This window comes from Ruegeria sp. BHSB058 (assembly GCF_059613285.1).
On sequence record NZ_JBXWSF010000010.1, the window covers coordinates 1 to 56,897 of the forward strand.

51 protein-coding genes and 1 riboswitch (1 of these 52 running past the window's edge) are annotated in these 56,897 nt (G+C 62.3%); of the genes, 18 read left to right on the forward strand and 33 right to left on the reverse strand.

All coding sequences use genetic code 11. The annotated features are described in order from the left end of the window. From AC2FNB_RS04170 to AC2FNB_RS04195, 6 genes are all read right to left on the reverse strand, one after another. Positions 1-557 (reverse strand): aldehyde dehydrogenase family protein (locus tag AC2FNB_RS04170; protein WP_496744654.1); only part of this gene is annotated, 557 nt, incomplete at its 3' end. 29 nt (positions 558-586) lie between these two features. Beyond that, positions 587-1,408, reverse strand: a complete 822-nt coding sequence (locus AC2FNB_RS04175) for an ABC transporter permease (RefSeq protein ID WP_496744656.1) — start codon at positions 1,406-1,408, stop codon at positions 587-589. Continuing rightward, a complete protein-coding gene (locus AC2FNB_RS04180) occupies positions 1,405-2,301 on the reverse strand; it encodes an ABC transporter permease subunit (protein ID WP_480748255.1) in 897 nt (298 codons plus the stop codon). The genes AC2FNB_RS04175 and AC2FNB_RS04180 overlap by 4 nt, the downstream gene beginning before the upstream one ends. Positions 2,302-2,311: 10 nt before the next feature. After that, the gene (locus AC2FNB_RS04185; protein WP_496744658.1) at positions 2,312-3,478 is read right to left on the reverse strand and encodes an ABC transporter ATP-binding protein; all 1,167 of its coding nucleotides are present in this window, start codon (positions 3,476-3,478) and stop codon (positions 2,312-2,314) included. Between the two features lie 124 nt (positions 3,479-3,602). Further along, positions 3,603-4,694, reverse strand: coding sequence for a polyamine ABC transporter substrate-binding protein (locus AC2FNB_RS04190; protein ID WP_496744660.1), 1,092 nt, complete (start codon positions 4,692-4,694; stop codon positions 3,603-3,605). A gap of 52 nt (positions 4,695-4,746) precedes the next feature. Beyond that, positions 4,747-6,159, reverse strand: a complete 1,413-nt coding sequence (locus AC2FNB_RS04195; protein ID WP_496744662.1) for an aminotransferase — start codon at positions 6,157-6,159, stop codon at positions 4,747-4,749. A gap of 158 nt (positions 6,160-6,317) precedes the next feature. Here AC2FNB_RS04195 and AC2FNB_RS04200 point away from each other — a divergent pair, with 158 nt between their 5' ends. Continuing rightward, a complete protein-coding gene (locus AC2FNB_RS04200) occupies positions 6,318-6,959 on the forward strand; it encodes a TetR/AcrR family transcriptional regulator (RefSeq protein WP_496744664.1) in 642 nt (213 codons plus the stop codon). A gap of 675 nt (positions 6,960-7,634) precedes the next feature. On the opposite strand, the gene AC2FNB_RS04205 is transcribed toward AC2FNB_RS04200, so the two are convergent. Continuing rightward, complete coding sequence (locus AC2FNB_RS04205; protein ID WP_496744665.1) at positions 7,635-8,570, reverse strand: DMT family transporter; 936 nt, start codon at positions 8,568-8,570, stop codon at positions 7,635-7,637. 113 nt (positions 8,571-8,683) lie between these two features. On the opposite strand from AC2FNB_RS04205, the gene AC2FNB_RS04210 reads away from it, so the two are divergent. Continuing rightward, positions 8,684-9,607, forward strand: coding sequence for a LysR substrate-binding domain-containing protein (locus AC2FNB_RS04210; protein WP_496744667.1), 924 nt, complete (start codon positions 8,684-8,686; stop codon positions 9,605-9,607). Positions 9,608-9,761: 154 nt separating this feature from the next. On the opposite strand, the gene AC2FNB_RS04215 is transcribed toward AC2FNB_RS04210, so the two are convergent. Beyond that, entirely contained in the window at positions 9,762-11,417 is a 1,656-nt protein-coding gene (locus AC2FNB_RS04215) for a BCCT family transporter (RefSeq protein ID WP_480748248.1), read from the reverse strand. Between the two features lie 46 nt (positions 11,418-11,463). Further along, positions 11,464-11,880, reverse strand: a complete 417-nt coding sequence (locus AC2FNB_RS04220; RefSeq protein ID WP_480748247.1) for a universal stress protein — start codon at positions 11,878-11,880, stop codon at positions 11,464-11,466. 475 nt (positions 11,881-12,355) lie between these two features. On the opposite strand from AC2FNB_RS04220, the gene AC2FNB_RS04225 reads away from it, so the two are divergent. Continuing rightward, on the forward strand, positions 12,356-12,955 hold the full coding sequence (locus AC2FNB_RS04225) for a 2-hydroxychromene-2-carboxylate isomerase (protein ID WP_496744669.1): 600 nt from the start codon (positions 12,356-12,358) through the stop codon (positions 12,953-12,955). Positions 12,956-13,011: 56 nt separating this feature from the next. Next, the gene (locus AC2FNB_RS04230) at positions 13,012-13,500 is read left to right on the forward strand and encodes a DUF2244 domain-containing protein (RefSeq protein ID WP_480748245.1); all 489 of its coding nucleotides are present in this window, start codon (positions 13,012-13,014) and stop codon (positions 13,498-13,500) included. A gap of 24 nt (positions 13,501-13,524) precedes the next feature. Here AC2FNB_RS04230 and AC2FNB_RS04235 read toward each other — a convergent pair whose 3' ends face one another. Further along, complete coding sequence (locus AC2FNB_RS04235) at positions 13,525-14,007, reverse strand: GatB/YqeY domain-containing protein (RefSeq protein ID WP_496744671.1); 483 nt, start codon at positions 14,005-14,007, stop codon at positions 13,525-13,527. 183 nt (positions 14,008-14,190) lie between these two features. Here AC2FNB_RS04235 and carA point away from each other — a divergent pair, with 183 nt between their 5' ends. Next, complete coding sequence (carA, locus tag AC2FNB_RS04240) at positions 14,191-15,357, forward strand: glutamine-hydrolyzing carbamoyl-phosphate synthase small subunit (protein WP_480748243.1); 1,167 nt, start codon at positions 14,191-14,193, stop codon at positions 15,355-15,357. Between the two features lie 81 nt (positions 15,358-15,438). After that, complete coding sequence (locus tag AC2FNB_RS04245) at positions 15,439-17,325, forward strand: glycosyltransferase (RefSeq protein WP_496744673.1); 1,887 nt, start codon at positions 15,439-15,441, stop codon at positions 17,323-17,325. A gap of 3 nt (positions 17,326-17,328) precedes the next feature. Here AC2FNB_RS04245 and AC2FNB_RS04250 read toward each other — a convergent pair whose 3' ends face one another. After that, entirely contained in the window at positions 17,329-17,979 is a 651-nt protein-coding gene (locus tag AC2FNB_RS04250) for a GntR family transcriptional regulator (protein ID WP_480748241.1), read from the reverse strand. A 95-nt stretch (positions 17,980-18,074) separates the two neighbouring features. Here AC2FNB_RS04250 and AC2FNB_RS04255 point away from each other — a divergent pair, with 95 nt between their 5' ends. Further along, positions 18,075-18,719, forward strand: a complete 645-nt coding sequence (locus AC2FNB_RS04255) for a pyrimidine 5'-nucleotidase (protein ID WP_496744675.1) — start codon at positions 18,075-18,077, stop codon at positions 18,717-18,719. Between the two features lie 79 nt (positions 18,720-18,798). Next, the gene (locus tag AC2FNB_RS04260) at positions 18,799-19,995 is read left to right on the forward strand and encodes a UbiH/UbiF family hydroxylase (RefSeq protein ID WP_496744677.1); all 1,197 of its coding nucleotides are present in this window, start codon (positions 18,799-18,801) and stop codon (positions 19,993-19,995) included. A 30-nt stretch (positions 19,996-20,025) separates the two neighbouring features. On the opposite strand, the gene AC2FNB_RS04265 is transcribed toward AC2FNB_RS04260, so the two are convergent. Continuing rightward, positions 20,026-21,153 carry an aminotransferase class V-fold PLP-dependent enzyme gene (locus tag AC2FNB_RS04265; RefSeq protein WP_496744679.1) on the reverse strand — a complete coding sequence of 376 codons (1,128 nt, stop codon included), beginning with the start codon at positions 21,151-21,153 and terminating at the stop codon, positions 20,026-20,028. Positions 21,154-21,419: 266 nt separating this feature from the next. On the opposite strand from AC2FNB_RS04265, the gene hutC reads away from it, so the two are divergent. Beyond that, on the forward strand, positions 21,420-22,121 hold the full coding sequence (hutC, locus tag AC2FNB_RS04270; RefSeq protein WP_480748237.1) for a histidine utilization transcriptional repressor HutC: 702 nt from the start codon (positions 21,420-21,422) through the stop codon (positions 22,119-22,121). Positions 22,122-22,127: 6 nt separating this feature from the next. On the opposite strand, the gene AC2FNB_RS04275 is transcribed toward hutC, so the two are convergent. Both AC2FNB_RS04275 and AC2FNB_RS04280 read right to left on the reverse strand, forming a co-directional pair. Beyond that, complete coding sequence (locus AC2FNB_RS04275; RefSeq protein ID WP_480748236.1) at positions 22,128-22,586, reverse strand: Lrp/AsnC family transcriptional regulator; 459 nt, start codon at positions 22,584-22,586, stop codon at positions 22,128-22,130. After that, positions 22,583-23,038 (reverse strand): Lrp/AsnC family transcriptional regulator, encoded by a 456-nt coding sequence (locus tag AC2FNB_RS04280; RefSeq protein ID WP_496744681.1) that lies wholly within the window; start codon positions 23,036-23,038, stop codon positions 22,583-22,585. Before AC2FNB_RS04280 ends, AC2FNB_RS04275 begins: the two co-directional genes overlap by 4 nt. Positions 23,039-23,169: 131 nt before the next feature. On the opposite strand from AC2FNB_RS04280, the gene ilvC reads away from it, so the two are divergent. Next, the gene (gene ilvC / locus AC2FNB_RS04285) at positions 23,170-24,192 is read left to right on the forward strand and encodes a ketol-acid reductoisomerase (protein ID WP_480748234.1); all 1,023 of its coding nucleotides are present in this window, start codon (positions 23,170-23,172) and stop codon (positions 24,190-24,192) included. A 122-nt stretch (positions 24,193-24,314) separates the two neighbouring features. Then, positions 24,315-25,238, forward strand: a complete 924-nt coding sequence (locus tag AC2FNB_RS04290) for a DMT family transporter (RefSeq protein ID WP_496744682.1) — start codon at positions 24,315-24,317, stop codon at positions 25,236-25,238. On the opposite strand, the gene glmM is transcribed toward AC2FNB_RS04290, so the two are convergent. The 9 genes from glmM to AC2FNB_RS04335 form a co-directional block, all read right to left on the reverse strand. Beyond that, positions 25,230-26,576, reverse strand: coding sequence for a phosphoglucosamine mutase (gene glmM / locus AC2FNB_RS04295; RefSeq protein WP_480748232.1), 1,347 nt, complete (start codon positions 26,574-26,576; stop codon positions 25,230-25,232). The two genes, AC2FNB_RS04290 and glmM, sit on opposite strands and share 9 nt — an antisense overlap. Positions 26,577-26,607: 31 nt before the next feature. Further along, positions 26,608-27,606, reverse strand: a complete 999-nt coding sequence (folP, locus tag AC2FNB_RS04300; RefSeq protein WP_496744684.1) for a dihydropteroate synthase — start codon at positions 27,604-27,606, stop codon at positions 26,608-26,610. Further along, positions 27,603-28,523: a dihydroneopterin aldolase gene (locus AC2FNB_RS04305; RefSeq protein ID WP_480748230.1), complete on the reverse strand. Its 921-nt coding sequence runs from the start codon at positions 28,521-28,523 to the stop codon at positions 27,603-27,605. The genes folP and AC2FNB_RS04305 overlap by 4 nt, the downstream gene beginning before the upstream one ends. Positions 28,524-28,626: 103 nt before the next feature. Next, entirely contained in the window at positions 28,627-30,003 is a 1,377-nt protein-coding gene (locus AC2FNB_RS04310; protein WP_496744686.1) for a multicopper oxidase family protein, read from the reverse strand. 73 nt (positions 30,004-30,076) lie between these two features. Then, on the reverse strand, positions 30,077-30,718 hold the full coding sequence (locus AC2FNB_RS04315) for a cell wall hydrolase (RefSeq protein ID WP_496744688.1): 642 nt from the start codon (positions 30,716-30,718) through the stop codon (positions 30,077-30,079). A gap of 187 nt (positions 30,719-30,905) precedes the next feature. Further along, positions 30,906-33,446, reverse strand: coding sequence for a putative PEP-binding protein (locus AC2FNB_RS04320; RefSeq protein ID WP_496744690.1), 2,541 nt, complete (start codon positions 33,444-33,446; stop codon positions 30,906-30,908). An 87-nt stretch (positions 33,447-33,533) separates the two neighbouring features. Next, positions 33,534-35,741 carry a glycine--tRNA ligase subunit beta gene (gene glyS / locus AC2FNB_RS04325; RefSeq protein ID WP_496744692.1) on the reverse strand — a complete coding sequence of 736 codons (2,208 nt, stop codon included), beginning with the start codon at positions 35,739-35,741 and terminating at the stop codon, positions 33,534-33,536. A 9-nt stretch (positions 35,742-35,750) separates the two neighbouring features. Further along, entirely contained in the window at positions 35,751-36,947 is a 1,197-nt protein-coding gene (gene gltS, locus AC2FNB_RS04330; RefSeq protein WP_496744694.1) for a sodium/glutamate symporter, read from the reverse strand. A 9-nt stretch (positions 36,948-36,956) separates the two neighbouring features. After that, complete coding sequence (locus AC2FNB_RS04335) at positions 36,957-37,481, reverse strand: DUF6446 family protein (RefSeq protein WP_496744696.1); 525 nt, start codon at positions 37,479-37,481, stop codon at positions 36,957-36,959. 91 nt (positions 37,482-37,572) lie between these two features. Between AC2FNB_RS04335 and AC2FNB_RS04340 the strand changes: the two genes are divergently transcribed. Then, complete coding sequence (locus AC2FNB_RS04340) at positions 37,573-38,205, forward strand: MarC family protein (RefSeq protein WP_496744698.1); 633 nt, start codon at positions 37,573-37,575, stop codon at positions 38,203-38,205. 14 nt (positions 38,206-38,219) lie between these two features. Here AC2FNB_RS04340 and AC2FNB_RS04345 read toward each other — a convergent pair whose 3' ends face one another. Then, on the reverse strand, positions 38,220-39,149 hold the full coding sequence (locus AC2FNB_RS04345; protein WP_480748222.1) for a glycine--tRNA ligase subunit alpha: 930 nt from the start codon (positions 39,147-39,149) through the stop codon (positions 38,220-38,222). Between the two features lie 214 nt (positions 39,150-39,363). Here AC2FNB_RS04345 and AC2FNB_RS04350 point away from each other — a divergent pair, with 214 nt between their 5' ends. Continuing rightward, positions 39,364-41,106, forward strand: a complete 1,743-nt coding sequence (locus AC2FNB_RS04350; protein ID WP_496744700.1) for a serine protease — start codon at positions 39,364-39,366, stop codon at positions 41,104-41,106. A gap of 70 nt (positions 41,107-41,176) precedes the next feature. On the opposite strand, the gene AC2FNB_RS04355 is transcribed toward AC2FNB_RS04350, so the two are convergent. From AC2FNB_RS04355 to AC2FNB_RS04375, 5 genes are all read right to left on the reverse strand, one after another. Next, complete coding sequence (locus AC2FNB_RS04355) at positions 41,177-42,748, reverse strand: thiamine pyrophosphate-binding protein (RefSeq protein WP_496744702.1); 1,572 nt, start codon at positions 42,746-42,748, stop codon at positions 41,177-41,179. Then, entirely contained in the window at positions 42,748-44,196 is a 1,449-nt protein-coding gene (locus AC2FNB_RS04360) for a TrkH family potassium uptake protein (protein ID WP_496744704.1), read from the reverse strand. The genes AC2FNB_RS04355 and AC2FNB_RS04360 overlap by 1 nt, the downstream gene beginning before the upstream one ends. Positions 44,197-44,248: 52 nt before the next feature. Beyond that, positions 44,249-45,040: a hypothetical protein gene (locus AC2FNB_RS04365; protein WP_496744706.1), complete on the reverse strand. Its 792-nt coding sequence runs from the start codon at positions 45,038-45,040 to the stop codon at positions 44,249-44,251. Between the two features lie 284 nt (positions 45,041-45,324). Beyond that, positions 45,325-46,428 (reverse strand): GTP cyclohydrolase FolE2, encoded by a 1,104-nt coding sequence (gene folE2, locus AC2FNB_RS04370; RefSeq protein ID WP_496744707.1) that lies wholly within the window; start codon positions 46,426-46,428, stop codon positions 45,325-45,327. Between the two features lie 148 nt (positions 46,429-46,576). Continuing rightward, positions 46,577-47,431, reverse strand: a complete 855-nt coding sequence (locus AC2FNB_RS04375) for a LysR substrate-binding domain-containing protein (protein ID WP_496744709.1) — start codon at positions 47,429-47,431, stop codon at positions 46,577-46,579. Between the two features lie 98 nt (positions 47,432-47,529). Here AC2FNB_RS04375 and AC2FNB_RS04380 point away from each other — a divergent pair, with 98 nt between their 5' ends. Continuing rightward, on the forward strand, positions 47,530-48,315 hold the full coding sequence (locus tag AC2FNB_RS04380; protein WP_496744711.1) for a HalD/BesD family halogenase: 786 nt from the start codon (positions 47,530-47,532) through the stop codon (positions 48,313-48,315). 84 nt (positions 48,316-48,399) lie between these two features. Then, positions 48,400-50,166 (forward strand): adenylate/guanylate cyclase domain-containing protein, encoded by a 1,767-nt coding sequence (locus AC2FNB_RS04385; RefSeq protein WP_496744713.1) that lies wholly within the window; start codon positions 48,400-48,402, stop codon positions 50,164-50,166. Between the two features lie 60 nt (positions 50,167-50,226). On the opposite strand, the gene metZ is transcribed toward AC2FNB_RS04385, so the two are convergent. Then, positions 50,227-51,414, reverse strand: coding sequence for an O-succinylhomoserine sulfhydrylase (gene metZ / locus AC2FNB_RS04390; RefSeq protein ID WP_496744715.1), 1,188 nt, complete (start codon positions 51,412-51,414; stop codon positions 50,227-50,229). 61 nt (positions 51,415-51,475) lie between these two features. Further along, positions 51,476-51,553: riboswitch (SAM riboswitch) on the reverse strand. A gap of 135 nt (positions 51,554-51,688) precedes the next feature. Between metZ and AC2FNB_RS04395 the strand changes: the two genes are divergently transcribed. Together AC2FNB_RS04395 and AC2FNB_RS04400 are read left to right on the forward strand one after the other, a co-directional pair. Continuing rightward, positions 51,689-52,387: a glutathione S-transferase N-terminal domain-containing protein gene (locus AC2FNB_RS04395; RefSeq protein ID WP_496744717.1), complete on the forward strand. Its 699-nt coding sequence runs from the start codon at positions 51,689-51,691 to the stop codon at positions 52,385-52,387. A 60-nt stretch (positions 52,388-52,447) separates the two neighbouring features. Further along, positions 52,448-52,843, forward strand: a complete 396-nt coding sequence (locus AC2FNB_RS04400) for a hypothetical protein (RefSeq protein ID WP_480748212.1) — start codon at positions 52,448-52,450, stop codon at positions 52,841-52,843. 9 nt (positions 52,844-52,852) lie between these two features. Here AC2FNB_RS04400 and AC2FNB_RS04405 read toward each other — a convergent pair whose 3' ends face one another. From AC2FNB_RS04405 to AC2FNB_RS04415, 3 genes are all read right to left on the reverse strand, one after another. After that, the gene (locus AC2FNB_RS04405) at positions 52,853-53,494 is read right to left on the reverse strand and encodes a glutathione S-transferase family protein (protein WP_480748211.1); all 642 of its coding nucleotides are present in this window, start codon (positions 53,492-53,494) and stop codon (positions 52,853-52,855) included. Positions 53,495-53,498: 4 nt separating this feature from the next. Then, the gene (xseA, locus tag AC2FNB_RS04410) at positions 53,499-54,983 is read right to left on the reverse strand and encodes an exodeoxyribonuclease VII large subunit (protein WP_496744720.1); all 1,485 of its coding nucleotides are present in this window, start codon (positions 54,981-54,983) and stop codon (positions 53,499-53,501) included. 211 nt (positions 54,984-55,194) lie between these two features. Further along, positions 55,195-55,581: a lysozyme inhibitor LprI family protein gene (locus tag AC2FNB_RS04415; RefSeq protein ID WP_480748209.1), complete on the reverse strand. Its 387-nt coding sequence runs from the start codon at positions 55,579-55,581 to the stop codon at positions 55,195-55,197. Between the two features lie 277 nt (positions 55,582-55,858). On the opposite strand from AC2FNB_RS04415, the gene purD reads away from it, so the two are divergent. After that, positions 55,859-56,897 carry the 5' portion of a phosphoribosylamine--glycine ligase gene (gene purD / locus AC2FNB_RS04420; RefSeq protein ID WP_496744722.1) on the forward strand. It continues 224 nt past the right edge of the window, so only the first 1,039 of its 1,263 coding nucleotides appear in the window; it begins with the start codon at positions 55,859-55,861; its stop codon lies beyond the right edge, outside the window.

Consider the following 56,897-nt stretch of genomic DNA (forward strand, 5'->3'; position numbering starts at 1 on the left):
TCGGCATAGAGAATCGCCGACAGCGGTGTCAGTTCGGAGGGTTTCAGCACCATGGTGCAGCCTGCGGCCAGTGCAGGCCCCACTTTCAGCACGATCTGGTTGATTGGCCAGTTCCAGGGCGTGATCAGCCCGCAGACGCCAGCCGGCATCCGCACCAGCGTGTCGCCGTTGGGCAGGGTTTCCTCGAAATCGAGCGTCTTCAGATCGGCGATGATGGCCTCCAGGTGGTCAATGCCGACCTGCGCCTGCATCTCGCGCGACATGGTGATCGGGGCGCCCATCTCCAACGAGATGGCTTCTGCGAATTCATCAACGCGGGCGGTGTAGACCTCCAGCACCCGTTCGAGGAGCGCAATGCGGTCCTCGCGGCTGGTGGCGGCAAAGCCGGGCAGCGCAGCCTTGGCTGCGGCCACGGCGGCATCAACGTCATCTTCGCTGCCAAGCGCGAGTTGGCCAAGGGACTGTTCGGTGGCGGGGTTGATCACGTCAACCGCGCCACTGCCGGCGGGGGCGGTCCAGCTGCCGCCGATATAGAACTGGGACATGTTGTACTGCATTGCCGTATCCAATTTTGTTTGAGTGCGAGTCACTCGGCGGCGGTTGCCGCGCGGTGTTCCTGCTGCTGGCGGCGTTCCTGCCGGCGGTTGACCAGCGAGGCGGTGATGACACCCAGGGTGACGATGCCGATCAGCATGGAGGAGAGCGCGTTGATCTCCGGCGAGACCCCCAGCCGTACGGAGGAATAGAGCTTCATCGGCAGGGTGGTGGAGCCGGGGCCGGAGGTGAAGGTGGCAATCACCAGGTCGTCAAGCGACAGGGTGAACGAAAGCAGCCAGGCCGAGATCACCGCAGGCGCGATCACCGGCAGAGTCACCTGGCGGAAGGCCGAGATCGGGGTGCAGCCGAGGTCCAGCGCCGCATCCTCCAGCGACCGGTCGAAGCTGGCCAGCCGGGACGAGACCACCACCGAGGCATAGCACATGGCAAAGGTCGCATGGGCGATGGTGATGGTCCAGAAGCCGCGGTCGAGGCCGACGGCGACGAACAGCAAGAGGAGTGACAGGCCGGTCACCACCTCCGGCATCACCAGCGGCGCAAAGATCATGCCCGAAAACAGCGTGCGGCCCGGAAAAGATCCCGCACGCACCATGACAACCGCGCTCAGCGTACCCAGCACCGTGGCCAGCGTGGCCGACACAAAGGCGATGCGCAGGGTGATCCAGGCGGCCTCCAGATAGGCGTCGTTGTTCAGAACGATGCCGTACCATCTGGTGCTGAAGCCGCCCCAGACAGTGACCAGGCGGGAGTCGTTGAAGGAATAGATCACCACCAGCAGGAGCGGCAGGTACAGGAAGGCCAGGCCGAAGGTCAGAGAGGTCAGGTTGAACATGTTGAAACGGCGGATCATCCCAGGTCCTCCTGATGTTTCTGCTGGTGGCGCTGGAACAGCACGATGGGCACGATCAGGATGGTCAGCAGCACAATGGCCACCGCCGCCGCAACGCCCCAGTCGCGGTTGGAGAAAAACTCGAGCCACAGGGTCTTGCCGATCATCAGCGTGCCGGAGCCGCCCAGAAGGTCGGGGATCACGAATTCGCCAATCGCCGGGATGAAGACCAGGAAGCAACCGGCAACCACCCCAGGCAGCGACAGCGGCAAGGTGATCTGGCGGAAGGCCGCAAAGGCGCCGCAGCCCAGATCCTCGGCTGCCTCCAGCAGCCGTCCGTCGATCCGTTCCAGCGAGGCGTAAAGCGGCAGGATCATGAACGGCAGGTAGGAATAGACAATGCCGATATAGACCGCGATTTCGGTGTGCATGATCGCCAACGGCTGGCTGATGATGCCAAGCTTCATCAGCGCAAGATTCAGGAAGCCCTCGTTCTTCAGGATGCCGATCCAGGCATAGATGCGGATCAGGAAGCTGGTCCAGAACGGCAAGATGACCAGCAGCAGCAACGTCTTGCGCCAGTCCTGCGGCGCCTTGGCCATGGCATAGGCCACCGGATAGCCGATTGTAAGGGTGAGCAGCGTTGCGATGGCGGCGACCTTCACGCTGTTGAGATAGGCCTTGAGATAGATGCCATCCTCGGCCAGCCAGACGAAATTCTCGAAGTCCAGCGCCGCGAAGGACGCGCGCAGGCCGGCAAGCCCCTCATCGAGGCTGAACGTCGGGGCATAGGGCGGGCTGGCGGTGACCGAGTCCGACAAAGCAATCTTGATGACAATCAGGAAGGGCACCAGGAAGAACAGGCCCAGCCACAGATAGGGCGTCAGGATCAGGAGCTTGCGGGGGGTGTTCATGGCCGGCCCCTCATTCATCCACCAACACGCAGGCGCCTGCGCGCCAGCTGAGCCAGACCCGGTCGCTCCAGTCGATGCCGCGGCGCGAGGTCAGCAGCCGGTTGGCCTCCTGCGCGCGGATCAGCATCCCTCCGTCCAGCCGCACCAGGAAGGTAGAGGCGCTGCCGATATAGGAGATCTCTTCCACCGTGCCCTCAACCATGTTCACATTGAAGGCTTGCTCAGGCTGGTCCTTGGTAACGTGAATCTTCTCCGGGCGCAGCACCAGCGTCTTGCGGGTGCCGGGGATCAGCACATCCTCGGGCTGCGGGCGGATCGCCAGCCGGGTGCCGCCATCCCAGCGGGCCAGCGCCAGTTCGCCCTCCATGCCCGCCAATTCGATATCAATCAGGTTCACGTTGCCAATGAAATCAGCAACATAGCTGGACACCGGATGCTCGTAAATCCGTGTGGGGGTATCGGTTTGCAACAACTTACCCGCCTTCATCACTGCGATACGCGAGGATACGGTCATCGCCTCGTCCTGATCGTGGGTGACGATGATAAAGGTGAGACCCAGCCGGTCCTGCACGTCCATCAGCTGGAACTGGGTTTCCTCGCGCAGCTTTTTGTCGAGCGCGCCCAGCGGCTCGTCCAGCAGCAGCACCTTGGGTTTCTTGGCCAGCGAGCGCGCCAGCGCCACCCGCTGCATTTGGCCGCCGGACAGCTGATGCGGTCTGCGGTCGGCATAGCCTTCGAGCTGTACGAGTGCCAGCATCTCGTCGACCCGGTCCTGGATGTCGCGTTTCTTCCAGCGCTCCTGTTTCAGGCCGAACCCGATGTTCTTCGCCACCGACATATGCGGAAACAGCGCGTAGGACTGGAACATCATGTTGATCGGGCGACGGTTCGCAGGAATGCCGGTCAGGTCCTGCCCGTCCAAAAGGATGCGGCCTGAGGTCACTTCCTCAAACCCGGCCAGCAGCCGCATCATCGTGGTCTTGCCGCATCCGGAAGGACCGAGGAGAGAGAAGAACTCGCGCTCATGAATGTCCAGGTTCAGATCCGAGATTGCGGTGAAGCTGCCAAAGGTCTTGGTTACATTCTCGAAGCGGATCAGCGGCGGGCGGGTGGGTGCCTGCGGACTGGTGGGTTCGACCCGCGCGGCGGCGGCACTGGCCGGATGATGGGAATTCATTGGTGCAAGTTCCCCTGTTGCAAGTCCCTGCCGCGGTGTGAGTGTTTGCTGCGGCAGGGCAATTGATGCGCGGCCCAGGCCGCAGCAGGGCTGGAATGGCGCGGCTCGGAAGCCGCGCCGGGGCTTACTGGCCTGTGCGGACCTTTGACCAGGTGCGCGTGTAGAGACGCTCGGTCTTGCGGTCCTGCAGCACCGGAGTTGTCAGCATCTCCATCGTCGCCTCAGTCGGATAGACGGCGGGGTTGCTGATCAGCTCAGGGTCGATCTCAGCCTGAGCGGTGAGGTTGGCGCTGCCGTAGCGGATGAAGTTGGCGTTCTGCGCCGAGACCGCAGGCTGCATCAGGTAGTTCAGGAAGGCATGGGCCTCATCCACGTTCTTGGCATCGGCCAGGATGGCAAGGCCGTCAAAGTCCAGCAGCGTGCCTTCCTCCGGGATGATGTATTCCAGGGTGACGCCATTGCCGGCTTCTTTGGCGCCGTCTGCCGCCCAATAGGCATCGCCGCTCCAGGTCAACCCGAGGCAGGCGTCGCCGTCGGACAGGGCGCCGATCATGCCGTCGGTGGAAATCTGGGCGATATTGCCGCGGATCGCACCGATATGCTCCCCAGCGGCGGTGATCCGGTCCTTGTCGCTGGTATTCGGGTCTTCGCCCATGTCGATAAGCGCGGCGCCGATCACGTCGGTGGGCGAGTCTGCGATCATCACGCTGCAATCGGCCAGCTTGCTGGAAATCTCCGGATCGAACAGCAGGTCCCAGGACTTGGGAAAGCCGGCGCCCAGCCGCTCCTCCAGCTTGCCGGTGTTATAGGCGATGCCGAAGGTCCACCAGTTGTAGGGCACCAGGTATTCGTTGCCGGGGTCGAAGGTCTCGATCAGCCCGGCGATCTTGGGCCAGACGTGCTGCAGGTTGGGGATCTTGGACTTGTCGATCTTCTGCAGCACGCCGGCCGAGATCAGCCGCGCGGTGCCGGTGGAGGAAGGAACGATGATGTCGTAGCCGGAGCTGCCCGCCAGTACTTTGGTCTCCAGCATGGCGTTGGAATCATAGGTGTCATAGGTGACATCGATGCCGGTTTCCGCTTCGAAGGCTTCGATGATCGCCGGATCCAGGTAGTCGCTCCAGTTATAGATCACCAGTTCGCCCTCTGCCGCCGCAGCGGCACCCCAGATTGCAGCCGTTGCGGCCAGCAGGCTGATTGTCAGCTTGGTCTTCATGGTTCCCTCCTGTGTTGGGGTTCTGTCCGTTTCTTTTTGGGGGGCGCGGGCCTCAGGCCCGCATTGTCTCCAGCTCCAGGCCTTGGCCCAGCAGCTCCCGGGTCGCGCGTTCAACGCCTTCGGTAAGAATGTCGAACATGTCGTCGATCTGCGCCTCGGTGATCACCAGCGGCGGCGAGAAGATCGCCATGTTGCCATAGGGGCGGACCATCAGGCCCAGTTCCTGGCAGCGGGCATCAATCACTGAACCGATGGTGGCGTCGATTTCGGGGCTGGGTTTGCCGTTGCGAGTCAGGGTGCATTCGATGCAGCCTACCAGCCCCATGCCGCGCACATCCACGATCAGCGGCAGCTCCAGCAGCTGCTGCAGGCGTTTCTGGAAATGCGGGGTCACCTTGCGGACGTGTTCCAGGATGCCGTCGCGCTCGAAGATCTCGATGTTCTTGAGGCCCGCGGCGGCACAGACCGGGTGGCCGGAATAGGTGTAGCCGCTGGTGAAATAGACGTCCTTGGACACATCGCCCTCGATGTCCTTGAACAGCCGGTCGGAGAAGATCGCGGCCCCCATCGGCGCATAGCCAGAGGTCAACCCCTTGGCGCAGGTGATGATATCGGGGGTGATGCCGAACAGGTCCTCCGATGCGAACCAGTGGCCCAGGCGGCCAAAGCCGGTGACGACCTCGTCGGAGATATAGAGCACGTCATATTTGCGGCAGAGTTCCAGACAGCGGCCATGGTAACCCGCGGGCGGCACGATCACGCCGCCGGAGCCCAGCAGCGGCTCGGCAATGAAGGCGGCGACATTGTCCGCGCCGAGCTCCAGAATGGCGTTTTCCAGATCCGCAACCTTTTCATCCAGGAAGGCTTCGATGCTCATACCTGCGGGGCGGCGGAAGGCGTTCACGTCTGGCAGGAAATGGGGAATGATCTGGTCGGTGTCGAACCACTGGCGCTCGCTCGGCTTGCCGCTGAGCGAGGCTGTCAGATAGGTGCCGCCGTGATAGGCATGCGCCCGGGTGATGATCCGCTTCTTTAACGGTTTGCCCAGCAGGTTGTTGCGGAAGTGGACAAAGCGGATGGCGGTATCCACCGCGGTGGAGCCGCCGGTGGTGAAATAGACCCGGTTGAGATCGCCCGGCGCCCGTTCGGCAATTGCGTGGGCAAACTCGGCGCTTACCGACGTGGCCTCGGAGAAGGGGGAGCAATAGGCCATCTTGCGGGCCTGCGCCGCCATCGCATCAGCGATCTCGGTGTTGCCGTAGCCCAGCTGCATGCACCACATGCCGCCCGGCCCGTCGATCACCTTGTTGCCGTGCTCGTCATAGACATAGATGCCTTCGGCATACTCGCTGAACGTCCTGTCGGCTTTTCCGGGACCCTGGACTTCCAGCCCTTCCCATGGATGGAAGTAATTCTCCTTGTCCCAGGTTTTGAAGTTTTCGAAGTCGTTTCCAAGTTTGGTCATCTTGCTCTCTGTCCGGAATAGCCACACACTTTGAATGAACGTTCATACAGTAAGGGCATAAGTGAATGATCGTTCATTGTCGATGGAAATTTGATGCAATTCCGTGCAAAGTGCCGGAACGGCGGCGGGCCAGCCGGCAGCGAAAGAGGGGCAGGCAGATGGCAAATGCAGAAGAAACAAAGAAAAAGCGGAAGGTCGACAAGGACCTGCACCGGGAGGTGCTGCTTGATGCAACCGCTAACGTAATCCTGAAGTATGGGGTCAGCGGCACCACAATCAGCCGTATCCAGGAAGAATCGGGCCTGTCGCGCGGCATGATCAACCTGCACTTCCAGTCCAAGGACAACCTGATTCGCGCGCTCGCCATTCATATGACTCAGGAGTACAATGACGCTTGGCAGAGTTTTACCAGCCAAACACCGCAAGAGGTCAGTACGCCGGAAGATGCAGCAGCCCGTCTGCAGGCGCTGTTTGCGACGGACTTTTCCGAAGCGGTTTTGAACAGACGCAGTGCCCGGCTGACCTTTGCCTTTCGCGCCGAACCTGATTTGCAAGCGCCTGGAACCGGCTATACCGACACCCGCGGAACTGACCTGCACGACCATGTGCGCAGTTGCTGCAAGGTTCTGTGCGAAGTATGCGGCACCCAAGGCGATCCCGAGAAGGTCGCCATGGCCATCATGTCGCTACTGGAAGGGTTATGGACCGACTTTCACGCCCACCCCGATGAGTTCAGCAGGGAAAATGCGGTAGAAATCTGCCGGACCACTGCCCGCGCATTCTTTCCCGGATACTTCTGAACAGAAAGCGCGGGCGGGCCGCCTTTTTTTGCAAAAGGGGGCAGTACAAGCGAGATTATGAGCTGCAATATGGATACCCAAACGCCTATCTTAACGCCAAAACTCCATCATCCAAAACTTCAAAATGTCCGCATTGGCGAAGTCGCACCGCCGAAACCCCGTGGGCGTTGGATGCCCAGTTTGGCCGAAGCCACTTCGGCCAGTAGCGGCTTTTTGCGCTTCCTATCCTTTCCTATCTCGCGCAGCATTCGGTAATTTGGGCTCCCTGCCGTCATCTGAGTCTTTCAGTCGGTTACTTCCTGCTTGAAGGGCCGGTTTCGAGCCAATCTCATGGTCTTGTTCCCACCCGCAGCAAATCCTCAGCCGCCGACTCAGTCGATGTGCGACACGGTCGCAAACCGCATATACCAGCCTCTTGAGTGTGAAGACCGACCGGCAGGTCTGTCCGCGGAGCCGCCCTTCCCGAATGCACGTTCGAGATCCTGCCCAAGCAGGCAGACCGGGACAAGGGCCACGCGCACTGATCCCTTTCAGGTGAAACAGACAGAAAATCCCGCCGGTTCTCCGGCGGGGTTTTTCTTTGCTGGGTGTGGCCTGGTAGTGCAATTTGGCGGTTGGCAGCCCAGGACCCAAATCCCCAATGAAGGGTCAAAGGGTCGACCCGAGGCTATGACCCTAGCGCGTCCTTCGCCCGGTGACGATTGACAGCCCGACCCCCGACAGAACCAATATGACCCCGGTCATGAACAAGGGGCCCATACGGTCGCCAAACATGACTGCCGAGGCGCCGACGCCGAATACCGGTTGCAGGAATTGCACACTGGCCGCCACACGGGCCGGAACGGTGCGCAGGAGCCATAGCCAGAGAAACAGGCCGACAGCCGACACGAGCAGGCCAAGATAGATTGCCGCGGCGATGGAGACAGCTGTCACGTTGAAGGGGGTGGTCGCAACTTCCCACGCCGTGAATGGCAGGAGGGCGAGGAACCCGGCCAGCGTGCTCCAGATCACGACCGTGACGGTGCCGTGGCGCGCCGCCAATTCGACGCTCCAGACATAGTACAGGGCTATGACCACTGCCGACAGCAGAACGAGCGCCACGCCTGTCATGGTCGTTTGCGCCGCAGCACCCACACCGTCATTTTGACCGAACGCCACCAGTGCGACACCCGCGAAGGCTGCTACCAGCCCGAACTGCTGCACCATGTTGACCGGCTGGCCAAGCCGCAGTGCCGCGAGGATAACGACAAAGACCGGGATGGTAGCAGAAACGATGGTGCTGACCGAAGCAGAGGTTCCGTAGACGCCGAAGGATTGCGACAGGTTGCCGATCCCGATCCCGACGAACCCGAGCGCCGCGACTTTCGGCAGGGCGGTGAGCGGAATCCTGTGCCGCCCGATGGCGAAGAGAAACAGGAATGGTACGGCGAAGGCGAAGCGCAATGCGGTGAACGCTATTGGCGGCATGGTGTCGAGGCCCAGCTTGGTGATCGGGATCGACAGGCCCCAGAGCACCGCCAGAAGCAACATCCCCCCGACGCTGAGGGGCGAAAGACGGTCGACGAGGGACGCAAGCGGCAGTGCGGGCGTTTCCGGGGTTGTGATCGTCATGTTAGTTTCTTGAAAAAGATTGCTCTCAGATCACTTATTGAATGCGAAGGCTGATGCTGACAAACGAATTGTTTGACGTCTATGATTGAAGGAAATGCAATCATGAGACCGCCATGCCCGTCCGACCCCCACCCTTGCAGACCCTGCGTGCCTTTGAAGCCGCAGGTCGTCTGTTGAGCATGGCGCTGGCGGCGCAGGAGTTGAACCTTACTCCCGGCGCGATCAGCCGACAGATCCAGTCGTTGGAAGACGATCTGAACGTCGCGCTGTTCCGGCGCATGACGCGGCGCATCGCTTTGACCGAGGAAGGAGCGGCGTTCCATCAGGTGGTCAGCCGGGCGCTGGCGGACCTTATCCGCGAAGCAGAACGCTTGCGCACACGGGACGACGCCCCGCGGCTGACGATTAGCACGAGTGTCTCTTTTGCCAGCAAGTGGTTCGCCCCGCGCCTGCACCGGCTGATGGCGCGGCTGCCGGATGTTGATATCCGGCTTGAAGTCAGCGACGTGAATATCGATCTGTCCGACGGCCGTGTGGATGCCGCGCTGCGCTATGGCACCGGAAACTATCCGGGCGCCGCGACAGAGAGGATTCTCGACGAGACCATGAGCCCGGTCTGCAGCCCCGACTATCGGGCGCGCATGGGCGGGCTTTCGATCCCGGCGGATCTGCTCGGTTGCACGTTGCTGAACGAGAGCCGCGTTCTGCACGACGATAGCAGTCTGCCAAATTGGGAACGTTGGTTTGCCGCCGCCGGGGTCGAGGGCGCTCGTGGTCGGGGACCGACATTGAGTCACGGCAGCCTCACCATTGAGGCGGCGCTGCGTGGCGAGGGGGTCGCACTTGGGCGGAGCGTGCTGGTTGCCGAGGACGTCTCTGCCGGCCGGCTGGTGGAACTGTTCCCACAAATCAGCTTGCCGGCCGGGAGAGGTTACGACCTTGTGCATCGGCAAGGCGAAGAGGATGATCCAGGGCTCTCTGCCTTGCGTGAATGGCTGATGGCGGAAGTGGCGGCATCACTTTTGAGCGCACCGTAGCAACCGATCAAATATGCGCCTCGTGCATGTCCACAATATCCGGGCTCTGCTTTGTCAGGCTGGTCATCTCCGGAACACGGTCGCGGTTCTGCCCGCGCTGAAAGGCCGGCCTTTGCGGGCGACCTTCCTTAATTTGTCGCGTGCGGTGCCAGCGTCAGAGCGACTGTCGCTCTTGCACCAGCCCCTTGAAGATTGCCCAGCAGATCAGAAGCAGGATCACGGTGAAGGGCAGACCGGTCGAGATGACCATGGCCTGCAAGGCCCCCAGACCGCCGCCGATCAGCAGCGCGATGGCAACCAGGCCCTCGAACGTGCACCAGAACACCCGTTGGGGGATCGGGGCGTCGATCTTGCCGCCAGCGGTGATCGTGTCGATCACCAGCGAGCCGGAATCGGACGAGGTGACAAAGAACACGATGACCAGCACGATGCCAATGACCGAGGTGATCCCCGCCATCGGCAGGCTTCCCAGCATCGCGAACAGTGACAACGGCGGGTTATAGCTGTCGATCACCTGGGCCTTGACGGCGCTGCCGGCCGGGTCGGCGATGACCTGTTCGATGGCCGCGCCGCCGAATACCGCCATCCAGAACATGCAGACAAAGGACGGGATCAGCAGCACGCAGATCACGAATTCGCGTACCGTGCGGCCACGGCTGACGCGGGCGATGAACATGCCGACAAACGGCGACCACGAAATCCACCATGCCCAGTAGAAGGCTGTCCAGCCCTGCAGGTATCCGGTGTCTTCGCGCCCGTGCGGGTTCGACAGCGGGATGACCTCCTGAAAATAGGCCACGACGCCCTTGCCGAACTCGGACACGATCGACCCCACTCCGGCGGCGAACAGCACGAACAGCAACAGCAGAAGCGCGATGACCATGTTGATCTCGGAGAGCACCTTGACGCCGCCGTCGAGGCCGCGAAGCACCGAGCCAAGGGCGACGAGCGTGATCACGATGATCAGGATCACCTGAACCGTCACGCTGTTGGGGAAACCGAACACGTATTCGAGCCCGGCATTGGCCTGTTGCGCGCCGAAGCCGAGGGATGTGGCGAGACCAAAGAGCGTGGCAAACACCGCAAGCGTGTCGATGATATGCCCCACCCAGCCCCAGACGCGTTCTCCGAAGATCGGATAGAAGGCCGACCGGATCGTCAGCGGCAGGCCCTTGTTATAGGTGAACAGCGCCAGCGCAAGTGCAACCACCGCGTAGATCGCCCAGGGGTGCAGCGCCCAGTGATAGGAGGTCGCCGCAAGCGCCATGCGCCGCGCGGCCTCGACATTTTCCGGGATCAGGACGCCATTTTCGTCGAAGGGGCGCACGACCCCAAGCGGTTCGTCACCCCAGGGAGTGCCGAAATAATAGACCGGCTCCAGCACTCCGAAGAACATCAGGCCGATCCCCATGCCGGCGGCAAAGAGCATCGCGAACCAGCCCGGATAGCCATAATCCGGTGTTGCGTCCTTGCCGCCAAGGCGGACCGAGCCATAAGGCGTCACGATCAGCATCAGGCAGAACAGCACGAAGATATTGGCCGACCACAGGAAAAACCAATCGAAGGTCGAGGTCAGCGCTGGCCGCAGCCAGCCGAAAAAGTCGCCCGCCTGGGTCGGTGCCACCAATGCGTAGGCCACGAAGGCCACGATGGACAGGCCCGAAATCAGGAATACCGGGTTGTGAATGTCGAGCCCGATCGGCCCGATTGTCGTTTCAATGTTGTCCTGACCGATTTCATAATCGGTCTCGATGATGTGGGATGACCCTTCGGGTGCGGGAATCCCTTGATTGGCGCTTTCGTCGGTCATGTGCGACCTCCCATGTTCCTTTCGTTTCGTGACCGGGTCATGCCGCTCAAGCGCGTATGACCATCACGGAGCATTTTGCGTGCTCGGCCAGCTTTCCGCCGTTCGACGGCCAGATATAGTCGATGACGTTCGGCACGTGGCTGGCCATGACGACAAGGTCGGACCCCGTGTCGTCGATGGCCCGGATCAGTGCGTCATCCACGTCGATGGCAGGATCATGCGAAACAACCGGGTGCGCGGCGACGGCGATGCCGTGCCTGTCGGCCTGGCCTTGCGCAAAGGCTGTCAGCTTTTGCCCGAACTCTGCGGGATTATGCGCAACAGAGCTTGGCGCCGAGGACGTCACGCCGACATAAGAAATGGGCACGTTGTAATGTTTGGCGAGATCAGCGGCGCAATCCAGTGCGGGCGCCAACCCCTCGATATGCGCCAGATCCACCGGCGCCATAATTCGCTTGAACAAGTCTTCCTCTCCCTTCTGCGCGGGTCGGGTGAGACCTTGGCTTTTGAAAACGGCGCCCGCGCGTCATCTGCCAAATTCGGCGGTTTTGTGGCCCACCGATTCCCCAAGCATAGAACAACTTGGGCGGGTCTGACAAAAACCGGCCCCCCGAGCCGGGTTCAAGGCAGACATGGACGGGCTGTTTGTGCGTGCCAATACGCCGGATACCCGGTTGATATCGCGACAATATATTCGCGTTTTCCAGTCGCGCCGGGATCAGGCTTACATCCGGGTCGCCGGCTGATTGTGTAAACCCTTTGTTTGCTCTCTGTCGCTATCAGTCCTGCGCAGGCTGGTCGTGACGGCAGAAAACCGCGATGCCGTCCTACGGGGTTTCGCTGTGCGCAGGGTTTTGGCAGGCGCACATGAAATAGCCAGAGAGGCGAAAATCGGGTATTCTGCCCTTGGCCGCATGCTTCGTTCAGGAGGTTTGCTCATGCCCGAGATTGATTTTTGGTATTCCATTGGAAGTACATACACATTTCTGACGGTGACCCGCCTGCCGGAGTGGTGCCGGGAACACGATGCCACGGTTCGATGGCGTCCGTTCAATGTGCGCAAGGTCATGACCGATCAGCAGAACGTGCCTTTTGCGGGTAAACCGGCCAAATCGGCCTATATGTGGCGCGATATCGAGCGCAGGACCGCCAAGTACGGCCTGCATGCGCACCTGCCCGCCCCCTACCCGATCTCGGATCTGGCGCTGGCCAATCAGGTCGCGCTTTTGGGCATGTCCGAGGGCTGGGGCGAGCGGTTCACCGAAAACCTCTATCGCATCTGGTTCGAGGACGGCGTGGAGGCGGGAAGCGAGGCCGCGCTGTCTGAGGCGCTGTACCGTTGCGATCAGGACCCGATGCCGGTTCTGGCGCGAGCGCGCGCGCCGGAGGCGGTCGCGGCGCTGGACCGGGAAACCGAGACAGCCGTTTCGCAGGGCGTGTTCGGCGCGCCAAGCTTTGTTGTGCGGGGTGAGCTGTTCTGGGGCGACGACCGTCTGGACGACGCGTTTTCCTGGGCGCGGGTGGGTCACGTGACCTGATCCCCGGCGCGCTGGAATGCTCTCGACTGGCGGGCTTGAAATGCTATTTCTTATGTATGCCTTATCGCTGGAAACAGAACTCGGAATCGGTGCAGGAGCTGCATCTGTGGCCGCATAATTCACTGCCGCCGCGCGGTGCGATCGCGATCGTCCTGAGCATCTTTGCGATGGGGCTGATCCCTTTGCTGGCGGTTCTGGGGTCGGTTCTGTTGTGGGGATTGCTGCCGTTCACGCTGTTGGTGGTGCTGGGGCTGTGGCTGGCGCTGGAAGTGAACTATCGGCAGCGGCGCATGCTGGAAGTGCTGACCCTGACGCCCAGCCTGGCCCGGCTGGTGCGGCACAATCCGCGCGGGCGGGCGCAGGAATGGCATTGCAACCGCTATTGGGCGCGCCCCGAGATGCACCGGCACGGCGGACCGGTGCCGAACTATGTAACCCTGAAAGGCGGCGGGCGCGAGGTGGAAATCGGCGCGTTTCTGTCCGAGGACGAACGCGTCGCGCTGTACGACGATCTGCTGGTGAAACTGAGCAGCGACCGGGGCTGAGCCTGCCCCGGAACAAGCCGGTCGTCAGCAATCGCCGTTCGAGGCGCAGAGCTGGTCCTTGACCATGGGGCCGACCTTGCCGAAATCCATCTGGCCGGTATAGCGCGCCTTGAGCTCGCCCATGACCTTGCCCATGTCGCGGATCGAACCCGCGCCGGTGGCGGTGATCGCGGCATTGATGGCCTGTGTCACCTCGTCATCGTCCAGCTGCTTGGGCAGGAATTCCTCGATCACCTCGATTTCCTGGCGCTCGCGCTCGGCCAGATCCAGTCGCCCGCCCTCTTCATAGGCGCGCGCGCTTTCCTTGCGCTGCTTGGTCATTTTCCCAAGGATTTCAAGCACGTCCGCGTCACCACATCCCTGCGCCTCGTCATTGACCGAGCCGCGCGTGGCGATATCCCTGTCCTTGATTGCCGCGTTGATCAGACGAAGCGTCGACAATCGGTCGGTCGCCTTGTCCTTCATTGCCTGCTTAAGGGCCGTGTTCACCCTTGATCGCATATCCATATGTTCTGCCCATCCCCATGGATCCGGAACTCTGACCATATAGAAACAGAATGAATGAGACAACAGGGGGTGAATACAGCTAAGCCATTGAAATCTATGAATACCGCAAAAATTGAACGGACTTGACCCGACGACGCAACACCCTTAGGTATGCGCCGATTTACCCAGCAGGAGAGTCGCGCCATGGCCCAGAACGCCACGTCCAAGCCCACCGCATGTCTGGCACTGGCCGATGGAACGCTGTTTTACGGGCACGGGTTCGGAGCGACAGGCCAGACCGTGGCCGAGCTGTGCTTCAACACCGCGATGACCGGTTATCAGGAGATCATGACCGACCCGTCTTATGCCGGGCAGATCGTGACCTTTACCTTTCCGCATATCGGCAATGTCGGCGTGAACTCCGAGGATGACGAGACCGGCGATCCGGTGGCCGAAGGGATGGTGGTGAAATGGGACCCGACCGAGGCGTCGAACTGGCGCGCGGCAGAAGAGCTCAAGACATGGCTGGAGCGCCGGGGCCGGATCGCCATCGGTGGCGTCGACACCCGCCGCCTGACCCGCGCGATCCGCCAGCAGGGCGCGCCGCATGTGGCGCTGGCGCATGATCCCGACGGTCAGTTCGATATCTCGGCGCTGATCGCTGCCGCGCGCGGTTTTGCCGGGCTGGAAGGCATGGACCTGGCCAGGAAGGTCACCTGCGCCCAAAGCTATCGCTGGGACGAGATGCGCTGGGCCTGGCCCGATGGCTATTCCCGTCAGGAAGCGCCCAAGCACAAGGTCGTGGCGCTGGATTACGGTGCAAAGCGCAATATCCTGCGCTGTCTGGCCTCGGCCGGGTGCGACGTCACCGTTCTGCCCGCCACCGCCACCGCGGCGGAGGTTCTGGCGCATGATCCAGACGGCGTGTTCCTGTCGAACGGCCCCGGCGACCCGGCAGCGACCGGCGAATACGCGGTGCCGATGATCAAGCAGATCCTGGACACCACCGATCTGCCGGTGTTCGGCATCTGTCTGGGCCATCAGATGCTGGCGCTGGCGCTGGGCGGCCAGACCATAAAGATGAACCACGGCCATCATGGCGCCAACCATCCGGTCAAGGATCTGGAAACCGGCAAGGTCGAGATCACCTCGATGAACCACGGCTTTGCGGTGGATGCGCAGACCCTGCCCGAGGGCGTGGTCGAAACCCATCGGTCGCTGTTCGACGGTTCGAACTGCGGTATCCGCATGGCGGAGCGGCCTGTTTATTCGGTGCAGTACCACCCCGAAGCCTCGCCCGGTCCGCAGGACAGTTTTTACCTGTTCGAGCGCTTCGCCACCGCCATGACTGCCCGCAAGACCGCAGAATAAGCGCGAGCGAAAACAAGCTTAACCGCGCATTAACCTTGTTCCTTCAACCCTGATGCCTGACGCCTGCATCGGGGTTGAGGAATGAGTGAACAGAACCTGCAAAGATTGTCGGAGGCGCTTCCCGTCGCCGGGACGCGGGCAAGGCAGCCGCTGGGCCGGTATCTGGTCGAAAGCGGCGCAATCACCGAAAGCCAGCTTGTTCATGCCCTGACGCTTCAGGAACGGCTGGACGCCCCCATCGGGGAAATCCTGATTGCCGAGGGTTTTGCGGAAACGCGCGATGTTCTGGCGGCGCTGTCAACGCAATATGGTCTGCAGGTCGCAGCGCTGGATGCGCCCGCCCCCACTGCTGCGCTTTGTGCGCTGATGCCCACCGAGTTCTGGCTGGAATACAATCTGGTTCCGTGGATGCGGCTGGGTCCGCTGGTACTGGTCGCGACGGCGCGCCCGGACCTGTTTGACGCGCCACGCGCCCGGCTGGCGGCGGCGGGTGTGACGGCGATCCCGGTTCTGGCCTGGAGAGATGAGATCGACCGCGCCATTGCGCGCCAGTTCGCGGACAGTCTGGCCAAGGCGGCGGAAACGCGCGTCGAACCTGCGCAAAGCTGCCGCAACTGGGATGCCGTTTCGAGATTGCCATCTGTCCTGGTCGCGCTTTTGCTGGTCGCCGTCATGGTGGCGTCGCCGCTGCCCGCATTCGCCGCCTTGACAGTGGCGGCGGTTGTGACGCTGGCCCTGTTCACCGCGCTGCGCGTGGTAGGTATTCTGGGGCAATTGGCCGGGCATGCGCTGGTGAACGCGCCGGAGCCTACAGGCCACAGGCCCGGCCCCGAATCCCGGCTGCCGCGCGTGTCGGTTCTGGTGCCGCTGTACAAGGAGCGTGAAATCGTCGGCGACCTGATCCCGCGCCTGAACCGGCTGACCTATCCCAAGGCCCTGCTGGATGTCATTCTGGTGCTGGAGGAAAAGGACCGGATCACCCGGGACACACTGGCACAGGCACAGCTGCCGCCGTGGATGCGGGTGATCGAGGTGCCCGACAGCCACGGCCTGACCACCAAGCCGCGCGCGATGAACTATGCGCTGGATTTCTGCCGAGGCGATATCGTGGGGGTCTGGGATGCCGAGGACGCGCCGGTCGCGGACCAGATCGAGCATGTGGTGGCCCGCTTTGCGCAGGCGCCCGAGGATGTGGTGTGCCTGCAGGGGATACTGGATTACTATAATCCGCGCACCAATTGGCGGTCGCGTTGTTTCACCATCGAGTATTGCAGCTGGTTCCGGGTTGTCCTGCCTGGCATGGCGCGATTTGGGCTGGTGATCCCACTGGGCGGCACCACGCTGTTTTTTCGCCGCAAGGCACTGGAGGCGCTGGGCGGCTGGGACGCGCATAACGTGACCGAGGATGCCGATCTGGGCGTCCGGCTGTGCCGCGCCGGATACCGGACCGAAGTGTTCGACACGGTGACCTATGAAGAGGCCAATTTCCGCCTCTGGCCTTGGGTTCGCCAACGTTCGCGCTGGCTGAAAGGGTTCATGGTGACCTATCTTGTGCACATGCGCGCGCCGCGCAAGCTGTTGGGCGAGCTCGGGTTGAAACGGTTTCTGGGGGTTCAGGCGTTTTTTCTGGGCACGGTGGGTCAGTTCCTGCTGGCGCCGGTTCTGTGGTCGTTCTGGCTGATGCTGTTCGGGCTGCCGCATCCGCTGGCCGGGGTGTTTCCCGCAGGCATCATCACCGCCATGATCGGGTTCTTCATCTTTGCCGAAGCCGTCAACCTGATTGTCGGACTGACCGCCGTGTCATCCGAGCGCCGACGGTTCCTGATGCCGTGGGTACCGACGATGGTGTTGTATTTCCCGTTCGGCGTCATCGCCGCATACAAGGCGCTGTGGGAACTGGCGATCAAGCCCTATTTCTGGGACAAGACCCAGCACGGACAAGCCGGAGAGGAATGCGTGCCCGGTTGAGACCTATTGACGCTCGCGCTTGTCGGCGTCCTGCTTGAGCCGGGTCATGAAGGCGATGGAGATATGTTCCTTGAGCGCCAGCTGCGCGGCATCCTCGTCGCGCGCGGCAATCGCCTCGACAATGCCCTTGTGTTCGCTTTGCGCCACCTCGCCGCGCCCTTGCGCGGCCAGCGACGTGGTGGCCATCAACGCCATGGTGCGATGCACCAGGTCCAGCTGCTGCACCAGATAGCGATTGTGCGAGGCCAGGTGGATCTGTTCGTGAAACCTCCGGTTCGCCCGTGACAGCGCCGAAGGGTCGTTGACCAGCGCGTCATCCTCCTGAACCATGTCGCGCAGCACCCGGATCTCTTCGTCGGTGGCATGCTTGGCGGCAAGGCGCGCGGCCAGCCCCTCGAGCTCGCGGCGCACCACGTAAAGCTCGGCCATCTGATTGTGATCCAGCGAGGCCACGATCAGCGAGCGCCCGTCGCGTTCCAGCAGCGATTGGGTTTCCAGCCGTTGCAGGGCTTCGCGAATGGGCGTGCGTGACACACCGAACCGGTCGGCCAGTTCGCTTTCGACCAGACGGTCACCGGGTTTGTAGATGCCTACGTCGATCGCTTCGAGGATCAGGCTGTAGGCGTCGGTGTTGGACTGGCGGCTCTGGCTCATGGTGTCATCTGGCTCCCTGTTCGGACCTGTCTATCCGCCGGGTGTGCCTGCAATCAAGATTGAAATCCGACCATGTCCAGCCTAAACCGGCACGCATGGTGAAGCCTGCATTCTCTCATGTCACGCAATGGGTGTTCGATCTGGACAACACCCTTTATCCGCCGCACATGCGCCTGTTCGACCAGATCGAGGTGCTGATGACGCAATATGTCATGGATGCGCTGAGGGTGGACCGGGCCGAGGCAGACCGGCTGCGGTCGCAATACTGGCGGCAATACGGCACCACGCTGGCCGGTCTGATGGCGGAACATGACCTGGACCCCGATCCTTATCTGGTTGCGGTGCATCAGGTCGACATGAGCCATATGGAGGCGGATACCGCCCTTGCAAACCATATCCGGTCGCTGCCGGGGCGCCGGATCGTCTATACCAACGGCAGCGCGCCCTATGCCGAACGGGTGCTGGCGGCGCGCGGGCTGAGCGGGCTGTTCGACGCGATCTATGGCGTCGAACATGCCGGATACCGGCCCAAGCCCGAGCGGGCGGCGTTCGAGGCGATATTCGCCCGTGACGGCATCGACGCCGCGCAGGCCGCGATGTTCGAGGATGACGCCCGAAACCTGGCCGCGCCGCACGAGATGGGGATGCGCACGGTACATGTGGCGCCCGAGCATCATCCGGCAGATCATATCCATCATCACACCGCCGATCTGACCGCGTTCCTGTCGCGGCTGGTCTGAGACACGCGCACGGGACAGGATGTCACTTGGCACCGGGTTGCGAAACCGCCTAGGGTCCGGCCGGAACGGAGATTTTGCCATGAAGACCAGCTGTGACATCCTGATTTCCGGTGGCGGCATCGCCGGGCTGACGGCGGCGGCCGCATTTGGTGCCGCCGGATTCGATGTGGTCTGCGTCGACCCTGCCCTGCCGGTGACAGAGCGCGACGCCGAAGGGTCGGACCTGCGCACCACGGCGTTTCTGCAGCCCGCGCGCGGCCTGCTGGAGCAATGCGGGCTTTGGGCAAGGCTGGCCGAGCATGCCGCGCCGCTGCAAATCATGCGCATCGTCGACGCCGGCGGCGAGGTGCCCGAACCCCGCGTGGTCCGGGATTTCAATGCTGCCGACATCTCGGACCAGCCATTCGGGTGGAACCTGCCCAACTGGCTGCTCAGGCGCGAGATGGTGGCCCGGTTGACCGAATTGCCAAATGTCGATTTCCGCCCCGGAACCGCAACCACCAGCCTGTTCACCCGGATGGCTCAGGCCCGTGTCGGCCTGAGCGATGGCGCCCGCGTGACATGCAAGCTGGTGCTTGCGGCAGACGGGCGCAACTCGCCCATGCGCGAGGCGGCGGGCATTGGCGTTCACACCACCCGCTATGGTCAGAAGGCGCTGGCCTTTGCGGTGACCCACACTATCCCGCACGACAATGTCTCGACCGAGATCCACCGCTCGGGCGGGCCGTTCACGCTGGTGCCGCTGCCGGACTGGCAGAGCCAGCCGTCATCGGCGATCGTCTGGATGGAACGGGGACCAAAAGCGCTGGACCTGATGCAGATGAAGCCCGAGGCGTTCGAGGCGGCGATGACCGAGCGGTCGTGCGGATTGTTCGGACCGCTGAAACTGGCCTCGCGCCGCACCATCTGGCCCATCATCAGCCAGTCGGCAGAGCGGCTGGCGGGTGAGCGGGTGGCGCTGATGGCCGAAGCCGCGCATGTGGTGCCGCCCATCGGAGCGCAGGGGCTGAACATGTCGCTGGGCGATCTGCGGTCGCTGCTGGATCTGGCGCAGGCGCGGCCCGAGGGATTGGGCGATGCGGACATGCTGGAGGCCTATCACAAGGCGCGGCACAACGAGATCGCGGCGAGGGTCAGGGGGATCGACCTGCTGAACCGCGCCTCGATGATGGAAGCGCGCCCCTTGCGGGATGCGCGGGCGCTGGGGCTGAGCGCGCTTTACTCGCTGGCCCCGGTGCGCAAGACGCTGATGCAGATGGGGCTTGGCGTGCGGTGACGCGCGGGCGGGCCGAAGCCCGCCAGCCGTTCAGAGCACCTGATCCAGAACCCGTTTCAACCGACCGATCGTGCCATCGACGTCATAAAGCTTGTCGAGGCCGAACAGGCCGAGGCGGAAGGTGCTGAACCCCTGCGGTTCATCACATTGCAGCGGCACCCCGGCGGCGATCTGCATGCCCAGCGCGGCGAATTTCCTGCCGTTCTGCACCTCGGGATCGCTGGTATAGCTGACCACCACGCCCGGCGCGCCAAAGCCTTCGGCGGCCACGGACGTGATGCCCTTGTCCTTCAGCATCGCCCGCACGCCGTTGCCCAGCGCCCATTGCGCATCGCGCAGCCTGTCGAAACCGTATTCGCGGGTTTCGGCCATGGTGTCGCGGAAGGCGCGCAACGCATCCGTGGGCATGGTGGCGTGATAGGCATGCCCGCCGCCCTCGTAGGCTTTCATGATGTCGCGCCATTTCCTGAGGTCGATGGCGAAACTGTCCGAGGTGGTCTCGGCCAACCGGGTCTCGGCCCGTTCCGACAGCATCACGAGACCGGCACAGGGCGAGGCGCTCCAGCCCTTTTGCGGGGCCGAGATCAGGACATCGACGCCGGTGGCTTTCATGTCGACCCAGACGCAGCCCGAGGCGATGCAATCCAGCACCATCAGCGCGCCGACCTCGTGCGCCGCGGCCGCCATGGCGGTGATGTAGTCATCCGGAAGAATCACCCCGGCGGCGGTTTCCACATGCGGGGCAAAGACGATATCCGGCTTTTGCTCGCGGATGGTGGCCACGACCTCTTCAATCGGTGCGGGGGCAAAGGGAGACGGTGTGGCGTTGCCGGTCTGACGCGCCTTCATCACCGTCGTGCTGGCGGTGAGGCCACCGGTTTCGAAAATCTGGCTCCAGCGATAGGAGAACCAGCCGTTGCGCACCACCAGAACGTTGGCACCGCGCGCGAACTGCCGGGCCACCGCCTCCATCCCATAGGTGCCGCCGCCGGGGATCACCGCGACGGCATCGGCATTGTAGACGTCGCGCAGCGTGGCCGAAATGTCCCGCATGACCTGCTGAAAGGTCGCGGACATGTGATTCAGGGAGCGGTCGGTGAAAACCACGGAGAATTCTTCGAGACCTTCGGGGTCAACGGTATCAAGCAGCGCGGGCATGTTCTGTCCTTTCTGACGCGGTCCCCCTTTTCTGACCTCGGCCTGACGACAGGTAAAGCAGGAATTCGTCAGAAAACCGCGATTATCGACACCTGGGGCGATTTCACGGTCACCACAATTTGATAACCGCCTGATGGCAAAGAAATATTAACGTTTGATAACGAGAGATTACAGAAATGGCACCATACAGTGTCACCATGCCTTTACACTTAGACGTGTTTCTGAACAGATGTATGCAGCCAGAACATGAATGTACGGAGTTACCAGTGACGGCGCAAAAACGCATTAGTTTTCAACTTATTAGAGATGAAGTTAAACGCAGGATTGAATATCGCATTTGGCCGCAGGGGGCGATCCTGCCGACGGAAGCGGAACTGGCCGAAGAGTTCGGCTGCGCCCGGGCAACCGTCAACCGCGCATTGCGGGAACTGGCCGAACTGGGGTTTGTCGAGCGCAAGCGAAAAAGCGGCACAAGGGTCAAGCGATCACCCGCGAAACAGGCCCGGCTGGAAATCGCGCTGGCCCGCCAGACGGTCGAAGATCGAAATTCCCAATACCGATATGCGCTGGTGGAGAGGAAAGTGCTGACCAGCCCCGCCTGGCTGGCCTCGCAACTGGGCTTGCCCAATGATGCCCCGGTGCTGCACCTGTTGTGCATGCATTACGCCGACAACCGCCCGTTTCAACTGGAAGAACGCTGGATCAACATCGCGGCGGTGCCCGATGTGGAACAGGCCGACTTCAGCCGCTCCGGCCCGCATGAGTGGTTGCTGAACGCCGCCCCGTTCGCCGAGGCGACTGTCACCTTTTCCGCCATCGGAACCGACGGGCGCCTTGCCGAATTCATGGGCACCACGCCCGGCGCACCGGTGCTGCAGACCGAGCGCATGACCTGGCTGAACGGCACGCCGGTGACCTTTGCCCGGATGACCCATCATCCCGGGTTCAGGATCAGCAGCCAGTATTGAGGCCATCTATCCGATCGGTCCGGGCAGCCGCTCCTCGCTCAGCAGGACGTTGGCCTCGACATCGCCGGCGCCGGGCAGCGTCATGATCCGCCGCCGCAGGACGCGTTCGAAATCCGACAGGTCCCGCGCCACGACGCGCAGGCGATAGTCGTAGAGCCCCAGCACATGCTCCACGGTCTGCACTTCGGGGATGGCGCTGACGGCGCGTTCGAAATCTTCCAGGCTGACCTGCCCCTTGCGCGCCAGTTTGACACCCAGAAACACCGTCACGCCGAATCCCAGCGCCTCGGCGTTCAGGCGCAGACGGCGGCCCTTGATCACCCCCGCCTCTTCCAGCCGCCTGATCCGCCGCCATGTGGCGGGTTGCGACAGGCCAAGGCGGCGGCCCAGCGCGCCAGCACTTTGGGTGGCGTCCTGGGCCAGCGCCCGCAGCAGCTTGCGGTCGATTTCGTCCAGCTCGATCATACCGGCAGCACCTCGTCACGCTTTACCCGAGCGATATGCATCAGCGCCTCGATGTCGGCGATATGCGGCAGGGTCAGGATGCGGTCGCGATAGAGTTGCTGATAATGGGGCATGTCGCGGGCGATCACTGACAGGCGCACATCGACCCGGCCCAGAAAGGTCTGGATCTCGATCGCCTCGGGTACCTGCCGCGCCGCTGCGATGAACTCGTCAAAGGCGCGTGGCTGGGTCTTGTCGAGCGTGACGCGCAAGCTGACCTCGACCGCATAGCCCAGCGCCCGCCAGTCGATCACCGCCTCCTGCCCCTGGATGATACCGGCAGCCTGCATCTTTTCGATCCGCCGCCAGCACACGCCCGAAGTGATGCGGCTGCGCTCGGCCAGTTCGGCGGTCGAGAGGCTTGGATCGGCCTGATAATGGCGCAGAATCCGGCGGTCGATATCGTCAAGCATGTTTTTATCGCAATCTTTTATTTTGACGAATAGTTCTTCGCCTTTTTCACAAATACTCAATCCCAGCGCTCTCGCCAATACCCGAAACTGGCGGTAAAAGCGCAGCAATCAAAACAGAAAGGACCGGCATCATGCGCGTCTATTACGATCGCGATTGCGACATCAACCTGATCAAGGACAAGAAAGTGGCCATCCTGGGCTATGGCAGCCAGGGCCACGCCCATGCGCTGAACCTGCGCGACTCGGGCGCCAAGAACCTGGTCGTCGCGCTGCGCGAAGGCTCGGCATCCGCCAAGAAGGCCGAAGCCGAAGGTCTGCAGGTGATGGGCATCGCCGAAGCGGCGGCCTGGTGCGACGTCATCATGTTCACCATGCCCGACGAACTGCAGGCCGAGACCTACAAGAAATACGTGCATGACAACATCCGTCCGGGTGCCGCCATCGCGTTTGCCCACGGCCTGAACGTGCATTTCGGCCTGATCGAGCCGAAAGAGGGCGTGGACGTCATCATGATGGCGCCCAAGGGCCCCGGCCACACCGTGCGCGGCGAATATGTCAAGGGCGGCGGCGTGCCCTGTCTGGTTGCGGTTCACACCGACGCCACCGGCAAGGCGCTGGAGACCGGCTTGTCCTATTGCTCCGCCATCGGCGGCGGCCGCTCGGGCATCATCGAGACCAACTTCCGCGAGGAATGCGAAACCGACCTGTTCGGCGAACAGGCGGTTCTGTGCGGTGGTCTGGTCGAACTGATCCGCTGCGGTTTCGAGACGCTGGTCGAGGCGGGCTATGCCCCCGAGATGGCCTATTTCGAATGTCTGCACGAAGTGAAGCTGATCGTTGACCTGATCTATGAAGGCGGCATTGCCAACATGGACTACTCGATCTCGAACACCGCCGAATACGGCCAGTATGTCACCGGCCCGCGCATCCTGCCCTATGAGCAGACCAAGAAGGCCATGAAAGAAGTTCTGAACGACATCCAGCAGGGCAAGTTCGTCCGCGATTTCATGCTGGAGAATGCGGTTGGCCAGCCGACGATCAAGGCATCGCGCCGAGCCAATGACGAGCATCAGATCGAACAGGTCGGCGAAAAGCTGCGCGGCATGATGCCGTGGATCTCGGCCGGCAAGATGGTCGACAAGTCGAAGAACTGATCACGGTTCCGACGCAAGACAAAGGGCGCCCAGCGGCGCCCTTTTTTGTTTCCGGGCGAGATGAAATCCGTTGACATGGGATTGCGGCGCCTGTCTGGTCTCGCTCGAGTATTGAGGGGCCTATGGACCAACGACCTGAGATCACGACGAAAAGCTGGTTGATGGTCGCCACGCTGGGTTTTGTCTGGGGCGGGACGTTCCTGATCATCGAGCTGGTGCTGGAACAGATGACGCCATTCTGGCTGGCGGCCTTTCGCATCGGTTTTGGCGCGGTGCTGAGCCTTGCGGTCTGGCAGGCCCTGGGCGGCAGGCTGTTCCGCGAACCGCTGGGCAGGGAGGGCCTGATTTCCCTGATTGGCATCGCCCTGCTCAATTCGGCCATTCCGTTTTCATTGATCTCGTGGGGGCAGCAATATGTCACCTCGGGCTTTACCGGGGTTTCGATGGCCTCGATCGCGCTGATGGTGGTCCCGCTGGCGCATTTCTTTGTCCCCGGCGAACGGATGACCCTGCGGCGCAGCTTGGGCTTTGTTATCGGTTTTGCCGGGGTGGCGCTGTTGATCGGGTCGCAGGCGTTCGAAAGCTCGGGCGATGTGCGCGAGTTGCCGGGGCGGCTGGCCTGCCTGACGGCTGCGGCCTGTTATGCGGTGGCCTCGATCCTGCTGCGGCGGTTGCCGCCGGTCGATCCGATCGGCCTGTCCACGGTTCTGTTGCTGATTGGCGCGGTGGCGATCGTGCCGATGGCCTGGGCGGTGGACGGGCCACCCGTGCTGCCGGATCAGCGCACGCTGTGGCTGGCGGCGTTTCTGGGTTTGGTGCCGACGGCGGCGGCCAATATCCTGCGGGTGACTGTGGTGCGCACCGCCGGGCCGGTTTTCATGAGCCTGACGAACTATCAGGTGCCGGTCTGGGCTGTTGTTCTGGGGGCCGTATTTCTGGGGGAGCCAATGCCCCCGACCCTGATTTGGGCACTGTTGCTGATCCTGTCGGGGGTCGGCCTCAGCCAGTATGGCGCGCTGAGGCGGCTGTTCGGGCGGTCAGGCTGAGACCGCCCCCGAAACCGCGTTCACCACCGAATCCACCGTTTGCTCCAGCAGGCCCTCGTCTTCGCATTCCGCCATCACGCGGATCAGCGGTTCGGTGCCGGATTTACGGATCAAGAGGCGCCCCTTGCCGTTCAGCGCCCCTTCGGCATCGGCAATTGCACGCTGCACTTCGGGCAGGTCAAGGGGAGTCTGGCCCGCGTCAAAGCGCACGTTTTTCAGAAGCTGCGGCACCGGTGTGAACTGACGTGCCAGTTCCGAGGCGCGACGGCCCGACGCCACCATTTCGGCCAGGAAATGCAGCCCCGCCATCAACCCGTCGCCGGTGGTGGCATAATCGCTCATGACGATATGGCCAGATTGCTCGCCGCCCAGGTTGAAGCCGCCTTCGCGCATCCGCTCGACCACATAGCGGTCGCCCACGGCGGTGCGCTCCAGCCGCAAGCCCTGACTGCCAAGGTGGCGTTCGAGGCCAAGGTTGGACATGACGGTCGCCACAAGCGCGCCGCCGCTGAGTTGGCCCTCGGCGGCCCAGCGTGTGGCGAGCAGCGCCATCAGCTGATCGCCATCGGCCACCGCGCCAGTTTCGTCAATGACGACAACACGGTCGGCATCGCCATCAAGACAAATGCCGACGTCGGCACCATGTGCGACCACCGTTTCGGCGGCGACGCGAGGCTGGGTGGAGCCGCAGCCCAGGTTGATGTTCTTGCCGTCGGGCGCAACCCCCACCGGGATGACATCGGCCCCAAGTTCCCACAACACTTCGGGCGCGGTGCGGTGAGCCGCGCCGTTGGCGCAGTCGATCACCACTTTCAGGCCATCGAGCCGCAGATCCCGCGGCAGCGAGGATTTCACCCGCTCGCCATAGCGGAACCGGGCGTCATCGACCCGGCGCGCGCGGCCGATGTTGTGCGCCTGCGCCGGCCTCACACCTTCTTCGATCAGCCGTTCGATTTCGATTTCAGCCTGATCGGAAAGCTTGAAGCCATCGGGGCCGAAGAACTTGATCCCGTTGTCCTGGGCCGGGTTGTGGCTGGCCGAGATCATCACGCCCAGATCGGCCCGCATCGAGCGGGTCATCAGCCCGACGGCGGGTGTCGGCACCGGCCCCAGCAGCAGCACGTTCATGCCGGTCGAGGTCAGCCCCGCGGTCAGCGCGTTTTCGAACATGTAACCCGACAGGCGGGTATCCTTGCCAATCACGACCCGGTGCACGCCCGAGGCGTCGCGACGGAAATACCGCCCCACCGCCGCGCCCATGCGTAAGGCCAGTTCCGCCGTCATCGGATAGGTATTGGCAGTTCCCCGCACCCCGTCGGTGCCGAACAACTTGCGCATCATGTGCCTCCGTTAGCTGCTGGCGACAGGATTACCGGACTGCGGCCCAAAGGCGCAAGGCCTGCGCGGTTTCCCTGACGTCATGCACGCGGATTATCTGAACCCCCTGCGCCAACCCGGCCAGCGCCACGGCGATAGAACCCGGTGCGCGGGCGTCGGCGCGCGGTTCCTTGCCGATCCGCCCGATGAAGCCCTTGCGGGACACGCCTAACAGGATCGGGCAGCCCAGACCGTGAAACAGGCTGAGATTGCGCAGCAGGGTCAGGTTGTGCGCCTCGGTCTTGCCAAAACCGATCCCCGGATCGACCACGATGTTCGACCGTGAAAGGCCCTGAGCCTCAAGTCGGGAAACCTGAGACTCAAGAAAATCGTACACGTCGAGCAGCACATTGTCATAGTGTGGCTCGTCCTGCATTGTCGCCGGATCGCCCTGCATGTGCATGACACAGACCGGCAGCTGATGCGCGGCGCAATAGGGCGCGAGATCAGGATCGAACACGAAACCCGAAACGTCATTGACGAGCGTGGCCCCCGCCGCAACAGCGGCCTGCGCCACAGCCGTCTTGCGGGTGTCGATCGAGATTGCCGTATCCGTTTCGGCGCGGATGGCCGTGATTATGGGAACGGTGCGGGCGATTTCCTCGGCGATGGCCACGGTCTGCGACCCGGGCCGGGTGGATTCGCCGCCAATATCCAGAAGCGTTGCCCCATGCGCCACCATTTCGAGCGCTGCCGCGCGGGCGGTTTCGACGGTGTCGTGCCGCCCTCCATCGGAAAAACTGTCCGGCGTGGTGTTGATGACCCCCATGATCTGCGGCTGGCCCATACCCAGACCGGCGACCGGGGCACGGGGCGCGATCAGCCGGTCGAGTGCCTGCGCCGGGATCGCGCGCGCCTCGATGACGGACGCGGGGGCGTTTCGGTCAAGTCTTTCGGCATGGGTGAACCACATATCCGTCCCTGCCAGCGGGACGGCCCCATCGGGCTGCGTCTGGCCCTGTTGCACCAGTGGGCGGTAGTAGTCGCTCACAGTTGGGCCTTCTCCACCGGAATCTGGCGCAGGGGCACGCTGGCCTCTTCCGGCAGATTGCCGCCGATCACCAGCATTTCACTGGCTTCGAAGGTTGCCGCAAACCAGGCCGACAGCGCCACGGCATCAGCGCGTTTGGCCGAGGGGCCGTCCACCGCGTCGAGCACGATCTTGGACGGCGCCCAGACGCAGATCTGGCCGTTCTTCATGGCCCAGTCCAGTTCGGTCCGGGTCGAGACGACAACGCAGCGGTGATCGCGCGCTGCCAGAACCCAGGCGTTCTGTTCGATGGCCAGAAGATCGATCCGGCGCTGGGTCATTGCGTGCCCGGTCTGTGGCACCGCAAGTGGCGAAGCCCCGACGCACAGGATCAGCGGGCGCCTGCGATGTTCCAGCTGGTCGATCCATGCCGTCAGGTTGGGCGACGAAATCGCCTCGTTCGACAGGAAGACGAGGCGGGGATGGGGGCGTTCCTCGGCGGCGACGTCATGATGGAGCTTGTCTTTGCCGCGCACGATCTCGACCCCCAATGCGCCGGGGCCACGATCAAGTTTTTCGATGCGGACAAAGGCCCTTACGGCCTGAGGTTCAAGCAGAATGCGTTCCGCTACACGCTCGGCCAGTGTTTCCAGCAGGTTCAGGCGTTCTGCGGACAGCTCATGTGCGATGGCCTCGGTCACCCGGTCATAGGACAGGATGCGGTCGACATCGTCATCAATCGGTCCGGTCAGGGGTTTGACCTCGACCACGATATTGAAACAGATGCGCTGGGTGGTGCCGCGCTCGGCCTGAAAGGCGCCAATCTCGACCTCGACGATGTGGTCACGCAACGAGATACGGTCCAGCGGCCCGCGCGGCGCGGTGGCTTCGGAGCGTTCGGACGGGTGCGCAAATGCGAGGCGGATTTCAGAACTCATAGATCTGGCCTTTTTTCGGCTCGATGGACGGGTCCGCCCTAGATAGACGTTGCGGCAGCCTATAACAGCTTCACAAACGCCACACCAGCGACAGAATACGTCGTCAGGAGACCCTGAACCAGCTCATCATACCAGAAGCCGCGTGCCCAAGCATGTGGCAATGCAACAGCCAGTCGCCCGGATTGTCCGCCATCAGCGCGACCTGACGGGTTTCGCCGGGCGCGACAAGAACCGTATCGCGCCACGGACCCAAAGAACCATCGGGCTGGATCAGGCGGAAATGGTGGCCATGCATATGCATGGCATGGAAAAACGCGGTGTCGTTCACGAACTCGATCCGGTGCGAACTGCCGCGCGCGGCGTCGAGGAACGGATCGGCTGGCCTTGCCGCCTGTCCGTTCAGCGCCCAGAACCGGCCCAGTTCGGCCAGTTCCTGACCCGTCAGATCAACGCCGTCGATCTGCGCGTGATCCAGCCAGCGCATTGCGCCGCCCTGCATCGCCATCCGGTGCAGCGGTGCGTCGTCAAGGCTCAGCCCCTGCCCGACCGAATTGGGCGGCAGCGGAGCGGGAATGTTGCGGCGGTTCTGAGTGTTCTGACCACGCACGTCGAACCGGGCCAGACCAAAACCCTCGTCCCTTTCGATGCTGACGAGGCTGGCCGTCAGACCGGGTTCGACTGTGACATCGACAAGCAGGTCGACACGCTGCGCCGGGGCCAGCGGGAAGGAGCCGTTGACCCGTTGCGGCTGATCCAGCGGCATACCATCAAGCGCCACGATCCAGCCATCCAGCCCGTCGAGCCCAAGATCGAACACGCGCGCATTGGCCACGTTGATAAGCCGCAGCCGCAGCCGGTCATTGGTGGAAACGTCGAAACCCGGATCGAAACGGCCGTTGACAGTCAGAAGGTTACCGAGGCGCCCGGCATGGCTGAGGTCATGCCCGTTGTCGAAATCTTCGGTAATCTGCGCGGTTTCGGGCGACAGGCGCCAGTCGTCCAGCGCCAGTGTCAGGTCCCGGTCGATATCCGGGGCAACCGGTTCGTCAACGATCAGCGGTCCGTGCAGCCCCCTGGCCACCTGCTCGACTGTCTGATTGTGCGCGTGATACCAGTAGGTTCCGGCGTCGGGCACGGTAAAGTCGTAATCGAAGTTTTCGCCGGGCTGGATAGGATCCTGTGTCAGGCCCGGCACCCCATCCATGGCGTTGTCGATGCGGATACCATGCCAGTGAACCGAGGTCGGTTGCGGCAACGAGTTGAGGATACGCCGCTGTACGCGGGCCCCCTGCCTGACCCGGATTTCCGGCCCCGGCGCGGTGCCGTCAAAGCTCCAGATCTGCGTGGGATCATAGCTGTCGGGCGCGACCTGCTGAATTGCCTCGCGCGCTTCGAGAACGGGCAAAGCCGCCCTTGCGCGAACGGGAAACGCCGCCATTGCAGCCGAAGCTGCCAGTACCTGCCGCCGGGTGAGTTTCATCGCGGTCCTCCTGAACCGCAATATAGGCATTTGCGCGCACCCTGCCATCAGGGTTCCAGCGCGGGTGCGTCAATCAGTTGCTGGCAGTGCGGTAGTTGGGCCGGTAGAAAATGTGCACTCCGACGCGCGCGGTTTCCTTGAAGACGCGCGACCAGGACGGGCGGACCGCCTTGGTGTGATAGTGGGTGGCACCATCGGTGATGTCATCGGCCACACCGTCAATCGCCAGACGGGCGACCTTGGCCACACGTTCATAGGCTTCTTTTTCCGCGATCACTTCCTTGTGGCCGTCGCAGGTATAGGTGAACTGGCACTGGTACTTTCGACCTGTCCCCTGACGAATGACACCACACACCGTATCGGGAAACCGCTCGTTCGCCACGCGGTTCAGGATGACCTCGGCGACGGCAAACTGACCCTTGACGCTTTCGCCACGGGCTTCGAAGTACAGAGCCTCGGCCAGGCACTGCCATCTTTCGCCACCTGTCGCCTTGGGTCGCTGGTCGAGCCAGTCGCGGGTATAGCTGACCTCGATCGGGTCCGCTTCCTTTTTCGGCTTCAGAGACTTCAGATAGTCGCGAAAACTCTGACCCGGTTGTTCGTTCCGGCTCACCACCTCGGACCCACCGGAATAGACCGGCTCACGTTCCGCATTGGATGTCGTAGGCAACAAAAAGGCGGTCATGACCGCCGCAGCAGCAACAAAACGTATCATTCAGAAAACCTCGCACAGGCACTTAAGCGCCATACCCTCCCCCGGCGGGCGCGAGGAGGCTCATAACCCACTTGATGGCGAAGGTCCAGTTCAGGGAAAAACGCAAGTGGAATCTTGCCCATTCAAGCAAAATTCTGTGACCCAGAGTCCACGTTTTCCCCACTAAACCTGGTGTATTGTGCGCCTGTCAACCCCCAAGTTTGGAGGATATCGCCAGTTGAGCGGCAGCCAGCCGAGCGACCGGCACCCGGAAGGGCGAGCATGACACATAGTCGAACCCCGCTGCCCGGCAAAACGCGATTGATTCGGGGTTCCCGCCGTGTTCACCACAGACCGAAAGCGTCACGTCCGGTTGCGCTTTGCGACCGCGTTCAGCGCCTAGTTGCAGCAGCTCGCCAACCCCATCCGTATCAAGGACATGAAACGGGTCCTCGACAAAAACACCCTGGCGCACATAGGCCGACATGAACCGGCCCGCGTCATCGCGCGACAAACCATAGGTCATCTGCGTCAGATCGTTGGTGCCAAAGCTCAGAAACGCGACATGCGGAGCGATTTCTTCGGCACGCAGACAGGCGCGCGGGGTTTCCACCATCACGCCGAGTCGATAGTCGAACTCCTGATCCCGTTCCGAGGCCACGGCCGCAGCCACGGCATCGATGCGCGCCTTGACCAGTTCCACCTCGCGCTTGGCAGAGACCAGCGGGATCATCACCTCGGGTACCACCGGCGCACCCTCCATGCTGGCCTCCAGCGTCGCCTCGAAGATGGCGCGGGCCTGCATGTCATAGATTTCCGGCACGGTGACGCCCAAGCGCACGCCGCGCAGGCCCAGCATGGGATTGTATTCGGTCATCGCGGCAACCCGGCGTTCGACGTCCGAGACCGGCAGATCCAGCGCGTCGGCCAGTTCGCGCTGACCGCTGCGGGTGGTGGGCAGAAACTCGTGCAAGGGCGGATCGAACAGGCGGATACACACCGGTTGCCCTTCCATGATACGGAAAAGCTGTACGAAATCATCACGTTGCATGGGCAGCAGACGTTCCAGAACTGCCGCACGCCCTGACGGGGTCTGGGCAAAGATCATTTCGCGCATCACCGTCAGGCGGCCCGGATCAAAGAACATGTGCTCGGTCCGGCACAGGCCGATGCCCTGCGCGTTGAAATTGCGCGCGGTCTGGGCATCCTGCGGTGTGTCGGCATTGGCCCGGATACCGATGTCACGTTCGGTGTCGGCCCAGGCCATCAGGGTCTGGAAACAGTCGTCCTGCTCGGCCTCCAGCATTTCCGGCTCGCCCGCCAGAACCTGGCCGGAACTGCCGTCGATGGTCAGGATATCGCCGGTCTTGAAGATGCGCCCGTCCGGTGCGACGAGCTGCTTTTCCTTCATCCGGAACCGCATCTCTGAGGCCCCGACGATGCAAGGCAGGCCCATGCCCCGCCCGATCACCGCCGCGTGGCTGGTCATGCCACCCTTTTCGGTCAGAACGGCGACCGCCGCGTGCATGCCGCGCACGTCTTCGGGTGAGGTTTCGCTGCGTACCAGAATACAGGGTTCGCGCCGTGACGCGCTGGCCTGCGCCTCGGTTGCCGTGAAGACGATCCGGCCCGTTGCCGCGCCCGGGCTGGCGCCAATGCCGCTTGCCAGCACATCACGCTTGGTTTCGGGATGGACCTGCCGGTGCAGCAACTCGTTGACCGAGTGCGGATCGATCCGCATCACCGCCTCTTGCGGGGTGATGATGCCGTCTTCGGCCAGATGCACCGCGATGCGTACCGCCGCCCGCGCGCCGCGCTGGACGCGGACGCCATCGAGAATGTGGACATGGCCGTTCTCGATCACAAACTCGACCTGCATTTCCTCGCGCAGTTTCCGGCGCATCAGGGCGGCGTGGTCTTTCAGCTCGGCAAACGCCTCGGGCGCGACATCCTGGAGCGACTGGCCGCGCGGGTCCTTTTCGAGATAAAGCGCCGAGACCCCCTCGCCCAACGCGTCGCGGCCCTGGGACTGGCTGAGGTAGCGGCCGGTGATCTGCGACAGGCCGGTCACCGGATCGATCAGCTGCAACACGCCTGAGCCGCATTCACCCTGACCGACGCCGGGGATCATTTCCTGAACCACAAGTCCAAGACCCGCATCCGCCGGCGCACCCTTGGCCTGTCGCAACAGGCGGGCCGTGGTGCCATCCCAGGCCCGCGCCATCGAGCGCAGCACGGCGGCCAGTTGCTCGCCCCGGTCCTGCGGGAAGTTTTCGTCGGTTTCCTCCTCGTAGGCGCGCAACGACTGGCGCAGCCCCTCGCGGCCATCGGCCTCGATATTGTCGAACTCGTCCGGGTCGAGCCGCGCCACGTGGATCGCGTAGCTTTGCACAAAGCGCAGGTAAAGCGCGGCCGCCGCCTCGACCCCCATCGTGTCGGACAGATCGACATAGCGGGCATCGTTCATGCCGATGTTCAGTATGGCCCCCGGCCCGCCCCAGTCTGGATCTTCGGAACTGGGTCGGACGCACAGCAGCGCCGCCGGGTCGAATTGTCCAAGAATGGCGGCGATGTCGGGCATTTCGCCTTCGGCGATGTGGTGCACCGCGTCAAAGGACAACGCCACGGTGCGCGGCACCGGCAGATCAAGGCGCACAAGGCGCTGAAGGCATTTCGCCCGTCCACCATGGGTTGTTGTCGCCACCGGCGCGTCTGGGGTGATGAGGGTCGTGTCCGGATTATTCTGCACTGCGGCATCCTTTCGCTTGCCTGCAGCATAAGCGGCTTTGCCCGTGGTGCAAGGGTGATATCGGGCGCTTGGCGCGCGCCCGGTCACTTAGCCTTCGATCCGGGTCAAATCGGCAACCGAAGAACAGACCTGGCGGATCTGGTTCAGCAGGTTCAGCCGGTTGCGGCGAACGACCGCGTTGTCGGTGTTGACCTGGACCTCTTCGAAAAAGGCGTCGATCGGCGCGCGCAGGGCCGCCATCGCCGCCATCGCCGCCGGGAAATCCTCGGCCTTGAGAGCGGGGGCGATTTTCGCCTCGGCCCCGGTCAGCGCGGCAAAAAGCGCCTTTTCGCTGTCGGCCTCGGCGAACTTGATATCGGCGCCATAGGAATATTCCACGCCGTCCTGTTCCTCGGCCTGGGCCAGGATATTGTTAGCGCGCTTGAAGCCCTGCACAAGGTTCTCGCCATCCTCGGTCGCGATCACTGCGTTCAGCGCACGGGCGCGTTTGACCAGCAGGTTGAGGTCATCGTTGCCGTCCATCGCGATACAGGCGTCGATGATGTCGTGGCGGATGCCCTCGTCACGAAGGAAAACCTTGAGGCGGTCGTGGATGAAGGCAAGGAGATCCGCAGACAGATCGGGAACCTCGCGTCCGACCTGATCCAGGATATCATTGTCGCCCAGCTTTTCCTTGACGGCCTGGAAGGCGGCACCAAAAACCCCATGATCGGCGATTTCGTCGATCAGGTCGCGCAGCGCGGCCTCGCCGCCGTGGGCGTGGTATTTGTGGCGGAGCAGTTGAGCGTCGACATGTCGATCCAGCGAAACGCGAAGATCATTGGCGAGCACCAACCGAATAACCCCCAACGCCGCGCGGCGCAGGGCAAACGGGTCTTTCGATCCGGTGGGCTTTTCGTCAATCGCCCAGAAGCCGGTCAGCGTGTCCAGCTTGTCTGCCAGTGCGACAGTGACCGAGAGCGGTGCGGTGGGCACGTCATCCGAGGGGCCGAGCGGCGAGTAATGCTCCTGCGCCACGGCGGCGATGGCAGCGTCGTGACCCGCGGCTTCGATGTAATACCGCCCCATAAGCCCTTGAAGTTCTGGGAATTCATAGACCATTTCAGAGCTCAAGTCGGCCTTGGCAAGCTTGGCCGCTGTTTCGGCTTGATCGGCATCCGCACCGGTCACCAGGGCCAGTTCGCGGGCCAGTGCGGCAATGCGGCGGATTCGGTCGCCCTGACTGCCCAGCTTGTTGTGGAAGGTCACGTTTTCCAGCGCATCGCTCCATTCGTCCATGCCCGCCCGGGCCACGCGCAGGTCGTTGTCCCAGAAGAACTTGGCATCGGCCAGCCGCGCCGACAGCACTTTCTGATTGCCCGCCAGAATGGTCGCGCCATTGTCGGCGGTTTCGCGGTTGGCGACGGTGATGAACCGTTCAATCCGGCCTGTTTTCGGATTGCGGACCGAGAAGAATTTCTGATGTTCTTTCATCGAGGTCTGCAGCACCTCGGGCGGCAGGTCGAGGAATTCGGCGTCGATCTGCCCCATCAGAACAACGGGCCATTCGACCAGCCCGGCGACCTCGGCCAGCAAGCCCTTGTCCTCGACCAGTTCAAGACCGGCGGCGAAGGCGAGGTTCTGGGCATCGTTCCAGATATGCTCGGCCCGCTCGCTGGGCGACAGCATCACATAGGCGCGCCTGAGCTTTGCCGCGTAATCCTCGAAAGACGTGACAGAAAACCGCCCCGGCGCCATGAAACGATGACCTTCGGTGCTGTTGCCGGACGCGATACCTTCGACCTCAAGCGGCACCACTTGAGCGTCGGTCTCGTCAGTCAGGATGCACAGGATCGAATGCAGAGGACGCACCCAGCGAAGGGTGGAACTGCCCCAGCGCATGGATTTGGGCCAGGGGAAATTGCGGATCGCGGCTTCGAGCACTTCGGCCACGATCTCGGCCGCCGGACGGCCCGGCTTTTCGATGGTGGCGAAATAGATCGCGCCCTTGGGGGTGTCGCGTTCCTCAAGCTGGTCGCGGGTGATGCCGGCACCGCGCAGGAACCCTTCGACGGCCTTGTCGGGCGCGCCGACCTTGGGGCCTTTGCGTTCTTCGCGGATAGTGGGGCTTTGCGCCAACAGCCCTTCGACTGCCAATGTCAGGCGGCGCGGCGTGGTCAGCGCTGCGGCACGGGCATAGGTCAGACCGGCCTCGACCAGACCATCGGTGATCCGCTTTTTCAGATCCTCACCTGCGCGCGCCTGCATGCGCGCGGGGATTTCCTCGGAAAACAGTTCGATCAGCAGGTCGGGCATGGTCGGTCCTTAGAAATTGACGATCGTCTGGATGACGATGGCATTGGCGATATCCACGAAGAAGGCGGATACAAGGGGGAGCACGATAAAGGCAAGAGGTGACGGGCCATATTGCTTGGTCACGGCGGTCATATTGGCAATCGCGGTGGGAGTGGCACCCAGCGAGAACCCGGCAAAGCCCGAGGCGAGCACCGCCGCCATATAGCTGCGCCCCATGATGACGAAGAGGCCAAATATGACGAAAGCGATGGTAAATGCGGTCTGGGCCAGCATGATGGTAGCGATGGCGAGGCCATGCCCCGCAATGGTCCAGAGTTGCAGGCTCATCAGCGACATGGCCAGGAACGCACCAAGCGAGAATTCCGAGATCAGGCCAAGAGCAGCCGTCCGGGTGACCGGGGGTGCGTCTGGAAACAGCGCGGTTCGCAGGTTGCCCACAACGATGGCCATGATCAGGCAGGGCACGAAAAGCGGCAGCATGACGCCCGCGGCCTGAACGGCCTGATGCGCGAAGAAACCAAGGACGATGGAGATGTTGAGATGCAGCAAAACCCGCATGATTGCGTGGTGGTCGATCCTGCCATGGCTGCCCCCCTCGTCGGATACGCCGATGGTCAGTTCCTGATCGGGGTCGGAAGAGGTCAGACTGTTTTTCTCGACCAGGTATTTCGCCACCGGGCCGCCAACGATGGCGGCCAGAACGAGCCCCAGCGTGGCGACGGCGACGCCCAGTTCGGTCGCGCCCTGAAAACCGGTCAGGTCGGCCACCTGTGGCGCCCAAGCGATAGCGGTGCCATGCCCGCCGATCAGCGAGGCCGAGCCGAACAGCACACCCGTCCGGGCGGGAAAACCGAAAAGCCACGCCCCGGCGACGCCGATCAGGTTCTGCGCAATCATACAGATGAGGGTGATGATCAGCAGAAAAAGCAGTGGCTTACCCCCGGCCACCAGATCGGAAAACCGCGCATTCAGGCCGATCCCGGCAAAGAACAGCACCAGCAGAAAATCGCGCGGGCGCAGATCGAACCCGAGTTCGATCCCCGACACAAGATAGAGCGCCAGCAAAAGGGCGGAGGCCAGAAGGCCACCGGTCACCGGTTCCGGGATGTTGTAGCGTCGCAGAACGGCCAAGCGCGCGTTGATAGCGGCCCCGCTCAGATAGACCGCAAAACCAAGGGTGACGGTGATGAAGGCCGGTATGTCCATGCGCACCGCCTATCCTTCGGGCCGCGGCGGGCATTCTTCGCCCACCACCGTGCCGTCATAGGCCTTTTGCCCACAATTGTTGAGAACATGCCAGACATAGCCCTGTCCGGTTTCGGTGATGGCCACTATGCGGTCGACGCCGAAATGGATGTTCTTGGCCCCGAGATAGGCGCGCGCGGTGCCGTCTTTCAATGCCACGCCGATCTCTACCGCGTCGAAACAGTCGAACCAGCCCGGCGCGGTCAGGGGTTCGGCGGCGTCCACGGCAGCATATTTCGCCGAGAGGTCCTCGAGGCTGAGATTTGTCCGGAAACAGGCGCGGTAGCGGATCGGAGAGCTGTCAGCGTCGATCGCGCTGAAATCTGTATATTCGATCGCCACGGGCGCTCCGTCGGCACTGGCCAGCAGTTCCACGTCCTGACGCGGACGGGCGGCCACATCGTAGTAGAACCCGTAGACCTGCAGATAATACATCGCCGCACCCGCCGCGACACAGCACGCTAGAAGGATCGCAACCAGTATCTTTCCCGTCATAGTCGGACTCCTTGGGTCAGGCCGCCCCTTTCAGGGCAGTCAAAAATCGGTCAGGTTTGGACCGGCGGCAGATAAGAGGGGAGCGCCGGACATGGATACCAGTTTTGCCGTCGGATTTTTCGGTGCGCTTTTTGCCATCATGAACCCGGTCACCAACCTGCCGGTTTTCCTGAGTGTGACCAGTGGCGCCTCGGTGGCGGATCAGCGCAAGATCGCGCTGAAAACGGCGCTTTATTGCATCATTCTGGGCGCGGGCTTTGCCGCCGTTGGGGCGCAGGTGCTGAAGCTGTTCGGGATCAGCGTCGATGATTTCCGTGTCGCGGGCGGTCTGGTGGTTCTTTATATCGCGTTCAACATGCTGCACGGAAGCGAAACCAGTTCGCACCACGGCACAAAAGGGGAAAAACAGGACTATCCCGACGCCGAGACGGTGGCCTTTTATCCGCTGGCCTTTCCCATTCTGGTCGGTCCCGGCACCATCACCACGCTGATCATCTATGCCCACAAGATCACGGGCACCGCGCATCTGATCGGATATGTCGCAGTCTTTCTGTTGGTTGTGGCCTTGCTGGCGGTGACGTTCTGGAATGCGGCAGCACTGTCGCAACGCCTGTCCACCACCGCCCGTGTGATCATGAGCCGGTTCATGGGGATGATCCTTGCCGCCATCGCGATAGGCATGATCACCGACGGGCTCAAGGCGTTGCTGCCGGGACTGGCCTGAGTGAACCAACCCCATCAGGCCGCCTGCCCGCCCGCCTCCGTCTGCACGAAGGCATCGGCGCATTGTTTGGCCAGGGCACGCACCCGGCCAATATAGGCCTGGCGTTCCGTGACCGAGATCACCCCGCGCGCGTCGAGCAGGTTGAAGATGTGGCTGGCCTTGATGCACTGGTCGTACGCGGGGTGCGCCATCACGATGCGCTTGCCGGTTTTGGGATCGTCATGGTCCTGCGCGAGGATCGCGGCGCATTCGGCCTCGGCCTCTTGGAAATGCCTGAGCAGCACCTCGGTGTTGGCCACGTCGAAGTTCCAGCGGGCGTATTCCTCTTCGGTCTGTTTGAAGATATCGCCATAGCTGAGCGGGCTGGGCGCGTCGGGGTCATTGAAGGGCATGTCCATCACGTGGTCGATGCCCAGCACGTACATGGCCAGACGTTCCAGACCATAAGTCAGCTCGCCCGAGACCGGAGTGCAGTCATGGCCGCCGACCTGCTGGAAATAGGTGAACTGGCTGACCTCCATGCCGTCGCACCAGACCTCCCACCCCAGGCCCCATGCGCCCAGAGTGGGGCTTTCCCAGTCATCTTCGACAAAACGGATGTCGTGCAGGCCCATGTCGATTCCGATGGCTTCCAGAGAACCGAGATAGAGCTCTTGCAGGTTTGGCGGGCTGGGTTTGATCAGCACCTGATACTGATAGTAATGCTGCAAACGGTTCGGGTTTTCGCCATAGCGCCCGTCAGTAGGGCGGCGGGATGGCTGCACGTAGGCAGCAGCCCAGGGTTTGGACCCCAAAGCGCGCAGAGTGGTGGCCGGGTGGAAGGTACCGGCGCCGACCTCCATGTCATAGGGTTGCAGGATGGCGCATCCCTTTGACGCCCAATAGGATTGCAGACGCAGGATGATCTCCTGAAAAGAGCGCGGCGCGTTAGGCTTGTCGGTCATGGCGGTCCTTCTGGGTGCGTCCACCCGGTTCCAATGGGTTTTGCCTTTCCTATGCAAGGGGTCGGGGGGCGTCAACGGCCCTTTGTCGCCCGACCCGGCCCGTGCTGTCGCCCGACCGCCACACCCGGGCGATCAGTGGCGGCAGGCATGGCATTTGATGGAAAATCCTGCATAAGCTTTGACAACGATAAGCCCACGGAACACGGGACAACAAATGATACGAGCATTCGCGACTTTGGTCGTTTTTATTTTCTTTGGATTGGGCGCTGCGGTGGCGCAGCAAGGCCAGGACGACGCGGTCTGGGTTCAGATCGAAGCGCTGCCATCCCTGCGCGAGGCGCAGGATCGCGCACAGGTTTACACGGACTATCTGGCCGACGTGAACGGGTTCCAGCTGCGTCAGGGCTGGTACGCGATCGTGCTTGGGCCTTATACCCGGTCCGATGCCGAACAGGTGCTGCGCGTCTATCGCATCGAAGGGCAAATCCCGCAGGACAGTTTCATCGCCCTGCCCGGCGCATTGGGCCAGCAGTTCTGGCCGATTGGCGCCTCTGCACAGGCACCTGCCACGCAAACCGCGCCTGTGGAAAGCCCGGAACAGACACAGACAGCGGTGCAGTCCCTAAGCGATCTGCCGGACGAAACCGTGGCCGAAGCGCGCCAGAGCGAGCGGCTTTTGACCGCGGAAGAGCGCAAGGGTTTGCAGATCGCCCTGCAGGCCGCCGGGTTCTACAACTCGGCGATTGACGGGGCTTTTGGGGCCGGGACACGCCGCTCGATGGCGGACTGGCAATATGGTAACGGGTTTCAGGAAACCGGCGTTCTGACCACGAAGCAGCGCAAGATCCTGATGGACGACTATAATGCGCCGCTGATCAGCGTGGGGATGAAGCGCCATGCCGACCGCGATGCCGGGATCGAGATGGACCTGCCGTTGGAGGCGGTTGCATTTTCCCGCTATGAGGCGCCGTTTGCGCATTTCGACAGCGCCTCGGATCTGGGGGTGCGGGTTCTGCTGATCAGCCAGCAGGGCGATCAGGCGACACTGCGCGGCCTATACGATGTCATGCAGTCGCTGGAGATCGTGCCGCTGGACGGCCCGCGCGAGTTCAGCCGCGACAGCTTTACGCTGGAGGGGCGCGGCAAGGGGATCGTCAGCTATACCCAGGCCGGGTTGCAGGATGGACAGATCAAGGGCTTTACTCTGGTCTGGCCTGACGGGGATGACGCCCGTCGCGCGCGGGTTCTGGCAAGCATGAAGGCCAGTTTCACCCGACTGGGCGGAGTGCTTGCGGACAGCGCGGGCGTAGATGACGGGCAAAGCATCGACCTGATGGCCGGTCTCAACATCCGCAAGCCCCGGCTGTCGCGGTCGGGCTTTTTCGTCGATGCCAGCGGCACGGTCGCCACGGTGAGCGAAGTGACCGAGGGCTGCGCCCGGATCACCCTGAACGACGATCATGTCGCCGAAGTCATCGGCGGCGATACAAGTCTTGGCGTGGCCCTGCTGCGCCCGACCGAGACGCTTGCACCGATGTCGGTGGCACAGTTCGTGACCGCCACGCCGCGCCTGCAATCCGAGGTTGCGGTGGCGGGCTTTTCCTATGAGGGCGCGTTGGGCTCGCCCACGCTGACCTATGGCAAGCTGGCCGATATCCGGGGGCTTGATGGCAACGCTAGAACGTCCCGGCTGGAGCTTGAGGCGCAAAGTGGCGATGCCGGAGGGCCGGTATTCGACCAGACTGGCGCGGTTCTGGGCATGCTTCTGCCCGATCCCAAGACCGGGCAGACGCTGCCGGTCGATGTCAGCCTGGCGGCAGCGTCCGCAGCGCTGGAAACCGCGCTGGCCGACAAGGGGCTGAGCCCGCAAGCGGCGAGCGGTGCAGAGAGCGTCACGCCGAACGAGTTGCTGCGTCGGGCGCTGGGAATGACGGTTCTGGTCAGCTGCTGGGACTGATACACTTGTTTCGAAACGCAAAAGCCCGCAGCCTTGCACGCTGCGGGCTTTTTCAGTTTGTCTGCGTGGATCAGGCGATATCCGGGGTCACACGGATCAGGGTTGGCCCGTTGGCCCTGAACGCGGTACGCACCGCCGTTTGCATCTCGTCCAATGTTTGGGGGGCGGCCGCAGCAGCGCCAAAGGCTTCGGCCAGTTTGCAGAAATCAGGGTTGCGGGCGATGACCGCATTTGGCGCGATCTGACTCCGCACCATGCTGTCCTCGATCTCTTTCAGTTTGCCGTTGTCCCACAGGATGATCGGCAGCGGCAGGCCGAGTTCGACCGCCACGCCCAATTCCTGCATCGTATAGTGAAACCCGTAGTCGCCGGCGATCACCGCCGTCGGCTTGCCGCGCCGACCGACCGCGCCGCCGATCCCGGCAGGCAGGGCATAACCCAATGTGCCAAACCCTGTGGGGTGGTGCCAGTGATAGGGATAGGGCATGTCCCACACTTCCTTGGCCACATAGGCAAACTGGGTCATGTCGGAATAGATCATCGTTTCCGCCGGCATGGCGGCCTTGAGCGCATCCGCGACACGAACGATGCCCGGGCGTTCGGCGTCAACCTCGGCCCGCCAGCGCGCCTTTGTCTCGGCTACCTCTTGGGCGTTCCAACCGGTTGCCGTTTTCAGGGTCTCGGATTCGGACCAGAGCGCGCGGGCGAAACTTTCGCCATCTGCCTGCAGCTTGACCGCCGCGCGGTGGCCGTCGGCCAGGACTTCGGTGTCGATATCGACGCGGATCAGCGGTGCCTTGTGGCCCAGATCGGTGCGCCACAGGTCGACCTCGGCAAGTTCGGTTCCGACCGCCACCACCAGATCGGCGGATGCGATCACCTCGGCGCTGCCCGGGCGGGCCAGCGTCGCGCCGAAATCGAGCGCATATCCCGCCCCCGCCAACCCACGTCCGGCATATGTGGTGAAGCAGGCCGCACCCAGCTGTGTCAGGATCTGCCGCCACAGGTTCGATTTCGTCCCGCCACCCAGAATGAACAGGGGTCGCCGCGCGGTGTTCAGCATGGAAATGACTGGGGCGACATCGGGCTTGAGCGCCTTGGTGCGCAGCGCGGGCTGGAACGGGAACGGCGCGGGTTCGGCATCACCCTGCAGCTGGGCGATCGGCACCTGAATGTGCTTGGGCCGCGGGCGATTGATCTCGAACTCTTCAAAGGCGCGTTCGATCAGGCCATAGGCGGCCTGGGGAGAGTTGGCGCAATGGGACCAGTCACAAACCGTGGCCGCCGCCTCTTGATCCTTCATCTGGTGCAGTTGCCCGCGACGTGCCGAAACCTCGTCAAGGCAGGAGGAGATAACCAGCATCGGAACCGAATCCGAATACCCCTGCCCCATCGGCGTCATGATGTTGCACAGGCCCGGCCCGGTGATCACGTAAGCCACCCCCGGTCTGCCCGTCGCCCGCGCATAGCCGTCGGCCATGAACCCCGCGCCCTGTTCGTGGCGGGTCAGGATATGGGTGATGCCGGCCTCTTCGATGCCCCGGTACATTTCCTGATTATGAACACCGGGAATGCCAAAGATGACATCAACCCCGCGATCCCTGAGCATGTGCGATATCTGCGCGCCGAGTGGCCTTTTCATCAGTTTCTCCAGAATTTGCGGGTGAAGATCACGTAAACGGCCAGAAGTTCCAGCCGCCCGATCAGCATCCCGGCAGACAACATCCATTTCGCGGTGTCATTCAGCCCCGCGAAATTGCCCGAGGGGCCGATTTGCGGACCGAGGCCGGGGCCAATATTGGCCAGTGCGGCGGCGGCACCGGACACAGCGGTGATGAAGTCGAGCCCGGTCAGTGCCAGCCCCCAGGACAGGATGCCCATCGACACCACGAAGAACACGAAAAAGCTCATGACCGAGCTGAGGACATCGGGGCCGACGGGGCGTCCATCATATCGGGGGGTGAATATACCGTGGGGCGACCGGGTACGCTGAATCTGGGTCCTGATCGAGGCGAACAGCAACTGATAGCGGAAGATCTTGATCGAACAGGCGGTTGATCCGGCGCAACCGCCGATCAGACCGATGAAGAAAAAGACGGCGATCAGGAAACTGCCCCAGTTCATGTAATCGACGCTGGCATACCCCGTTCCCGAAATGATCGAGGTGATATTGAACAGCGCCTCGCGGAAGGCCTGTTCGATGTGATGGGGGAAGATGCTGGTCAGAACAAAGGTGGTGATGATGACAAGAACGCCGATGGTCGCCAGGAAGACCCGGATCTGGCTGTCGCGCCAAAGGGGTTGAGCGGAACCGTTCACCAGTTGGACGTAGCGGACAAAGGGAAGCGCCGCGACGATCATGAAGATCGATGCCGCGTATTCCGCGGGACCCGAGAAGGTACCGAACGAGGCATCGTAGTTGGAAAACCCGCCCGTGGACATGGTCGTCAACGAGTGCACCAGCGCATCAAAAAAGCTCATCCCCAAAGTGGTGTAGACCAAGGCGCAAATGGCCGTCAGAGCAATGTAGATATAGGCAATCTGCCCGGCAATTTCTTGCGCGCGTGGCAAGATTTTCCCCATGGTTTCAAACCCTTCCGAGCGAAAGATCTGCATGCCACCCACGCGCAGTTCGGGCAGGAACACCATTGCCACGACGATGATCCCGATCCCGCCAAGCCACTGCAGGATACCGCGCCACAAAAGAATTCCGCGCGGCAAATCATCAAGACCGGCGACTACTGTCGAGCCGGTTGTGGTGAGACCCGACATCGCCTCGAAGAACGCGTCCACGAAACGCAGTTCAGTGGCCCCGAGCATCAGTGGCAGCGCACCGAAGAACGGCAGGGCGACCCAGACGGTTGTTGTGACCAGAAATGTCTGCCGGATCGTCAGACCCTCGCGCACGCCGTTGGCGCAGCTGAGCGCCAGCACGGTGCCCGAAAGCAGTGTGATGACCCCGCTTTCGAGAAACACATGCCACTCACCGCGCCCCTCGATCAGGTCGGCAAGCATCGGAAACAGCATGGTCGCGCCAAGAATGGCGACCAGAAGGCCGATCACGTATCCGACAGGGCGTAGGTCAATCATGACGCGCAGCGTTGGCGCGTCATTCCGGCACTGTCAAGGCAAAGGCCGCTTTCTAGCCGTCGGTTTTGGGCTTTGGTCCCGGCATTGTCGGCGGTCGTGATGGTTTCCGCGTTCTGCGGGGCGATGCCTTTGACGCGGGCTTTTTGGTAGAGGCCGAACGAACCGGTGGAGATTTGGGCGGTGAAGTCACGGGCGCCACGGGTTTGGTCGTTACGTCCGCCCTGTTGGCCTCTGACGCCTTGGGGCTTTTACCCGGAAGCGTCGGCTTGCCATCTGTACCGGCATTCGCTGTGTCATCCCGTGAAGGCTGTGGTTCCGGTGTCGTTGCCACGGGATTCTTATCTGCGACCATCGTTTCCGGAACTGTTTTGGCCTCTTTCTGAACCGGTTTCTGCACTTGCCCAGTCGGCTGATCGGGTGTTGCGGGTTTTACGCTAGTTTCAGGCGCCACCGCTGCCTGCGCGCCGCCTTCCTGAGCCTTTTGGGCCGAAGCGTGCTCTGGTTTCGGTGCTTGCGTTGGCGCTGTTGTCTTGGGGACGACTTCGGAAACTTTCCGTGTTTTCTGTGTGTTGATCGGCGCGGCTTGTTTTGTCCGGAACGTCGGTTTGGCTTCGGTACTATAGGTTTTGGCAGTTGCCTTTGGCTCTGGTTGAACATCGCGTTCTGTGCGAGCCTGGCAAGATGGTACCGAAGAGGCGGCCTGAAGCGCGCGCACTTGCGCCATTGGTGCATCAAGGGCCGAGCGTGTCATGATCTGAATGATCCGCAGATTGTTTGTCAGAACATAGCCCGCCAAGCGCATCGCGGCGGCCTGATATTCGAACGGTTGGGAAATCGGATTCATTGAAGAGTGTCTCCTATAAGGAAAAAGCAAGCAGGAGCAGGTGAAGAAAGAGAATCAGGCCACTGGTTAACAGGTATCTGGCGGTGACGCGCCTTGCCAACAAAGGTATTGTACATCAAAGGCCTAGTCCGCTTTTGACCAACCCGCCGACAGGGGCGGCAGTTGCTTACGGGATGACCTTAGGTCAATTTCTTCCGCATGCGCAGCATTAATTGCCGCGACGCAGCGTAACTGGTGAAACTCAGCGGAAAATCACCGGTTGCCCGCTATGCGGACAATCGGGGTCAGCCGACGTGGAAGAGAGTGTTGAACAGCTTGGGGTCGAGGCTGGATGCGGCAAAGGTCGAGCCTTCGGTCAGGATCGAGACCGCGTCATGACTGTGCAGGCTTTCCTGATGGCTGGCGATCACCCGAAAATCACCGATATGGTGGTCGGCCTGCAGTTCGGCGCAAAAAAGGCGAGCGGCATCCTCGACAAAAATCGGGTTGGCGGCGTTCAGCTCGGCAAAAGCTTGTTCGTCCTCGCGCTTGACCATGACCTGCGTCTCGGTCGGCACCGCACGACGGCACAGCCCAATCAGATCCTCGAACCACAGGCAATCGGCGTCCGGGTCCACCACCGCCGAAATCCGCGCCACCGAGCGCTGCGAATGCGGCGTGGCCAGTTGCCCGCGCATCGCACGCGCGTGTTCACTGAGTTCCAGCGAACAGGGGCAGGTCGAGGAATAGACATAATCCAGATGGATGATCTTTTGCCGCACGCCGCCCTGTTCGACCAATTCCAGCGCGATGTCGTAATACTGGTAACCCGACAGGCCCGAACGCAGGCTTTCGATCCGGTCGGGATAGGAAAACCGCATCTGGATACGGGCATCGAAGCTGTCCAGATCGGTCATGTAGTCGCTCAGAGCCGCCTCGATCACCTCGAAACTGAAGGTACGCTCGGCATGCTTGTAGAAGGACCGCATGATCCGGGACATGTTGATGCCCTTTTTCTCGGCCTCAAGGCTGACGGTGCCGGTCACCGAAGTTTCCAGCGTCAGATCCTCGCCATGCTTGCGGTGAAAGCGAATCGGCAGGCGGAAATTCGAGATGCCCACATGCTGAATTTGTTGTTTCGCGCCCCGGATCAGGCTGGCCGGCCCGTTCTGTAGATCGGGCAGCGTCGCCTTGTAGGCGTCGTCGACCGCGAATTCCTCGGGGTAGTCACGCGACAGCGCCGGATAGTTCACCGGCACCAGACCGGGCACCAGACGGGCAACCGCCGGGTCCAGCTGGCTGATCTCGGCCGCGTTGGCGGTTTTCACCCATTTCCGCAACAGTGCCAGCGCTTCGGCGGCCTGTTCACGATTGGGGTTCTCGTCAATGTCGCGAGGGTGGATGTTCATCGGCGCGTTTCCTGGTCAGGTCGTCAAGTATATAGACGACTTTCCCACAAGTTCCAATCTAGTGCTTTCCCGCTGATCTACCAAGTTCCGCACCGGAAATCGTGCAAAAACCGCCTCTTCGCGACTGAAACCGTCCTGCGAACAGGATTCAGCCGGATTCCCGGGTCAGGATCGTCAGCAATTCCGACAAGCGGCGCGAGCGTGATTTGTGGTGCGCGGTGATCGCCACGTATGGGCGCGGCATCGCCAGTGCCGGTCCTGGGCAGCGCAGGACCTGCCCTGCTTTCAGCACCGCGTCGATTATTCGTTCGGGTAAAAGCGCAACCCCTGCCCCCGCCACGACCAGTGCCAGCGCGGCAGGGACAGAGGGCGCAGAGATGCCCGCCTGCGCCCCAGTTGACAGGCCAGCCGCGGAAAACCAGGCAGACCAGCCCGGAACTGACCCGATGGTGCTGCCCCAGTTGACCGTCACGCGGCGGCTGGTGGCCGGGTCGCATGCCGTGCGCGCCACCGGAATCAAATGATCGTAGAAAAGCGGTGTGATCTTATAGTCCGGCAACTCGCCACCATAGCTCAGCCGGGCATCGACCCCATGCTGATCCAGATCGACCTCTTCGGCCTCGACCCGCAAGGCGACGGGCACATCCGGGCGCTGCGTGGCAAACCGGGCGAGCCGTGGCGGTAACCACAATTCCGCCAAGGCCGGGGTGGCGCTGATTGTGAGTGGCCGCCGGGGATCGCTTTCGGTCAGGGCTTCGGTGAAGCGCGAAATGTCGGTCAGGGCCGAGGCGGCGTTTGCATAATAGTCCCGTCCGGCATCCGTCAGCCGAATCTGGTTCGCCTTGCGAGCAAACAATTGTCGGCCCAGCCAGTCTTCGAGGTTCCTGACCTGCAGGCTGACGGCTGCGGGGGTTACGCCAAGCTCGTTGCCCGCAGCGGCAAAGCTGCCGGTCCGCGCGGCGCATTCAAAGGCCCTGAGTGCGTTCAACGGGGGGAGTTTCACGATATGCCTACATAAAATCTAATGCTGACCAAGATATTTTATAGTGTCTAAGCAAGCAAGGCCAAGGCAATCTGGCACGAAATCACCGGAGACCGAACATGCGCGACATCCTGGATCTGAACCGCTTTCCCATCGATCAACCCGATAGCCCGGCCTGGCAACGGCTGGTGGACCGCTGCCGCGCGGATCTTGCCGCGAACGGTATGTTCAACCTTGACGGCCTGATGCGACCGGAGATTGCCGCGCAAGCAGTCGATGCGATGACCCCGCGTTTTGCCAGTGACGCCTTTTTGCACGAGCGGATGCACAACATCTATTTCAAGCCAATCGAGGACCTGCCCGAGGATCATCCCGCGTTGCGGCAATTCAAGACTTCGAACCGCACGCTTTGCGCCGATCAGATCGGGGGCTCACCCCTGTTGCGCCTTTATGAATGGCCGGAATTCGCCCTGTTCCTGGCCGCGACGATGGACAAGCCCGAGCTGCATGTGATGGACGATCCGTTGGCGCGGGTGAACGTGATGTCCTATGGCGAGGGTCAGGCGCTCAACTGGCATTTCGACCGCTCGGAGTTCACCACCACCTTGCTGTTACAGGCCCCAAAGGCGGGTGGCGGGTTTGAATACCGCACCGACCTGCGCAGCGAGGGCGACCCCAACTATGATGGCGTCGCGCGGCTGTTGCGGGGGGAAGACCCGGACAGCAAGGAGATTTCTCTGAGTCCCGGAACACTGAACGTATTCAAGGGCAAGAACACCGCCCATCGCGTGACGCCGGTGCGCGGAGACAGGGAACGGATCATCGCGGTCTTTTCGTATTATGAACGCCCAGGCGTGACTTTTACCGAAACCGAGCGCGCCGGTTTTTACGGGCGGGTGGGCTGAACCGTCGGCGTGATCACGCGTATTCTTGCCGAAACGCGAGTTGTAGGCATACTTGGTTCCTGCCCCTGATTGACCGGAGGAGCCGTGCAACGTCGCCTGACCACCATCGTCGCCGCCGATCTGGCGGGGTATTCGCGGCTGATATCCGCGGACGAAGAAGGCACGCTGACGCGGCTGCGCAACTTGTTCGACAGGGTCATCCTGCCTGGACTGTCAGCCGGTGGTGGACGGCTGATCAAGACCATGGGTGACGGTCTTTTGGCCGAATTTCCGTCGCCTGTGTCTGCGGTTCGTACCATGATGGACATGCTGGGCCAGCTTGCCGCGCATGAGGCTGACCAACCCGACGAGAAACGCATGCGGTTTCGGGTCGGAATCAATCTGGGCGATGTGGTGAGCGACGGGGACGATATTCTGGGCGATGGCGTCAACATTGCCGCCCGTCTGGAAAGCCTTGCACTGCCCGGTGGTCTTTGCATTTCCCGAAGCGTTCATGACCAAGTGCGCGGCAAGATCGAAGCGGAATTGACGGCGCTTGGCCCGCAAACCGTCAAGAACATTCCCGAACCGGTCGAAGTCTGGCGGGTAGAGAACACTGGGAGCGCACCAGCCGCGAAGGCCGCCACTACACGGCCTTCGATCGCTGTCCTACCCTTCGACAACATGTCCACGGATCCCGATCAGGAGTTCCTGGCCGACGGTATCGTCGAGGACGTGATCACCGAACTCAGCCGCTTCCGTTCGCTTTTCGTCATCGCCCGCAACTCGACCTTCGCCTACAAGGGCACCCATAAGGATGTGCGCAAAATCGCACGGGAACTGGATGTGCGATACGTGGTCGAAGGGTCGGTTCGGCGTGCGGGCAATCGCCTGCGGATCACGGCGCAGCTGATCGAAGCCGAAACCGGCATTCACGTCTGGGCCGACCGATTTGAACGGACGATGGAAGACCTGTTCGATCTGCAAGATGAGATTTCAGCCATGATCGTTTCGACCGTCGATGTTCAGGTGCGTCAGGCGGAAGTGTCGCGATCAGCGCGAAGACCGCCCTCCAGCCTGGACAGTTGGACCAATTACCAGCGTGGTATGAACCTGTTCTATCAATCCACCCGTACCGGCAACATCGAAGCGCGCATATTTCTGGAACGGGCGCTGGACGACGACCCGGATTTTGCGCTGGCCTGTGCGGGACTGGCGTTGGTCTGCATCACCGATATCGCCATGGGGTTCTCCGAAGAACCGGAAGCCACCCTGGAACGTGGAATTCGACTGGCCCGGGACGCGCTCACGTTGGACGAACAGGACGCAATGGCGCATCTGGCGCTCGGTCGTCTGCTCAGCATGTCCGGGCAACCCGACCTGGCCGTTGCCTCGCTGGAGCGGGCGATCGAACTGAACCCGAACCTGGCCTTTGCCCATTACAACCTGGGTCAGGCGTTGAATGCCATGGGTCGGGCGTCTGAGGCGTTGCCGTATGTCGAGGCGGCTCTGCGCCTGAACCCGCAGGACCCTTTCGTCTGGATGCCGCTGATGCTGAAAACCGTTTGTCTTATCCAGATGGCAAGAGCCGAAGACGCAATAGTCGCCGCAAGAATGGCGGTTCGAGCCAATACCAAGGTTCATTGGACACATTTCGCCCAGACCGTCGCGTACGCAGCCGCTGGTCGGGCAGACGAGGCGGCGCGCGCTGCGCAAGAATTGATCCGGGTGCGGCCGAGCTATTCCATCACCGAGTTCCGAGCGATGCTGCCCAGTTTCAACACAGGTTTGCTGGAGCTGATGTCCGACTATCTTCGCCAGGCCGGCATCCCGGAATCACCCGATCAAGAACCGGGGGCTGGCGAGACCTGATCCAAGGCCAAACAGGTCCCGTGCGCGAACCGCGAAAATTCTGTCACCGTGACCCGCCCGCTATTGCGCAGCGTCGAGCGCCTGTTGCAGATCCGCCAGCAAATCGTCGGCGTCCTCCAACCCAACCGAAAAACGGATCAGGCCGGGGGTGATGCCCAACTCGTCGCGCTGCGCGTCGCTCAACCTCTGGTGCGTCGTTGTCGCCGGGTGGGTGGCAATGGATTTGGCGTCGCCCAGATTGTTCGAGATCACCGGGATGGTCAACGCGTTGAGGAACCGGAACGCCGCAGCCTTGCCGCCCTTGATGTCGAGCGAGAGGACGGTGCCGCCCTTGCCGCCCAACTGGCTTTGGACCAGTGCGTTTTGCGCGTGGGTTTTCAGGCCAGGATAAAGCGTCCGTTCCAGCGCCGGGTGCCCTTCCAGCGCCTCGGCCAGTTTCTGCGCAGTCTCGGCCTGTGCGTTCACCCGCAGCGCCATGGTCTCCAGCCCCTTGAGCATGATCCACGCATTGAACGGGCTGAGCGCTCCACCGGTATGTTTCAGATAAGGTTCGACCGTGCCGCGTATGAACTCGCGGGTGCCGATGATCACACCGCCCAGCGCCCGCCCCTGCCCGTCGATGTGCTTGGTCGCGGAATAGATGACGACATCCGCGCCCTGCTCGATGGCGCGGGAATAAACCGGGGTCGAGAATACGTTGTCGACGATCACGACCGCACCGGCCGCATGAGCCAGTTCGGCCACGCCGGCGATATCGATCACCTCGAGCGTCGGGTTCGACATGGATTCGAAAAACACCGCCTTGGTGTCAGGACGGATCGCCACTTTCCACTGTTCCAGATCGGTGCCGTCTACAAAGCTGACCTCGACACCGAAGCGGGTCAGAATATTCTCGACGATATAGAGACACGACCCAAAGAGCGCCTTGGCCGAAACTATGTGATCCCCGGCCTTCAGCATCGAGGTCAGCGCACCGTTGACCGCAGCCATGCCCGAGGCGGTGGCAAAGGCATCCTCGGCCCCTTCCAGCGCCGCGATGCGCTGTTCGAACATCGACACTGTAGGGTTGCCGTAGCGGGCATAGATGAACTCGTCAGGTCCGCATTCGATGAACCGGGCCTCGGCCTGTTCGGCGTTCTCATAAACGAAGCCTTGTGTGAGGAAGATCGCCTCGCTCACTTCGTTGTACTGACTGCGGCGAATACCGCCATGCACGGCTTGGGTGCGTTTGTTCCAGCTCTCGCTCATCTCATTCCTTTCAGCCTCGGGCAGAGGCAAACAAAAAACCCCAGACGCGGCCAAGCGAAAGGGGTCTTTCATCCTGACCTTTTAGCGGTGTTGTTTAGCGTGGCCCGCAATCCGGTAACAAATCGCCACGTTGTTCGATGCGATGCCATAACGCCTGATCTGCGCATGCGTCAAGTCCGATGCGGACTGCGCTCACGGTTCTGTCACCTGTTCTTTTGCCACTTGCCGTTCTTCGGCAAAAGCTCATCATCCTCCCGTTAACCCGGAGGAGACGATGGCGGACCCGATCGAGCTATACTATTGGCCCACGCCCAACGGCTGGAAAATCTCCATCGCGCTGGAAGAGATGGGGCTGCCATACAATGTCAACCTGATCGACATCCGCGCGGGCGGCCAGTTCGACTCTGAATTTCTAAAAATCGCGCCCAACAACCGGATGCCCGCGATCACCGATCCGGATGGGCCGGATGGCGAACCGGTGTCGATCTTCGAAAGCGGTGCGATCCTGATGTACCTGGCGCGCAAGACCGGGCGATTCTATGGAAGGACACAGCGTGACCGGATCGCGGTCGAGGAATGGCTGATGTGGCAGATGGGCGGCGTTGGCCCGATGGCGGGTCAGGCGCATCACTTCCTGAAATACGCCCCCTATCTCGATCCGCCGCAGGACCTGCCCTATGCCAAGGACCGCTACCGAGCCGAGGTCGCGCGGCTTTATGGAGTGCTGGACCGGCGTCTGGCCAGGAATGAATTCGTGGCGGGCGATTTCTATTCCATCGCCGACATGTCCATCTGGGGCTGGGCGAGCCTGTGGGAAGGTCAACAGCAGACGTTGGAAGACAAGCCCCATTTCGCCCGTTGGCTGGAAACCGTGGGCGCGCGGCCCGCTGTGCAGGCGGGCCGGGACTTGCATATCGAATTGCGCACCGATCATCGCGACAAGCAGGCGCAAAGTGTTCTGTTCAGGCGATAGCCCGCCCACCCCACGCCTTTGCGAGTAGCGATCACCTACGCGATCTGACACAATTCGGTCATGCTGTTGCGTTTCGTGATTCCCTTGCTGGTCTTTGGTCAAGTAGCCCCGGCGGCGGAGCCGATGTCCGCCGAGGAATTCGACGCCTATACCCGCGGCAAGACGCTGTTTTATGGCTTTGACGGCGTGGCTTACGGGGTCGAGGAGTATTTGCCCAATCGCCGTGTCATCTGGTCGTTTCTTGATGGCAATTGCAAGGAAGGCATCTGGTACGAACAGGGCCGCCAGATCTGTTTCGTTTACGAAGACCGCCTGGACCCGCAATGTTGGGAATTCTCTCAATCCTCCGGCGGCCTGATCGCCCGGTTCGAAGGCGATCCCGAGGCGACCGAACTGTATGAAGCCGAGGATATCGGCGAGGAAATGATCTGTTACGGGCCGGATGTCGGGGTTTGACGCGCCTTGTCAAGTTGCGCGCAAGTCGTCGTAGCTGATCATTACATGCTCGCGATAGGCAGGCCGCAACGTCAGATCGCGATAGTAGCGCTTTAGATTTGGTAAATCAGCGCGGTCAATTTCAATATCGTAGTAGCGGTAAAGGACATGGCCGAACTGGATATCCGCCAGTGTCAGGGATTCGCCGCCGAGAAACGCGTTGCTGGCCAACTGATGTTCGGCGATGACCAGTTTCTTTTCGACGGTTCGGACAGCGGTCTGAATGGCGTCCGGGTCTCGGTCGTTCCTGTTCGTGCGTACGACGCGCCAGAAAACAGGAACGGTAAACGCCATCGCGACGTTGATTTTGGCCCATTCGGCCCATTGGTCGATGGTCGCTCTGCGCAACGGGTCACTGGGCCAGAAGGTCTCGTTCCCGTATTTGGCGGCAAGATAACGGAGGATCGCTCCGGTTTCCCAGATCGGCATACCTTCGCCATCCTTCAGTACCGGGATGGTGCGGTTTGGATTCAGTGCAGTGAAACTGTCGGCGTCGAGGCCGCCGAACCGATGCCCGAGATCATGACGTTCAAAAGTGAGGCCAAGTTCGCCCACACACCACATCAGGGCCTGCACGTTCGAAGAAGTCCTGCGGCCCCAGATCGTCAACATCAGACTAGAACAAGCTGCCCTGATCGGGCGCGTCCGGCTTGGGTTTTCGCGCCGACGGTTTGACAGGCGACGCTCCGGTTGTCATGCGGCCATCCGCAAATTCGATTTCCAGAACGCTGTGCCGTGCGGCCTCGGCCTGGGTTGCGACCACGTCCCCATCGGCGCGTACGACCGCATATCCGCGCCCGAGCGTGGCCTTGTAGCTAAGGGTTTCGCGTAGCCGGTCAGTGGCGTCGAGCGTTTGGCGCAACCGATCGATGCGGGTTTTCTGCGCCGTGTTCAGGCGGTCGGACAAGCGAGTCAGGTCATCGCGGCGGCTTTTGAGTTCGCGTTCGATGGGGCGCAGCGACAGGCGCGATGCAAGGTTGTGCCACCGGTCACGGCGTGACGAGACGAAATTGCGCAGCGTGGATGGCCGCAGGTGCGCCGACATGTCCAGCAGCTTGACGCGCCGGTTCTGCACCCCCCGTATCAGGGCATTGGGCAGGCGTTCCGACACCTGATCCAGCCGCTGGCGGGGGGTGTCCAGCAACGTATCCGCACGCGGTAGTGCGCGCGACAGGTCCCGCAGCCTTTGAGCGCGGCGCTGTACCCCGTCCGTTGTCGCGCGCGACAGGCGGGCGCCCTGCTCGCCAGTCCAGGCCAAAAGCTCCATCCGCACGGGAACCGCCAATTCGGCGGCTGCGGTGGGGGTCGGCGCGCGGCGATCCGAAACATAGTCGATCAGGGTGGTGTCGGTTTCATGCCCAACCGCCGAGATCAGCGGGATGTCCGACGCAGCGGCGGCGCGGGCGACGATTTCCTCGTTGAAGCCCCAAAGGTCTTCGATCGATCCACCGCCACGGGCCACAATGATAAGATCGGGCCGAGGCAACGCGCCGCCGGACCCCAGTTGGTTGAACCCCTTGATGGCGCGAGCAACCTCGGGGGCGCAGTTGGCACCCTGCACCGCGACCGGCCAGATCAGCACCTTGCGTGGAAACCGGTCACGCAGCCGGTGCAGGATGTCGCGGATCACCGCCCCCTGCGGCGAAGTGATCACCCCGATGATGTTCGGCAGATAGGGCAGCGGCTTCTTGCGCTCGGGTGCGAACAGCCCTTCGGATTCAAGGGTTTTCTTGCGCTTTTCCAAAAGTGCCATCAGCGCACCCTGGCCCGCGACGGCGACCTCGTCGACGTTGAGGTTGTATTTCGACTGGGCGCCAAAGGCGGTCAGGCGGCCGGTCACGACAACCTCGAGACCCTCTTCGGGGACCACCGAAAGGCTGGCGACCTGCCCTTTCCATGTGGTGCAGGCCAGTACGTTGCGGTCGTCCTTGATGTCGTAATAAAGATGTCCCGAGCGGGCCTGAAATACGCGCCCGACCTCGCCCCGTACCCGGATGCGGCCAAAGCTGCTTTCCAGCGCGCGCTTCACCTCGCCCGAGATCTCGGAGACGGTGAATTCGGGCATGTTTTGGCCCGGTTGGGGGTCGTCGAGAAGGTCCATGTCAGTGTCCTGATTTGCCTGTCGGGCCAGATTAGACGGGTCGGCGGAGAAGGCCAAGCGGATCCCGAGACAGAGGCGTTTTGACCGTTTTGTACTGGGGCACGGAGGGGGATTGACCGTTTTGTACATCGGTTGCTGGCGGCGATGGTGGCGATATCGGAAGGATCGGAGGTGGGCAGACTGCCCACCCTGCGGGGCCTGTCCTCTGGGGTTATTGGGTGTAGCGCATCAGGTCGCTGGCACGGTCGCGGCCAAGTTCGATCCGGCAGGAGTTGATCCCGATGCCGGTCCCCGAGCCACCGCCGAAGGTTGCGCCGACATACGCGCAATGGGCATCGCGATAGCTCGCCCAGGCGTCTTGCGAGGCGGTCAGTGCCGGGGTGGCGACCTTGCGGCCGGTCACATCGTCCAGCTCTTGCGCGGCGGCCATGGCGAAGCCGAGATAGAGCTCGACACTCGCATCGACCCGGTCCAGCGTGTCCGCCACGCAGGCGCCGGTCTCGACCTGGCTGCCGCCGCCGCATTCAGTGGCGGGATCGGCAGAGGCGAAAGATGAAAGAAAATATACCAGAACGATCGGTGCGGCGAGTTTCTGCATGGTGGGTCCTCTATGTGTGCCTGGGTCCAGGTTAGCGGGTTAAGGGCCTGCTGTCTTGGGGTCATGGGGCGACGATGGACACCGGGGAAACAGGAGAGGTGCGGTGGGCAGACTGCCCACCCTGCGGGTGCTCATCTCCGGGATCGTGTGACGTTGCCGCCGTCTTTGGCGCTGGCGCGTCCCGAGCGACCGGGTGTGCGCTTCGGTCCGGGTTGTTTCGCACGAAGGTTCGCCCTAGAAGGCGCGGGACAGGGTCAGGCAGAGCGGAGCGCGTCTTATGAACATCCTCATTCTTGGCAGCGGCGGGCGCGAACATGCGCTGGCCTGGGCGGTGATGCAAAACCCCAAATGCGACAAGCTGATCGTGGCGCCCGGCAATGCGGGGATCGCGAAGATCGCCGATTGTGCCACGCTGGACATCATGGATGGCGGTGCGGTGGTGAGCTTTGCCGAGGAGAACGCCATCGATTTCGTCATAGTGGGTCCCGAGGCACCGCTGGCCGTGGGTGTTGCCGACCGGCTGCGCGAGGCGGGCATTCTGGTCTTTGGCCCTTCCGAGGCGGCGGCGCGGCTGGAGGCGTCGAAAAGCTTTACCAAGGAGATCTGCGATGCGGCGGGCGCGCCCACCGCAGCCTATGCCCGGTTCACGCAGGTTGAACCTGCCGTTGCCTATATCCACCAGCAGGGCGCGCCGATCGTGGTCAAGGCCGACGGGCTGGCCGCCGGCAAGGGCGTGATCGTGGCGATGGATGAGGACACGGCTGTCGCGGCGGTCGAGGACATGCTGGGCGGCGCCTTTGGCGGCGCCGGCGCCGAAGTGGTGATCGAAGAGTTCATGGAGGGCGAGGAAGCCTCGCTCTTTGTGCTGTGCGACGGCGCCGACATCCTGTCCATCGGCACCGCGCAGGATCACAAGCGCGTCGGCGACGGTGATACCGGCCCGAACACCGGCGGCATGGGTGCATATTCCCCTGCTCCGGTCCTGAGTGCCGAGGTCGAGGCCCGTGCGATGGAAGAGATCGTGCGCCCGACCATGGCCGAAATGGCCCGCCGGGGCATGCCGTTTCAGGGTATTCTCTATGCCGGTTTGATGATCAAGGACGGCCAGCCGAAACTGGTGGAATACAACGTCCGCTTTGGCGACCCGGAATGCCAGGTGCTGATGATGCGGCTGGGGGCGCAGGCGATGGACCTGATGCACGCGGCCGCCGAGGGACGATTGGCCCAGGCTCGGGTGAACTGGGGAGACGATCACGCGCTCACCATAGTGTTGGCGGCCGAAGGCTATCCGGGTTCTTACGAGAAAGGCACGGTGA

Excerpts from the sequence above, each read along its gene's own strand:
- xseA (WP_496744720.1), bottom strand. The coding sequence starts at position 54,983 with ATGGACCTTCTCGACGACCCCCAACCGGGCCAAAACATGCCCGAATTC.
- AC2FNB_RS04290 (WP_496744682.1), top strand. The coding sequence starts at position 24,315 with ATGGACCAACGACCTGAGATCACGACGAAAAGCTGGTTGATGGTCGCC.
- AC2FNB_RS04190 (WP_496744660.1), bottom strand. The coding sequence starts at position 4,694 with ATGAAGACCAAGCTGACAATCAGCCTGCTGGCCGCAACGGCTGCAATC.
- AC2FNB_RS04350 (WP_496744700.1), top strand. The coding sequence starts at position 39,364 with ATGATACGAGCATTCGCGACTTTGGTCGTTTTTATTTTCTTTGGATTG.
- AC2FNB_RS04365 (WP_496744706.1), bottom strand. The coding sequence starts at position 45,040 with ATGAATCCGATTTCCCAACCGTTCGAATATCAGGCCGCCGCGATGCGC.
- AC2FNB_RS04395 (WP_496744717.1), top strand. The coding sequence starts at position 51,689 with ATGGCGGACCCGATCGAGCTATACTATTGGCCCACGCCCAACGGCTGG.
- AC2FNB_RS04225 (WP_496744669.1), top strand. The coding sequence starts at position 12,356 with ATGCCCGAGATTGATTTTTGGTATTCCATTGGAAGTACATACACATTT.
- glyS (WP_496744692.1), bottom strand. The coding sequence starts at position 35,741 with ATGCCCGACCTGCTGATCGAACTGTTTTCCGAGGAAATCCCCGCGCGC.
- folE2 (WP_496744707.1), bottom strand. The coding sequence starts at position 46,428 with ATGAACATCCACCCTCGCGACATTGACGAGAACCCCAATCGTGAACAG.
- AC2FNB_RS04340 (WP_496744698.1), top strand. The coding sequence starts at position 37,573 with ATGGATACCAGTTTTGCCGTCGGATTTTTCGGTGCGCTTTTTGCCATC.
- AC2FNB_RS04265 (WP_496744679.1), bottom strand. The coding sequence starts at position 21,153 with ATGCCCGCGCTGCTTGATACCGTTGACCCCGAAGGTCTCGAAGAATTC.
- AC2FNB_RS04400 (WP_480748212.1), top strand. The coding sequence starts at position 52,448 with ATGCTGTTGCGTTTCGTGATTCCCTTGCTGGTCTTTGGTCAAGTAGCC.
- AC2FNB_RS04355 (WP_496744702.1), bottom strand. The coding sequence starts at position 42,748 with ATGAAAAGGCCACTCGGCGCGCAGATATCGCACATGCTCAGGGATCGC.
- AC2FNB_RS04335 (WP_496744696.1), bottom strand. The coding sequence starts at position 37,481 with ATGACGGGAAAGATACTGGTTGCGATCCTTCTAGCGTGCTGTGTCGCG.
- AC2FNB_RS04405 (WP_480748211.1), bottom strand. The coding sequence starts at position 53,494 with ATGTTGACGATCTGGGGCCGCAGGACTTCTTCGAACGTGCAGGCCCTG.
- carA (WP_480748243.1), top strand. The coding sequence starts at position 14,191 with ATGGCCCAGAACGCCACGTCCAAGCCCACCGCATGTCTGGCACTGGCC.
- AC2FNB_RS04345 (WP_480748222.1), bottom strand. The coding sequence starts at position 39,149 with ATGACCGACAAGCCTAACGCGCCGCGCTCTTTTCAGGAGATCATCCTG.
- AC2FNB_RS04250 (WP_480748241.1), bottom strand. The coding sequence starts at position 17,979 with ATGAGCCAGAGCCGCCAGTCCAACACCGACGCCTACAGCCTGATCCTC.
- AC2FNB_RS04415 (WP_480748209.1), bottom strand. The coding sequence starts at position 55,581 with ATGCAGAAACTCGCCGCACCGATCGTTCTGGTATATTTTCTTTCATCT.
- AC2FNB_RS04280 (WP_496744681.1), bottom strand. The coding sequence starts at position 23,038 with ATGCTTGACGATATCGACCGCCGGATTCTGCGCCATTATCAGGCCGAT.
- AC2FNB_RS04205 (WP_496744665.1), bottom strand. The coding sequence starts at position 8,570 with ATGACGATCACAACCCCGGAAACGCCCGCACTGCCGCTTGCGTCCCTC.
- AC2FNB_RS04195 (WP_496744662.1), bottom strand. The coding sequence starts at position 6,159 with ATGACCAAACTTGGAAACGACTTCGAAAACTTCAAAACCTGGGACAAG.
- AC2FNB_RS04200 (WP_496744664.1), top strand. The coding sequence starts at position 6,318 with ATGGCAAATGCAGAAGAAACAAAGAAAAAGCGGAAGGTCGACAAGGAC.
- gltS (WP_496744694.1), bottom strand. The coding sequence starts at position 36,947 with ATGGACATACCGGCCTTCATCACCGTCACCCTTGGTTTTGCGGTCTAT.
- ilvC (WP_480748234.1), top strand. The coding sequence starts at position 23,170 with ATGCGCGTCTATTACGATCGCGATTGCGACATCAACCTGATCAAGGAC.
- metZ (WP_496744715.1), bottom strand. The coding sequence starts at position 51,414 with ATGAGCGAGAGCTGGAACAAACGCACCCAAGCCGTGCATGGCGGTATT.
- AC2FNB_RS04215 (WP_480748248.1), bottom strand. The coding sequence starts at position 11,417 with ATGACCGACGAAAGCGCCAATCAAGGGATTCCCGCACCCGAAGGGTCA.
- AC2FNB_RS04175 (WP_496744656.1), bottom strand. The coding sequence starts at position 1,408 with ATGATCCGCCGTTTCAACATGTTCAACCTGACCTCTCTGACCTTCGGC.
- AC2FNB_RS04305 (WP_480748230.1), bottom strand. The coding sequence starts at position 28,523 with ATGAGTTCTGAAATCCGCCTCGCATTTGCGCACCCGTCCGAACGCTCC.
- AC2FNB_RS04380 (WP_496744711.1), top strand. The coding sequence starts at position 47,530 with ATGCGCGACATCCTGGATCTGAACCGCTTTCCCATCGATCAACCCGAT.
- AC2FNB_RS04315 (WP_496744688.1), bottom strand. The coding sequence starts at position 30,718 with ATGATACGTTTTGTTGCTGCTGCGGCGGTCATGACCGCCTTTTTGTTG.
- AC2FNB_RS04185 (WP_496744658.1), bottom strand. The coding sequence starts at position 3,478 with ATGAATTCCCATCATCCGGCCAGTGCCGCCGCCGCGCGGGTCGAACCC.
- glmM (WP_480748232.1), bottom strand. The coding sequence starts at position 26,576 with ATGCGCAAGTTGTTCGGCACCGACGGGGTGCGGGGAACTGCCAATACC.
- AC2FNB_RS04260 (WP_496744677.1), top strand. The coding sequence starts at position 18,799 with ATGAAGACCAGCTGTGACATCCTGATTTCCGGTGGCGGCATCGCCGGG.
- AC2FNB_RS04310 (WP_496744686.1), bottom strand. The coding sequence starts at position 30,003 with ATGAAACTCACCCGGCGGCAGGTACTGGCAGCTTCGGCTGCAATGGCG.
- AC2FNB_RS04255 (WP_496744675.1), top strand. The coding sequence starts at position 18,075 with ATGGTGAAGCCTGCATTCTCTCATGTCACGCAATGGGTGTTCGATCTG.
- AC2FNB_RS04210 (WP_496744667.1), top strand. The coding sequence starts at position 8,684 with ATGCCCGTCCGACCCCCACCCTTGCAGACCCTGCGTGCCTTTGAAGCC.
- AC2FNB_RS04235 (WP_496744671.1), bottom strand. The coding sequence starts at position 14,007 with ATGGATATGCGATCAAGGGTGAACACGGCCCTTAAGCAGGCAATGAAG.
- AC2FNB_RS04180 (WP_480748255.1), bottom strand. The coding sequence starts at position 2,301 with ATGAACACCCCCCGCAAGCTCCTGATCCTGACGCCCTATCTGTGGCTG.
- AC2FNB_RS04245 (WP_496744673.1), top strand. The coding sequence starts at position 15,439 with ATGAGTGAACAGAACCTGCAAAGATTGTCGGAGGCGCTTCCCGTCGCC.
- AC2FNB_RS04230 (WP_480748245.1), top strand. The coding sequence starts at position 13,012 with ATGCCTTATCGCTGGAAACAGAACTCGGAATCGGTGCAGGAGCTGCAT.
- AC2FNB_RS04360 (WP_496744704.1), bottom strand. The coding sequence starts at position 44,196 with ATGATTGACCTACGCCCTGTCGGATACGTGATCGGCCTTCTGGTCGCC.
- AC2FNB_RS04275 (WP_480748236.1), bottom strand. The coding sequence starts at position 22,586 with ATGATCGAGCTGGACGAAATCGACCGCAAGCTGCTGCGGGCGCTGGCC.